Annotated in this window: 42 protein-coding genes (2 of these 42 cut by a window edge); 15 read left to right on the forward strand and 27 right to left on the reverse strand. The window is 70.8% G+C overall.

Going from position 1 to position 57671, the window contains the following annotated elements; all coding sequences use genetic code 11:
- The 4 genes from K8556_RS22925 to K8556_RS22940 all read right to left on the reverse strand — a co-directional run.
- On the reverse strand, positions 1–656 hold the 5' portion of the coding sequence (locus K8556_RS22925; protein ID WP_223742299.1) for an O-antigen ligase. Its footprint begins 628 nt before the window's first position; only the first 656 of its 1284 coding nucleotides appear in the window; it begins with the start codon at positions 654–656; its stop codon lies off the left edge, out of view.
- A 217-nt stretch (positions 657–873) separates the two neighbouring features.
- Positions 874–2535: a DUF6178 family protein gene (locus K8556_RS22930; RefSeq protein ID WP_223742210.1), complete on the reverse strand. Its 1662-nt coding sequence runs from the start codon at positions 2533–2535 to the stop codon at positions 874–876.
- 39 nt (positions 2536–2574) lie between these two features.
- Entirely contained in the window at positions 2575–3195 is a 621-nt protein-coding gene (yihA, locus tag K8556_RS22935) for a ribosome biogenesis GTP-binding protein YihA/YsxC (RefSeq protein ID WP_223742211.1), read from the reverse strand.
- Between the two features lie 11 nt (positions 3196–3206).
- Entirely contained in the window at positions 3207–3716 is a 510-nt protein-coding gene (locus K8556_RS22940; protein ID WP_223742212.1) for a cytochrome c family protein, read from the reverse strand.
- A 135-nt stretch (positions 3717–3851) separates the two neighbouring features.
- Between K8556_RS22940 and K8556_RS22945 the strand changes: the two genes are divergently transcribed.
- From K8556_RS22945 to K8556_RS22970, 6 genes are all read left to right on the forward strand, one after another.
- The gene (locus tag K8556_RS22945) at positions 3852–4334 is read left to right on the forward strand and encodes a hypothetical protein (RefSeq protein ID WP_223742213.1); all 483 of its coding nucleotides are present in this window, start codon (positions 3852–3854) and stop codon (positions 4332–4334) included.
- A gap of 3 nt (positions 4335–4337) precedes the next feature.
- Positions 4338–4934: a dephospho-CoA kinase gene (gene coaE, locus K8556_RS22950; protein ID WP_223742214.1), complete on the forward strand. Its 597-nt coding sequence runs from the start codon at positions 4338–4340 to the stop codon at positions 4932–4934.
- 23 nt (positions 4935–4957) lie between these two features.
- On the forward strand, positions 4958–6127 hold the full coding sequence (locus K8556_RS22955) for an SDR family oxidoreductase (RefSeq protein ID WP_223742215.1): 1170 nt from the start codon (positions 4958–4960) through the stop codon (positions 6125–6127).
- A gap of 545 nt (positions 6128–6672) precedes the next feature.
- Positions 6673–11820, forward strand: coding sequence for a myxosortase-dependent M36 family metallopeptidase (locus K8556_RS22960; RefSeq protein ID WP_223742216.1), 5148 nt, complete (start codon positions 6673–6675; stop codon positions 11818–11820).
- Positions 11821–11943: 123 nt separating this feature from the next.
- Positions 11944–12339: a MaoC/PaaZ C-terminal domain-containing protein gene (locus tag K8556_RS22965; protein ID WP_223742217.1), complete on the forward strand. Its 396-nt coding sequence runs from the start codon at positions 11944–11946 to the stop codon at positions 12337–12339.
- A 2-nt stretch (positions 12340–12341) separates the two neighbouring features.
- Entirely contained in the window at positions 12342–12824 is a 483-nt protein-coding gene (locus K8556_RS22970) for a MaoC family dehydratase N-terminal domain-containing protein (RefSeq protein WP_223742218.1), read from the forward strand.
- Between the two features lie 18 nt (positions 12825–12842).
- Here K8556_RS22970 and K8556_RS22975 read toward each other — a convergent pair whose 3' ends face one another.
- The 8 genes from K8556_RS22975 to K8556_RS23010 form a co-directional block, all read right to left on the reverse strand.
- Complete coding sequence (locus K8556_RS22975; protein ID WP_223742219.1) at positions 12843–13619, reverse strand: tetratricopeptide repeat protein; 777 nt, start codon at positions 13617–13619, stop codon at positions 12843–12845.
- A 3-nt stretch (positions 13620–13622) separates the two neighbouring features.
- On the reverse strand, positions 13623–15470 hold the full coding sequence (dnaK, locus tag K8556_RS22980; protein ID WP_223742220.1) for a molecular chaperone DnaK: 1848 nt from the start codon (positions 15468–15470) through the stop codon (positions 13623–13625).
- An 18-nt stretch (positions 15471–15488) separates the two neighbouring features.
- Positions 15489–16799: a tetratricopeptide repeat protein gene (locus K8556_RS22985; RefSeq protein ID WP_223742221.1), complete on the reverse strand. Its 1311-nt coding sequence runs from the start codon at positions 16797–16799 to the stop codon at positions 15489–15491.
- 91 nt (positions 16800–16890) lie between these two features.
- Positions 16891–18117, reverse strand: a complete 1227-nt coding sequence (locus tag K8556_RS22990) for an aspartate aminotransferase family protein (protein ID WP_223742222.1) — start codon at positions 18115–18117, stop codon at positions 16891–16893.
- A gap of 58 nt (positions 18118–18175) precedes the next feature.
- The gene (gene hslU, locus K8556_RS22995; RefSeq protein WP_223742223.1) at positions 18176–19573 is read right to left on the reverse strand and encodes an ATP-dependent protease ATPase subunit HslU; all 1398 of its coding nucleotides are present in this window, start codon (positions 19571–19573) and stop codon (positions 18176–18178) included.
- A gap of 12 nt (positions 19574–19585) precedes the next feature.
- A complete protein-coding gene (hslV, locus tag K8556_RS23000) occupies positions 19586–20113 on the reverse strand; it encodes an ATP-dependent protease subunit HslV (protein WP_014397838.1) in 528 nt (175 codons plus the stop codon).
- 79 nt (positions 20114–20192) lie between these two features.
- Entirely contained in the window at positions 20193–20582 is a 390-nt protein-coding gene (locus K8556_RS23005; protein WP_223742224.1) for a DUF1801 domain-containing protein, read from the reverse strand.
- Positions 20583–20596: 14 nt separating this feature from the next.
- The gene (locus K8556_RS23010; protein ID WP_223742225.1) at positions 20597–22864 is read right to left on the reverse strand and encodes a kinesin; all 2268 of its coding nucleotides are present in this window, start codon (positions 22862–22864) and stop codon (positions 20597–20599) included.
- Between the two features lie 181 nt (positions 22865–23045).
- On the opposite strand from K8556_RS23010, the gene K8556_RS23015 reads away from it, so the two are divergent.
- A complete protein-coding gene (locus tag K8556_RS23015; protein ID WP_223742226.1) occupies positions 23046–24560 on the forward strand; it encodes a HEAT repeat domain-containing protein in 1515 nt (504 codons plus the stop codon).
- 47 nt (positions 24561–24607) lie between these two features.
- Here K8556_RS23015 and K8556_RS23020 read toward each other — a convergent pair whose 3' ends face one another.
- Together K8556_RS23020 and trmFO are read right to left on the reverse strand one after the other, a co-directional pair.
- Entirely contained in the window at positions 24608–26227 is a 1620-nt protein-coding gene (locus tag K8556_RS23020) for a gliding motility protein (protein ID WP_223742227.1), read from the reverse strand.
- Positions 26224–27588: a methylenetetrahydrofolate--tRNA-(uracil(54)-C(5))-methyltransferase (FADH(2)-oxidizing) TrmFO gene (trmFO, locus tag K8556_RS23025; protein ID WP_223742228.1), complete on the reverse strand. Its 1365-nt coding sequence runs from the start codon at positions 27586–27588 to the stop codon at positions 26224–26226. The genes K8556_RS23020 and trmFO overlap by 4 nt, the downstream gene beginning before the upstream one ends.
- A gap of 228 nt (positions 27589–27816) precedes the next feature.
- Here trmFO and K8556_RS23030 point away from each other — a divergent pair, with 228 nt between their 5' ends.
- Entirely contained in the window at positions 27817–28209 is a 393-nt protein-coding gene (locus K8556_RS23030; protein ID WP_223742229.1) for a TraR/DksA C4-type zinc finger protein, read from the forward strand.
- Positions 28210–28270: 61 nt separating this feature from the next.
- Here K8556_RS23030 and K8556_RS23035 read toward each other — a convergent pair whose 3' ends face one another.
- The 8 genes from K8556_RS23035 to pgeF all read right to left on the reverse strand — a co-directional run bounded on the left by K8556_RS23035 (position 28271) and on the right by pgeF (position 37168).
- Positions 28271–28861, reverse strand: a complete 591-nt coding sequence (locus K8556_RS23035; RefSeq protein ID WP_223742230.1) for a biopolymer transporter ExbD — start codon at positions 28859–28861, stop codon at positions 28271–28273.
- A gap of 2 nt (positions 28862–28863) precedes the next feature.
- The gene (locus K8556_RS23040; RefSeq protein WP_223742231.1) at positions 28864–29388 is read right to left on the reverse strand and encodes a biopolymer transporter ExbD; all 525 of its coding nucleotides are present in this window, start codon (positions 29386–29388) and stop codon (positions 28864–28866) included.
- Between the two features lie 28 nt (positions 29389–29416).
- Positions 29417–30160 carry a MotA/TolQ/ExbB proton channel family protein gene (locus K8556_RS23045; RefSeq protein WP_370639957.1) on the reverse strand — a complete coding sequence of 248 codons (744 nt, stop codon included), beginning with the start codon at positions 30158–30160 and terminating at the stop codon, positions 29417–29419.
- Positions 30161–30335: 175 nt separating this feature from the next.
- Positions 30336–32930: a type I DNA topoisomerase gene (gene topA, locus K8556_RS23050; protein WP_223742233.1), complete on the reverse strand. Its 2595-nt coding sequence runs from the start codon at positions 32928–32930 to the stop codon at positions 30336–30338.
- 23 nt (positions 32931–32953) lie between these two features.
- Positions 32954–34084: a DNA-processing protein DprA gene (locus tag K8556_RS23055; protein WP_223742234.1), complete on the reverse strand. Its 1131-nt coding sequence runs from the start codon at positions 34082–34084 to the stop codon at positions 32954–32956.
- A gap of 128 nt (positions 34085–34212) precedes the next feature.
- Entirely contained in the window at positions 34213–35427 is a 1215-nt protein-coding gene (locus K8556_RS23060) for a LysM peptidoglycan-binding domain-containing protein (protein ID WP_223742235.1), read from the reverse strand.
- Between the two features lie 27 nt (positions 35428–35454).
- Positions 35455–36327 carry a tetratricopeptide repeat protein gene (locus tag K8556_RS23065; protein WP_223742300.1) on the reverse strand — a complete coding sequence of 291 codons (873 nt, stop codon included), beginning with the start codon at positions 36325–36327 and terminating at the stop codon, positions 35455–35457.
- Between the two features lie 82 nt (positions 36328–36409).
- A complete protein-coding gene (gene pgeF / locus K8556_RS23070) occupies positions 36410–37168 on the reverse strand; it encodes a peptidoglycan editing factor PgeF (protein WP_223742236.1) in 759 nt (252 codons plus the stop codon).
- A 215-nt stretch (positions 37169–37383) separates the two neighbouring features.
- Here pgeF and K8556_RS23075 point away from each other — a divergent pair, with 215 nt between their 5' ends.
- Positions 37384–39309 (forward strand): diguanylate cyclase, encoded by a 1926-nt coding sequence (locus K8556_RS23075; protein WP_223742237.1) that lies wholly within the window; start codon positions 37384–37386, stop codon positions 39307–39309.
- Between the two features lie 38 nt (positions 39310–39347).
- On the opposite strand, the gene K8556_RS23080 is transcribed toward K8556_RS23075, so the two are convergent.
- The 4 genes from K8556_RS23080 to K8556_RS23095 all read right to left on the reverse strand — a co-directional run bounded on the left by K8556_RS23080 (position 39348) and on the right by K8556_RS23095 (position 45703).
- Positions 39348–39941, reverse strand: a complete 594-nt coding sequence (locus K8556_RS23080) for an SGNH/GDSL hydrolase family protein (protein ID WP_223742238.1) — start codon at positions 39939–39941, stop codon at positions 39348–39350.
- A gap of 63 nt (positions 39942–40004) precedes the next feature.
- Positions 40005–41501 (reverse strand): trypsin-like peptidase domain-containing protein, encoded by a 1497-nt coding sequence (locus K8556_RS23085; RefSeq protein ID WP_223742239.1) that lies wholly within the window; start codon positions 41499–41501, stop codon positions 40005–40007.
- Between the two features lie 102 nt (positions 41502–41603).
- The gene (locus tag K8556_RS23090) at positions 41604–43193 is read right to left on the reverse strand and encodes a glycoside hydrolase family 57 protein (protein WP_223742240.1); all 1590 of its coding nucleotides are present in this window, start codon (positions 43191–43193) and stop codon (positions 41604–41606) included.
- A 26-nt stretch (positions 43194–43219) separates the two neighbouring features.
- The gene (locus tag K8556_RS23095; RefSeq protein WP_223742241.1) at positions 43220–45703 is read right to left on the reverse strand and encodes a DUF4912 domain-containing protein; all 2484 of its coding nucleotides are present in this window, start codon (positions 45701–45703) and stop codon (positions 43220–43222) included.
- Between the two features lie 135 nt (positions 45704–45838).
- Between K8556_RS23095 and K8556_RS23100 the strand changes: the two genes are divergently transcribed.
- Both K8556_RS23100 and K8556_RS23105 read left to right on the forward strand, forming a co-directional pair.
- The gene (locus tag K8556_RS23100) at positions 45839–48739 is read left to right on the forward strand and encodes a glycosyltransferase family 4 protein (RefSeq protein WP_223742242.1); all 2901 of its coding nucleotides are present in this window, start codon (positions 45839–45841) and stop codon (positions 48737–48739) included.
- A 99-nt stretch (positions 48740–48838) separates the two neighbouring features.
- Positions 48839–53431 (forward strand): response regulator, encoded by a 4593-nt coding sequence (locus K8556_RS23105; protein ID WP_223742243.1) that lies wholly within the window; start codon positions 48839–48841, stop codon positions 53429–53431.
- Between the two features lie 91 nt (positions 53432–53522).
- Here K8556_RS23105 and K8556_RS23110 read toward each other — a convergent pair whose 3' ends face one another.
- Entirely contained in the window at positions 53523–53750 is a 228-nt protein-coding gene (locus K8556_RS23110) for a hypothetical protein (protein WP_223742244.1), read from the reverse strand.
- A 190-nt stretch (positions 53751–53940) separates the two neighbouring features.
- Here K8556_RS23110 and K8556_RS23115 point away from each other — a divergent pair, with 190 nt between their 5' ends.
- From K8556_RS23115 to K8556_RS23130, 4 genes are all read left to right on the forward strand, one after another.
- A complete protein-coding gene (locus K8556_RS23115) occupies positions 53941–54882 on the forward strand; it encodes a MoxR family ATPase (protein ID WP_223742245.1) in 942 nt (313 codons plus the stop codon).
- A 122-nt stretch (positions 54883–55004) separates the two neighbouring features.
- On the forward strand, positions 55005–55955 hold the full coding sequence (locus tag K8556_RS23120; protein ID WP_223742246.1) for a branched-chain amino acid transaminase: 951 nt from the start codon (positions 55005–55007) through the stop codon (positions 55953–55955).
- Positions 55956–56014: 59 nt separating this feature from the next.
- Positions 56015–57352, forward strand: a complete 1338-nt coding sequence (locus K8556_RS23125) for an AAA family ATPase (protein WP_206792823.1) — start codon at positions 56015–56017, stop codon at positions 57350–57352.
- A gap of 120 nt (positions 57353–57472) precedes the next feature.
- Positions 57473–57671: the 5' end (the start) of a Fic family protein gene (locus K8556_RS23130; RefSeq protein WP_171413429.1), read on the forward strand. Its footprint extends 641 nt past the window's final position; the window shows 199 of its 840 coding nt (coding positions 1–199); its start codon is at positions 57473–57475; its stop codon lies off the right edge, out of view.

Consider the following 57671-nt stretch of genomic DNA (forward strand, 5'->3'; position numbering starts at 1 on the left):
GACAGGCCGATGAAGCCGCCGCGCGAGTGCGACAACACGATGGCGATGACCGCCAGCACGGCGGACACCGCGCACAGCAGGCGGAACACCCACGGGGTGCTCTTGCGCGCGAGGAACGCCACCGCGAGCGGCACCACCAGCACCATGTTCATGGCCATGTGGTTGGGGTCCGCGTACACGCCGACCCAGCGCGAGCGGAAGCCCTCCACCATGTTCTCGCCGACGATGTACCAGTTGATGACGCCAATGGACGTCACGATGGCGCCCAGCACCATGGCGCCGGCCACCACCGCCAGCCGCTTGGGCGTGGTGATGACGTTGACGAGCGTCAGGTAGATGGCCGTGAGCTTCAAGAGCTCCACGCCCTGGAAGCGCGTCACCTCCGGGTTCACGCTCCACGCCACCGAGCAGAACGCCAGCGACGAGAACGCCAGCAGCGCGATGCCCCGCGCGCCGTCGAAGAAGAGCGGCTCCGCCTTGCCGATGCGGCGCATCACCATCAGCCCCGCGCCGAGCCCCGAGGTCAGCAGCGCGAGCCGCAGCGGCTCCAGCGCGGGGATCCACTCACCCGGCACCGCGTACATCACCGCCGCGAACCCCGCGAGCATGTAGAAAGCCAGTACGTCGCGACGCTGCTCCACCGCGCCCGGTCCCATGTACGCCACCCCTTCGCTGTCGGTCGCTCGTCCCGTCACACGCGTGCCCCTGGCCCTCGTGGATTTCCGTTGGCCGCGTGCGAACCACGGTTCGCACACAGCTAGCGGGCGAGGGGCAAAGCAGCGCGCGTGCCAGAAGATGGCAACGCGGGAGGCCTGTATCTTCGGGCGGTTGCGAGCCCGCCCCCGACCGGCGGGCCGGGCAAGGCTGAAAAAGCTACGGGACCGGGGCGCTCTCCATCGGTAGCACCGCGGAGGCGATCAGATCCAGGCGCCCCTCGCGCAGCCACGCCGGGCCCAGCTCCAAGAGCAGGCGCGCCAGCGTGACGTTCACCACCCGACGCAGCTCTTCACGCGCGGCCTCCGGCACCTCGGGCGACAGCGCCGCCACCGCGCGCTCCGCCGCGCTCACGCGCAGGCGAGGCGCCTCCGGGGTGCCCTCGAACAGGCGCTGGCCCAGCTCCACCGTGCGCCCCAGCGGCACGGGCCGCACGTCCACGCGCTCCTCCAGCACGGCCATGCCCACCACGGCCGCCCACAGCCGCTCCACGCCCAGCACGTCCAGCGACACGCCGAAGCGCGCCAGCACGGTGTGCGCCGCATCCTCGGAGCCGCCCAGGAGCGCGCTAAGCGCCGCCACCTGTGCCTCCGCCCGCGCGAGCAGCCCCTCCGAGGCGGCCACCTCCCGCAGTGAACGGAACGGGACGGCTTCCGCGCCCGGGACGCGCAGCGCCCGCCGGGGGCGCTTGCGCCGCAGGGCCTCCAGCGCGGCGGCCTCCTCCGGGAGCACCAGCGGCACGTCGTCCAGCTTCACGAAGGGCGCCTTGAAGAGGCGATCCGCGCGGTACTTGAGCTGGAGCGTCAGCGTGAAGCCCACCTGGAAGACACGGCGCAGGGGCGTGTCCCGCAGCGCCTCCGGCGCCTTCGCGGGGTCGCCTCCCGTCAGGTGCTCCAGGCCCAGCGACAGGTAGTCGCGCACCCACTCGCCCACGCGGCGCACGGCCTCCAGGTCGCCCGGATCGCCCAGCTCCGCGACGAGCACCGCGTTGGCCACCTCCCGCAGCTCGTCCTCCGCGTTCATCCGCTCCACGTCGGACAGGTCCCGGAAGGCCGCCTCCAGGTAGTCCACGTGGCCGCCCGTGGCGGTGAGCGCGGGCGTCCCGGGCCCGGTGGGGCGCGGCGGCACGTCCACGCGGCTGAAGAGCGCGAGCGCGTCCTCCAGCGACGGGAAGCCCAGGTCGGCCAGGCGCGCGCGGCGGAACTGGAACGCGGTCTCCTCCAGCTCGGAGGGGATCTCCCAGCGCACCGCTTCGAAGAGGCGCACCGCTTCGAAGGGGTTCTCCGCGATGAGGTCGTTGAGGAGCGCGCGCATGGCGGACATCTCCACGCCCTCCACCTTCAGCTCCACCAGGTAGCGGCCCTCCGGGGTCTCCAGCGTCACGCCCTGCGGGTTGACGTCCGGGTTCTCCTCCAGGTCGTGGACGACGGTGAACTCCTTGAGGAGCGTCTCCACCACCTCCAGGTCCACCGCGTGCACCTTGCGCAGGAAGTCCTCCTGCTCGTCGCCGCGCGCGGCGCGCAGCCAGGTGAGGACGGCGTGCGGGTCCAGCTTGTCCTTCGCCCAGCCGCCCAGGTCCACGAAGGTGCGGAACTGCGCGGGCGACGCGAGCTGCACGAGCTCCGTCGTGTCCGCCAGCCCCACCTCCTGGATGGTGACGTAGAGGTCCTCCGCGGGCAGCGAGCGCACCAGCGCGGCCGTGTCCTCCGCGTCATAGAGCGCCGCCACCCGCTGGCGCGGGGACAGGCGCATCAACCGCTGACGCTCCTCGCGGGGAGCGAGGGGCGAAACACCACCGTTCGTCTTGCCGTTCTGGGACACGGCGGGGGTGCTACCACAGCGCGCCCGCCCCCGGCAGCCTCAGACGCGGGTGGCCTTGCCGAAGGTGTCCAGCAGCGTGCCCCACACCTCCTCCACGCCCAGCTTCTCCGTGGAGGAGAACGGGATGACCGCCTCGCGGGGCAGTTCCAACTGCTCCGCCAGCTTGTGCAGCCGGGGCTTGCGCTGCGCCTTCGTCAGCCGGTCCACCTTGGTGGCCACCACGAGGATGCGGCGGTTGTGCTCCTGGAGGTAGTCCAGCGTCTGCAGGTCCTCCGGCGAGGGCCCCACCTCCGCGTCGATGATGCTCACCACCACCTCCAACCGGTGCCGGTTCTTGAGGTAGGTGGTGATCATCTCCTGCCACTGGGCCTTGTCCGCCTTGCTCGCCCTGGCGAAGCCGTAGCCGGGCAGGTCCGCCAGGCGCACCGTGTGGCGCACGCCGTCGCGGTCCAGGTCCACGTCGAAGAAGTTGAGCGTCCGGGTGCGCCCCGGCGTGTTGGACACGCGCACCAGCTTCCGCCGGTTCGTCAGGGCGTTGATCATGGACGACTTGCCGACGTTGGAGCGGCCGACGAAGGCCACCTCCGCGGCGTGGTCCGTGGGCAGCCCCTTGAGCTCCACGGCGGTGGTGACGAAGCGGGAGTCGAGGATCTTGATCAAGCGGGGGTCACTTACTTCTTCGCCGTGGCCGGAGCCGGCGTGGAGGGGGCCGCGTCCGCGCGGGTCTGCTTGCGGGCGCGTTCGGCGGACCAGTGGTCGATGGCCTTCAGCGCTTCCTTGAAGTCGAACGGGCGCAGGGACGGCGAGGACGCGTCATGGCAGGTGCGGCACTGCTTCTCCGACGGGTCCACCAGACCCACCAGCCGCGCCAGCTCCGGGTCCTTCATCACGTAGGACGGCGAGTAGTACTGCCCGCCGCCATGGCACGTCTCGCAGGTGACGGCCGAAAGCTGCTGCTCCGCCTGGTCCGGCGCGTGGCAGGACAGACACCGCGCGTCCTTCTTCTGGCTGTCCGCCAGCGTCTCCGTCGCACGGGCGTGCTTGGACTTCATCCACGCGTCGTATGCCTCCGGGTGGCAACCCTTGCAGCTATCGGGGCCCGTGAAGTCCGCGGCGCCGGCGAGGCCGCCACCGAGGGCGAGCAGGAGGGCGGAAAAGACCCGGAAGGCACGAGGAGACATGCCCTGAGCACGTAGCAGAGGCCCCTGGAGGGGGCAAGGCGTCTCGTTCGTGATTGAATACCGGGTGGACAGGCGCGTGGCTTGAGGTAACGGACCTTGAGGCGTGCCTGCCTGATCCGCTAGGGAGGAGTCGAGATGCGGACCCCCGTGATTGCCGTCCTGTGCGCCGTCGCCGTCCTTGCCTTCTGCCTGCCCGCCTCCGCCAAGCCGTGGCAGGGCATCGAGCCCGGGTCCTCCAAGAAGGAGGACGTGGTGAAGAAGTTCGGGGAGCCGTCCCGGACCATGAGCCAGGACGGCAAGGAGATCCTGGCCTACTTCTCCAAGGAGGCCATCAAGGGCACCACCCAGGCCCAGTTCAAGGTGGACCCGGCCACCCAGTTGGTGGAGCGCATCGACGTGTTCCCCGGGCCCGTCATCGAGAAGGACACCATCGAGAACAGCTACGGCCCCGCCTGCCCGGCCGGCGCCATGCCCGCCACGCCCTGCTACCTGCGCAAGCTGACGGACGACTTCCGCACCTACTTCCTCTACGTGAAGCTGGGCGTGGCCATCTTCTTCAACGAGGACGGCAAGACGGTGCAGTCCTTCGTCTTCACCACGCCCAAGGCCGCGAAGTAGCCCGTGCACGTCTTCGGCCTGACGGGCGGCATCGCCTCCGGCAAGAGCACGGTGAGCCGGATGCTGCGGGAGCTGGGCGCGCGCGTGCTGGACGCGGACGTGCTCGCCCGCGAGGTGGTGGAGCCCGGCACGCCCGGCCTGAGGCGCATCGACGAGCGCTTCCCCGGCGTGGTGGGCCCGGACGGCCGCCTGGACCGGGTGAAGCTGGGCGCGCACATCTTCGCGGACCCCGGGGAGCGGGCCGCCCTCAACGCCATCGTGCACCCGGAGGTGCGCGCCCTCTTCCTCCAGAAGCTCCAGGCGCTGGAGGCCGAAGGCGTCACCCACGCCGTGTACGACGTGCCGCTGCTCATCGAAACGGGCCTGCACCAGGCGATGGAGGGCGTGGCCGTGGTGTGGGTGCCCCGGGACGTGCAGAAGGCGCGGCTGATGGCGCGCGACGGGCTCTCCGCGGACCAGGCGGAGGCGCGGCTCGGAGCGCAGATGCCGCTGGACGACAAGCGCGCCCACGCGACGTGGGTCATCGACAACAGCGGCGCGCCGGAGGCCACCCGTCCACAGGTGGAAGCGGTGTGGCGGGCGATGCTCGCGCACGGCTGACGGGCGGTTATGCTGCGCCGCGCATGAGCGAGACGTCGAAGACGCGGCAGGTCCCTGGCACCTACTTCATCACCGGCTACCCGGGCTTCATCGGCAAGCGGCTGGTGGAGCACATCGCGCGGGAGGACCCGAGAGGGCACATCTACGCGCTCGTGCAGCCCAAGGCCTTCAAGGAGGCACAGGCGCTCGCGGCGAAGGTGAAGGGCGCGCGCGTGGAGCTGCTCACCGGTGACGCGGTGGACATGCACCTGGGCCTGTCCGGCGAGGAGTACCAGCGCCTGTGCGAGCGGGTGACGGACATCTTCCACCTGGCCGCCGTCTCGCAGTTGGGCGTGCCCAAGGAGACCGCGTGGCGCGTGAACGTGGACGGCACGCGCAACCTGCTGGAGCTGGCGCGAGACTGCGAGAACCTCGCCCGCTTCAACCACTTCTCCACCTGCTACGTGTCCGGCGACCGCGTGGGCGTCATCGCCGAGGACGAGCTGGACCGGGGCCAGTCCTTCCGCAACGCCTACGAGGAGACGAAGTTCCAGGCGGAGCGGCTGGTGCAGCGCGCCTCCGCCACCCTCCCCGTCACCATCTTCCGCCCGTCCAGCGTGGTGGGCGACTCGCGCACGGGGGAGATCGACCGCTTCGAGGGTCCCTACTACCTGGGCATCCTGCTCGTCACGTCCCCGCTGGTGGTGCCGCTGCCCCTGCCGGGCAACGGCGTGGCGCCGCTCAACGTCGTCCCGGTGGACTTCGTGGTGGAGGCGGTGTGGCGGCTGTCGCGCGATGAAAGGGCGAAGGGGCGCACCTTCCACCTGGTGGACCCCAACCCCATGAGCGCGCGGCGCGTGTACGAGCTCATCGCGGAGAAGGCCCACAAGCGGCTGCCGCGCTTCAACCTGTCCGCGCGCGCCGCGGACGTGATGCTGCGGCTGCCCGTGCTGGAGAAGCTGGCCCGGCCCCAGCGCGCCGCCATCAGCTACGTGAACCACCTGGCCATCTACAACTGCCACAACACGCTGGAGCTGCTCGACGGCACCGGCGTGCGCTGCCCGCCGCTGTCGACGTACCTGGATCAGCTCGTCGCCTACGTGCGCGAACAGTACAAGCAGCGCAAGGAGGGCGCGGAGATCGAAGACCCGCTGGACCACGGCCCACTGCCCTCTTCGGAGGAAGGCGCGCCGGCGCCGCGCTCGCGCCGCTGAACAGGGTTTCCGCCCGCACGCAAGGTGCGGCGCGGCACCTGTGTCATGGCCACGCATGCCTGGTTGCTACGGCTTATTCCAGACTGACAATTGTTACTGGGTTGCTAACGCAAAGTTGCAGGGGCCCCCCTCTTTTCAACGAAACAGTGTCCTGGTTAGCATGCGCTCCCACTGAACCCGGCGCGGTGAAGACAACCGCGCCTGGAAGAGTGGGTTGGAGAGCAGCGCTTGCCGGTGACCGTTGACAGTCGATTCGGATGGGCCGCCCCGGGTTCGGGTGTGGCGCCCGGGCTGTCCGGCCAGTCGCAGCGCTTCGCACCCGCCCTGGTCGCCTCGCGCGTCCCGCCTTCGCACGCTGAAGTCCCCGCGCACGTCGCCCATGCGACCTGTGGCGTTGGGCAGCGTTTCCTATCGGGCTGTCGTCCATCCACGGTCCGCCATCCGTAGCGGGGCGGTCCGCCTCCCCCGGCGGACCTCTCCTCTTGCAGTCGTCGTCTCTCGCAGTCCCCTCGTCCGGCAGTACATACCCCCAAGAAGGAAGGCGCATGCGTCTCAGGGAAAAGCTGTTGACCAGCCTGCTGCTGGTGCCCATCGCGGGCACCAGCGCGTGGGCCAAGGAGCGGTCGAACTACGACGCGTTCCTGGAGCAGCGGGACTCCCGCTCTCTCGCCGTGGATTCGAACACGGCGGTGTCCCGCGGGCTTCGCATCGAGCAGTCCGAGCAGCGGCTCGGCGTGCCGACGTTCGCGTGGGCCACGCAGGACGGCGCGCAGTCCAAGTCCGTCATCCGCTCCGGCATGACGGTGGAGGGCGCGGCGCGCGCGCACCTGCAGACCGTGGCGGACAACTACCGCCTGACGCGTGAGGATGTCGCGGGCGCGAACCTGCGCTCGGTGCACAACACCGGCAAGGGCGCCATCGTCGCGACCTTCAACCAGTCGGTGGGCGGCATCCCCGTCTTCCGCAACGAGATCAAGGTCATCATGGGCCAGGACCTGCGCCTGGTGGCCGTGAGCGGCTACCTGGCCCCGTCCGAGCTGGCGCTGTCCGCCCGCACCAAGGCGCGCGCCGGCTTCAACCTGGGCGCCGCGGACGCGGTGTCCGGCGCGTTCAAGGACCTGACGGGCTCCGGCACGCAGGCCACCTCGTTCATCAACGCGGGCACGCGCGGTGACGACACCTTCTTCGAGCTGGCCCCCGGCGCGAAGTCCGCGCTGCCGCAGAACCTGGCCACCCCGGCCCGCGCCCGGCAGGTGTTCTTCATGCTGGCCGGCAACCTGGAGCCGGCCTGGTACGTGGAAGTGAACGCCGGCCCCAAGGCCGCGCGCTCCAGCCAGTACTTCGGCTATGTCATCTCCGCCGCCACCGGCCAGGTGCTCTTCCGCAACGACCTGTCCGCGGACGCCGGCACGGCCTTCACGTACAAGGTCTGGGCGGACACGGCGTCCCCGTTCATCCCGGAGGACGGTCCCCAGGGCAACGACGCGACCCCGCACCCCACGGGCACGCGCGACGGCTACCAGGCCCCGCTGAACCGCCCGGCCAACGACATCACCCTGGCCAACAGCCCCTACAGCAAGAACGACCCCTGGCTGCCGGCCAACGCCACGCAGACCACGGGTAACAACGTGGACGCGTACGCGGACCTGAACGCGCCGGACGGCTTCCAGCCCGGCACCAACGACACCCGCGCGGAGACGACGAGCGAAAACACCTTCGCGTACGTCTACGACACGACCAAGGCCCCGGGCACCAGCACCGAGCAGATCAAGGCCTCGGTGGTGAACCTGTTCTACGTGAACAACTTCCTGCACGACTGGTTCTACGACGCCGGCTTCGACGAGGCCGCGGGCAACGCCCAGTCGTTCAACTTCGGCCGTGGCGGCGTGGAGGGCGACCCCCTCCAGGCCCAGGCGCAGGACTACGGCGGCCGCAACAACGCGAACATGAGCACGCCGGCGGACGGTGCGTCCCCGCGCATGCAGATGTACGTGTTCGACGGCACGCCCGAGCTGTCCGTCACCGCGCCCGCGGCGCTGGCCGGTATCTACGAGGCCGGCTCCGCCAGCTACGGCAAGCAGGCGTACGACGTCACGGGTGAGATCAAGGTCCCGGAGACCAACAAGGACGGCTGCGCCGCGTTCGACCCGGGCTACTTCACCGGGAAGATCGCCCTCATCGACCGCGGGACGTGCAACTTCGTCATCAAGTCGCTCAACGCGCAGAACGCGGGCGCCATCGCCACGGTCATCGCGAACAACGCCGCCGGCAGCACCATCAGCATGGGCGGCAACGGCACGGATGACGCGAAGATCAACACGCCGTCCCTGATGATCACCCAGGCCGCGGGCACCGCGTGGAAGGCGGCGGCGGCCACCGAGCCGGTGTCCGTGCACTTCCTGCGCGCGCCGGACCAGGACCGCGACGGTACGCTCGACAACGGCATCATCGCGCACGAGTGGGGTCACTACATCAGCAACCGCCTCGTCGGTAACGCCGCGGGCCTGAGCAACAACCAGGGCCGCTCCATGGGCGAGGGCTGGGGCGACTTCCACGCCATGCTGATGCAGGTGCGTGAGTCCGACCGGACCAAGGCGGGCAACAACAACTGGCAGGGCGTCTACAGCACCGCCGGCTACGTCACGAGCGGTGGCAAGAACCAGGGCTACTACTACGGCATCCGTCGCCTGCCCTACACGACGGACATGAGCAAGAACGGCTACACGTTCCGCCACATCGCCAACTTCACGACCCTGCCCAACGAGCTGGCGACGGCGAGCACCGCCAACAACAGCGAGGTCCACAACAGCGGTGAGGTGTGGGCCACGGCGCTGTGGGAGTGCTACACGAGCCTGCTGAACGCGCACCCGTTCCAGGAGGCGCAGGACCGCATGAAGCGGTACCTCGTCGCCTCCTACAAGGCGACGCCGAACGCGCCGACCTTCACGGAAGCGCGTGACGCGGTGCTGGCCGTGGCGCTCGCGAGCGACCCGGCGGACTACCAGCGCTTCGTGGCGGCCTTCGCCAAGCGCGGCCTCGGCTTCGGCGCCAAGTCGCCGGACCGCGACGCGTTCGACCACATCGGCGTGACGGAGAGCTTCGCCTCGGCCGGCAACCTGGAGGTCACCAGCATCACGCTGGCGGACAGCGCGGGCGGCTGCGACCAGGACGGCATCCTCGACATCGGCGAGCAGGGTGAGCTGAAGATCACCGTGCGCAACGTGGGCGGCAACGGGCTGAGCGCCTTCTCCGGCACCGTCAGCAGCACCAGCACCACGGCGACGCTGGAGTTCCCGAACGGCGCGGCGATCAACGTCCCCGCCCTGTCCCGCGGCGCCTCGGCGACGATCACCGTGCCCGTCAACGTCACCGCGGTCTCCGGCTCGCCCGCGCGCGCCGGCATCAAGGTGGTCTTCGACACCAACGAGATCCCGGCGGCGGCGAAGACGGTGACGTTCGACCCGCGCGTCAACTACGACCACGTCCCCACCACCAGCAACACGGAGACGTTCGAGTCCGGCCTGCGCGGGTGGACGGTGTCGCAGAACCTGTCCTCCTCCGGTGACTGGACGCTGTCCGGCTCGCCGGCCAACCGCTACGCGCACGGCAACGACCCGGGCACGGCGGCGGAGACCACCATCACCAGCCCCTGGCTGAAGGTGGACGACGCGGCGGACTTCATCATCAGCTACAAGTACCGCCACTCCTTCGAGTTCGACTCCAACGCCTCCTACGACGGCGCGGTGCTCGAGTTCACGGTCGACGGCATCGACTGGATCGACCCGTGGGATCTGTACCCGGTGGTGGACGCGGATCCGGGCTACGTGGACTACATCGCCGCGGGCGGCGGCAACCCGCTCGAGGACCGCGCCGCGATGGCGCGGGTGAGCACGGGCTTCCCGGCGTTCAAGACCGCGAGCATCAACTTCGGGACCTTCTTCCCCGACCTGGAGCTCAAGAACGTCCGCTTCCGCTTCCGCATCGGCGGTGACGTGGCCGTGGGCGGTTACGGCCTGGACGTGGATGACGTGACGTTCGAGGGCGCCTCGGCGGTGTTCTCCGGCCAGGCGGATCAGCCGGCCTCCACGGGCGCGTGCAACGTGCCGCCGGTGGCCAACGCGGGTCCGTCGCGCGTGGGCACGGCGGCGGTCGCGGAGGGCACGCTCGTCAACGGCGTCCTCAACCGCGCCACCATCACCCTGAACGGCACGGGCAGCTTCGACCCGGATGCCGCCGCGGGCGAGACGCTCACCTACAACTGGACGCAGGTCGGTGGCGCCACGCCGGTCTCCCTGACCGGCGCGGACACCGCGACCCCGAGCTTCGTGGCGGACGTGGACTACACGGACATCCTCTCCTTCCAGCTCGTCGTCACCGACGCGGCCGGCAAGGCGAGCGCCCCGAAGACGGTGGACATCCAGGTCGTCAACGTGAACCAGCCCCCGGTGGCCGCGGCCACCGCGCCGGCCACGGTGAACGAGGGTGACACCAACGTGACGCTGGACGCCTCGGGCTCCACGGACGCGGATCTGATTCACGCGAACACGCTGACGTACGCCTGGGTCCAGACGAGCCCCGCCTCGCCCAAGGTGACGCTGGCCAACGCCACCAAGGCGAAGGCGACGTTCACGGCGCCGGAAGTGACGGCGGACACGCAGTTCACCTTCACGGTCACCGTGACGGACAGCGCTGGCGCGAAGTCCACCAAGTCGGTCGCCGTGAACGTGAAGAACGTGGACCGTGAGCCGGTGGCCAACGCCGGCGCGGACTTCGACGCGGATGCCCGCTCCACGGTGACGCTGGCCGGCTCCGGCTCGGACGCGGACGGCACGGCGGTGACCTACCTGTGGGAGCAGACGGGCGGCACGCAGGTGACGCTGACGGGTGCGGACACGGCGACGGCGACCTTCACGGCGCCGGACGTCAGCGCCCCCACCGAGCTCACCTTCAAGCTCACGGTGTCCTCGGGCGGAGTGTCGGTGTCCGACCTGGTCAACGTGACGGTGCGCAAGGCCAACCGCCACCCGGTGGGCCAGGCTCCGGCCTCCGTCGACGCGGACGAGGGCAGCAACGTGGTGCTGGACGCTTCCGGCATCACGGATCCGGACGGTGACGCGCTCACCTACGTCTGGGCGCAGGTCGGCGGCCCCACGGTGCAGACCACGGGCGCGGGCACGGCGCAGTTGGCGTTCACCGCGCCGCAGGTCCAGGCCGACACGGCCGTGGCCTTCAGCCTGACGGTGACGGACGTGGACGGCGCCGCCTCGGGCCCGTACGTCTACACGGTCAACGTGAAGCAGGTGAACCAGGCGCCGGTCGCCAAGGTCCGGGTCATCTCGGGCGTGCGCGGCGGTGAGCAGGTGAAGATCGACGCCTCCACGTCCACGGATCCGGACAACGAGCCGCTGACCTACGCCTGGGAGCAGACGGGTGGCCCGTCCGTGACGCTGACCGGCGCCAACTCCGCCGAGGCCAGCTTCACCCCGCCGGCGAAGAAGACGCTGGAGAACTACACCTTCAAGGTGACGGTGAAGGACGCGGCGGGTGCCACCAGCACCGCCAACATCACGGTGAACGTGCCGAAGGCCGACGACGGCGGTGGCTGCTCCTCCACGGGCGGCTCCGCTGGCGGCATGGCGCCGCTGATGGCGCTGTTCGCGGCGATGGCGCTCGCGCGCCGTCGCAAGGCGTAGGCCGGCGCCGCGGCTGAAGCCCTGAAGTGACACGGGGGCGGTCCTCACGAAGCGTGGGGGCCGCCCCTTCTTCATTTCCGTCAGGCGTCCGGGGACGGAGGATGCGGTAGGCTCCCGCGCCTCATGGCACGCACGTTCCAGGTGGGAGACACCTTCACGCACGTCCGCCAGTGCGACCGGCTGCGGCCGGTGTATTACGCGGGCGCTTCCGGGGACTACAACCCCATCCACATCGACCCGGAGGTGGGCCGGCAGGCCGGCTTCAACGGCGTCATCCTCCAGGGGCTCTGCACGCTGGGCTGGGCGGTGGAGGCCGTGGCAGTCTTCGTGGGAGACCCGGGCCTGGTGCGCCGGGTGAAGGTGCGCTTCTCCCGGCCGGTGCTGCCGGAGGACACCGTCACCTTCCAGGGCCGCGTCACCGCCATCGCGGAGGGCCGGCTCACCACGGAAGTCTCCGCCACCAACCAGCGCGGCGAGCCCGTCCTCCGGGGCGCCGTCGTCGAAACCTCGCTCGGATAGCCATGGCCCTGGACCCCAAGTTCGTCGGCCGTGCGTACGGCCCCTTCACCTATGAGATTGGCCGGGAGAAGCTGCGCGAGTTCTCCCTCATCCTCGGCGGCTCCGTGCCCTCCGCGGGCACCTTCGGCGAGCCCCCCGCGCACGTCAGCCCCCTGCTCTACTCCCAGGAGGCGGCCCAGGCGGGCCCGTACGGCGACGTCATCGCCTTCCCCAGCTTCGCGGTGGTGTTCGCCATCCGCCCCTTCAGCGCCGCCATCGCGGATCCGGAGCTGGGCGTGGACCGCGTGCGGCTGGTGCACGGTGAGCAGGAGCTGGAGTTCCTGGGCGTGATGCGCCCCGGGGACGTGCTCACCACCACGGGCCACATCTCCGAGCTGTACCGCAAGGCCGGGATGGACTTCCTCGTCGTCACCACGGAGACGCACAACGCGAAGGGCGAGCCCGTGGTGCGCGGCGTGTGGACGGCCGTCATCCGCCCCGCGTGACGAAGCGGCCGCGCGCGGCTACTCGCCGGGGGCGATGATGCCCTCGTCGAGCAACTGCGCGAGGATGCGCGCGGTGTCCAGGCGCGACATGCCGGACAGCGCGAAGAGGTCATCGAAGCTCACCGCGCCGTCAATCTGCGCCAGCACGAAGCCCGCGCGGTGGTCCAGGTTGAGCCAGATGATGTCATCCGGCTGCAGCCGCACGCGCGGCATGCGGTGCAGGTCTCCCAGCCGCGCCTCCAGCATGGACACCAGGATGCGCTCGCTGCGGTCGCGCAGCGCCTCCACGCGCGGGTTCTCCGGCGCCAGGGACTGGGCCCGGCGCAGCAGCTCCACCGCGCCGGAGTGGTCATCCAGCGCCAGCAGGTCCTCCGCGCCCCGCAGCAGGCTCTCCACCTCCGAGCCCTCCGGCAGCCCGCCCACCGGCGCGAAGGTGTCCGGCAGCCCGAACTCCTGCGTGCGGTGCGCCTCCGCGATGAGGTCCAGCGCGTCGCCGCGCATGCCCGTGCCCTCGGGCAGGCTCACGGACTCACGCAAGGGGGCCACCACCGGGCCGGGCTCGGAGGGGCCGGCCCAGGCGCCCCAGTCCGCCTCCTGATCCGGGCCCGTCAGGTTCCACCCGGTGTCCCCGCCGTGCTCCGCCAGGCCGTCCCGCCCCAGCAGCCGGCGCGCGCGCGCGTTGGCCGGGTCCAGCTCCAGGGCCCGGGCGAACAGCTTCTCCGCGCCCGCCAGGTCGCCGCTCAGCCGCAGCAGCAACCCGGCTTCGACCAGCGCCTTGGCCCGGAGCGCGTTCATCGGCTACCTCCCCGGCGTCCCGCGCGAGCCCGCCGAGCGCAGCAGCGGCAGGCTCTGGGACAGGGCCTCGCAGGCCCGGGTGAGCACGCCCACGTCGTCCGCGCCGCGCGCCTGCCGCGCGGAGTCCAGGGCGGCCTCCGCGCGGGCGACGACGTCCGGCGACAGGCCTCCCGCCCCGGGCATGAGCCGCACGCGGGAGAGCGCGTCCACCAGGTCGCGCGCCAGGATGTCCAGCTCCACGCGCTTGGACTTCAGCTCCTCCGTGTTGCGCGCCGCCACCAGCCAGTCGCGCTGCTCGTCCATGATGCGGCGCAGCTCGTCCTCCGTCAGGCCGCTGGACGCGGTGACGGTGATGGACTGGCGCAGGCCCGTGTCACGGTCGCGCGCGGACACGGACACGATGCCCTCCGCGTTGATGTCGAACGTCACCTCAATCTCCACCTGCCCGCGCGGCGCCTCGCGCAGGCCGGTGAGGAGGAACTCGCCCAGCAGCTCGTTGTGGTGCGCGAGCTCGTGCTCGCCCTGGAGCACCATGATCTTCACCGTGCGCTGGAAGTCCTTGGAGGTGGCGAACACCTCCGTGGCGGACGTGGGCACGGTGGTGTTGCGCGGAATCAGCCGCCGCACGTAGCCGCCCGCGATGGCCACGCCCATGCTCTGCGGCGTGACGTCCAGGAGCAGCAGCTCGCTCTCGTGGCCCACCAGCGCGTGCGCCTGGATGGCGGCGCCCAGGGCGACCACCTCCTCCGCGTGCACGCCCTTGCAGGGCTCGCGGCGGAAGTACTGGCGCACCTGCTCCACGATGCGGGGCATGCGCGACATGCCCCCCACCAGGATGACCTCCTTCAGGTCCGAGGGGCGCACCTTCGCCTCGCCCAGCACCTCCGAGGTGATGCCCACCAGGCGCTCGCCCAGGTCCGCCGTGAGCTCCTCCAGCTTCTCGCGGGTGAGCGTGGACTGCAGGTGCAGCGCGGCGCCTCCGCCCGGCGGCGTGCAGATGAAGGGCAGGTGCACCTGCGTCTCCTTCACCGAGGACAGCTCCACCTTCGCCTTCTCCGCGGCGTCCTTCAGCCGCTGCAGCGCCATGCGGTCCTTGCGCAGGTCGATGCCGTGCTCCTTGGCGAAGCCGAACACCATCCACTCGATGATGCGGTGGTCCCAGTCCTCGCCGCCGAGGAAGGTGTCACCGCCGGTGGCCACCACGTCGAAGATGCCGTTGTTGATCTCCAGCACCGACACGTCGAAGGTGCCGCCGCCCAGGTCCAGCACGGCGATCTTCCCGTTCACCGTGCGGCCGAAGCCGTAGGCCAGTGCCGCCGCGGTGGGCTCGTTGATGATGCGCAGGACGTCCAGCCCCGCGATGCGGCCCGCGTCCTTGGTGGCCTGGCGCTGCCCGTCGTTGAAGTAGGCCGGCACGGTGATGACGGCCTGGGTGACGGGCCGGCCGAAGTGCGCCTCCGCGTCCGCCTTCAGCTCCGCCAGGATCATGGCGCTGACCTCCGGCACGGCGAGGTCGCGGCCCGCCAGCCGGATGCGCACGTCGTCGTGCGCGCCGCACACCACCTGGTACGTGAGCGCGCGCAGCGCGTCCTGCACCGGGTGCGAGGAGAACTTGCGGCCGATGAGGCGCTTGGCCGCGGACACCGTCTCCTGGGGGTTGGTGATGGCCTGCCGCTTGGCGATGCCGCCCACCAGCCGCTTGCCGTTCTTCGACACCGCCACCACGGACGGCGTGAGGGGCTGGCCGGTGCGGTTCTTGATGATGATGGGCTGACCGTCCTGCACCGTGGCGACGAGGCTGTTCGTCGTCCCCAGGTCGATGCCAATCAGCGGTTCGGGCTCAGCAGCCATGGGGACGCATGCACCTCATCACGTGAACGTCCAGCGCAGCTTCTTGAGGCCGGCGCGAGCGTCGGCGTTGTCGGGGTCCAGGCGCAAGACATCCTCGAAGTGGTGCTTGGCCTGCTTCTTCTGCCCCGCCACCAGGAGCAACTGGGCCAGCAGGAGCTGGTAGTCCGCGCGCCCCGGCTTCAGCTCCACCGCGCGCTGCGCGAGCTTCAGCACCTCCTGCGGGTCCTGCGCCAGCTCCCGCCCCACGCGCGCCGCCTGGAAGGCCGCCTCCGGGTTGTCCGCGTTGAGCGACACGGCCAGCTTGTACGCGGCCTGCGCGCCCGCGAAGTCGCCGCGCATCTCCAGCTCCTGGCCCCGCTCCACCTCCGCCTGCGCGCGCGTCAGGTCGTGCTTGCGGCGCGCCTCCACCAGCAGTTGGGCGACCTCGCGGTTCTTCGGGTCCAGGCCCAGCACGTGGTTGAAGTCCTGGTAGGCCCGCTCGAAGTCCCCCCGCGCGGTGGCCGCCCTGCCCCGGGCGATGAGCTCCGTGAGCTTGTGGCTGCGCGCCATGTACGGGTGGCGCGCGAAGCGGGCCTGGCGCTCGGCGCGGCGGGCCTCCGACTCCGCGTCCTCCGGGGGCGGGGCGGCGGCGGGCGGCACCGTGGCGAACGACCCCGAGGGAGGCCGTGCACCCGGGGCGGCGGAGGGCGACACCGCCGCGAAGCCGCCGCTGGACACCGTGCGCGCGACCGGAGGCGGCGTGGAGGGGCGCGCGGCGGGAGGCGGCGTCGCGGGGGCGCGCGGCGGCTCCTGGCGGCTGAGGGCGTTGTGGGCGTCCGTGAGGCGCTTGAAGATGCGCTCCAGCCGGGCGCGGAAGCTGCCCAGGTTCTTGCCGAAGTAGCGGTCCGGGTGGAAGCGGCGGGAGGCGTTGTAATACGCCTGCTTCACCTCCTGGGGACTGGCGCCCCGGGCCACGCCCAGCACCGCGTGGTGGTCCATCCCGTCCAGCGAGCGCTCCATCTCGATGATGTCGCGCTTCTGCTCGGGCTCCAGGTCCACCTCCTCCGCCATGGCGGCGTCCACCGCCGGGGCGGCGGGCGCGGCGCGCTGCACCACCCGGGCGGGCACGATGGCGCCCTTGGCGCGCAGGGCCAGCAGCACGGCGATGGTGCGCGCCTCGCCCAGCGAGGAGCGGGACAGCACGGCGTCGATGCGTTCGACGCGGCCCACCAGCGCCAGCACGGAGCCCTCCTCGGGGCTGAGCTGGAGACGGGCCGGGTCCAGGTGGGGCACCGTGGCGATGTGGTCGGTCCTGCCCCCCAGGCCGACGATGGGGTTGGGCGCGCTCAAGGTGTCAGTTCCGCAGGCTGGCGAATCCCCAAGTGTAGGTGTCCGGGAAGCAGGGCGTCAAACCTCCCGGAACCGTGAAACCGCTCCCCTTCTACAGCGTGGAGAGGACACGCTGGAGGATGCCCAGCGCTTCGTCCAGTTCGTTCCGGGTGATGATGAGGGGCGGGGCGAAGCGGAGCGTGACTTCCCCGGCGGAGTTCACCAGAAGACCGGCTTCTCGCAGCTTCGCGATGACGGGGGCGACCTCCCGGTCCAGCTCCACGCCCAGCAGCAGCCCCTGCCCGCGCACCGCCTGGATGCGGCCTTGCGGCAGCGCGGCCTGGAGCGCGCGCGCGCCGGCGAGGAAGTGCTCCCCCTTGGCCTGCACGTCGGCCAGGAAGCCGGGCTCGCGCATCAGCCGCAGCACCACGTTGCCCGCGGCGGCGGACACCAGGTTGCCGCCGAAGGTGGAGCCGTGGGTGCCCGCGGAGAGGCTGCCCGCCAGCTCCTCGCGGCAGAGCATGGCGCCCATGGGCAGCCCGTTGCCCAGCGCCTTGGCGATGCTGATGGCGTCCGGCCGGATGCCGTGGTGCATGAAGCCGAAGGGCTGGCCGGTGCGGCCCATGCCCGTCTGGACCTCGTCCACGAGCAGCAGCAGGCCCTGCTCGTCGCAGAGGGCGCGCAGGCCCTGGAAGAAGCCCGGGGGCGCCATGCGCACGCCGCCCTCGCCCTGGATGGGCTCCACCAGGATGGCGGCGGTGGACGGCCCCACGGCGCGGCGCACCGCCTCCAGGTCGCCGAACGGCAGGTGCCGGAAGCCCTGGGGCAGCGGCTCGAAGCCGGCGTGGTACTTCGGCTGGCCGGTGGCGGTGACGGTGGCCAGCGTGCGGCCGTGGAAGCTCTTCTCGAAGGTTAGGATCTCGAAGCGCTCCGGCTGCCCCCGGTCCTTCATCACCTTGCGCGTCAGCTTGATGAGGGCCTCGTTGGCCTCCGCGCCGGAGTTGCAGAAGAACGCGCGCGGCAGGCCCGCCCAGTCGGTGAGCTGCGCGGCCAGGTCGATCTGCGGCTGCGAGTAGAAGACGTTGGACACGTGCCACAGCGTGTCCAGTTGCGCCTTGGCCGCCGCGACCACCTCCGGGTGGCAATGGCCCAGCGCGCAGACCGCGATGCCGCCGATGCAGTCCAGGTACGCCTTGCCGTCCGCGTCCCATACCCGCGTGCCCTGCCCGCGGACCAGGGCGATGGGTTGCTGCTTGTAGTTCTGCAGCAGGTGCTGCTTCGCCTTCTGGATGAGCGGCTCGTTACCAGGGGCGGATGCGGGGGACGGCGGCGCTTGCAAGGGGGTGTACCTCTCTCTTCCTGATGACGCGGTGTGACGACGCGCGGACCCTAGCGCGCTAGAGGATGTAGCGCGACAGGTCCTCGTCCTGGACGATGGCGGCCAGGCGCTCGCGCACGTAGCCAGCGTCCACCTGGAAGTCGCGCGGGCCCATTTCGCTGGCGGTGAACGACACCTCGTCCAGCAGGCGCTCCAGCACGGTGTGCAGCCGCCGGGCGCCGATGTTCTGCGTGCGCTCGTTGGCCTGCTGGGCGATGCGGGCGACCTCCGCCACCGCGTCGTCCGTGAAGGACAGGCGCACGCCCTCGGTGGCGAGCAGCGCGGTGTACTGGCGCATGAGCGAGTTCTTGGGCTCGCGCAGGATGCGCACCAGGTCCTCGCCGGACAGCGGCTCCAGCTCCACGCGGATGGGGAAGCGGCCCTGGAGCTCCGGGATGAGGTCCGCCGGCTTGGAGACGTGGAAGGCGCCCGCGGCGATGAAGAGCATGTGGTCCGTCTTCACCTGGCCGTACTTGGTGTTGACGGCGGACCCCTCCACGATGGGCAGGATGTCGCGCTGCACGCCCTCGCGCGACACGTCCGGGCCCCCGCCGCCCTTGCCGCCCTCGCGGCTGGCGATCTTGTCGATCTCGTCGATGAAGACGATGCCGCTGGACTCGGCGCGCGCCACGGCCTCGCGCTGGACGCGGTCCGGATCCACCAGCTTCTGCGCCTCCTCCGCGCGCAGCACCTGGAGCGCCTCCGGCACGCGCAGCTTGCGCTTCCGGGTGTTCTTCATGCCCGGCATGTTCTTGAACAGGTCCTGGAGGTTGACGCCGATCTCCTCCATGCCCTGGCCGCTGAAGTTGCGCATGAACGTGGGGGAGCTCTCGCTGGTCTCCACCTCCACGGTCTGATCATCCAGCGTGCCGGCGCGCAACTGGGCGCGCAGCTTCTCCCGCTCGCTGTCGCCCAGCGGCGTGGGCGCGGGGGTGGGCGGCGGCGCGAAGCCGAACGGCGGAGAGGACGTCGTGCGCGCCTGCCCGCCGTTCTTGATGAGCTCCATCAGCCGGTCCTCGGCCAGCTCCTCCGCGCGCGGCTTGACCTTCTCCGTCTCCTCCTCGCGGACCAGCGCGATGGCGGCCTCCACCAGGTCGCGGATCATCGACTCGACGTCGCGGCCCACGTAGCCCACTTCCGTGAACTTGCTGGCCTCCACCTTGACGAAGGGGGCCTGGGACAGCTTCGCCAGGCGGCGGGCGATCTCCGTCTTCCCCACGCCGGTGGGGCCGATCATGATGATGTTCTTCGGGTAGATCTCATCCCGCAGGTCGTCCGGCACCTGCTGGCGGCGCCACCGGTTGCGCAGCGCGATGGCGACGGCGCGCTTGGCGTCGTTCTGCCCGACGATGTAGCGGTCCAGCTCGCTGACGACCTCGCGAGGCGTGAAGGCGGACAACTTGCGCGATTCGGCCACGGGGCGGTCCTCTCAGAGCTCTTCGTAGGAGACGTTGGCGTTGGTGTAGACGCAGATGTCCGCGGCGATGGCCATGGCCTGCGTGCAGATGTCGCGGGCGGACAGGTTGGAGTGCGCCTGGAGGGCGCGCGCGGCGGCCAGGGCGTAGTGGCCCCCGCTGCCCACGGCGGCGATGCCGTGGTCCGGTTCAATCACGTCGCCCGCGCCGGACAGGATGAAGGTCTTCTCCTTGTCCGCGACGATGAGCAGCGCCTCCAGGCGGCGGAGGAAGCGGTCGGTGCGCCAGTCCTTGCCCAGCTCCACGCAGGCGCGGGCCAGGTTCTTCTGGTGCTCCTTGAGCTTGGCCTCGAAGCGCTCGAAGAGCGTGAAGGCGTCCGCGGTGCTGCCCGCGAAGCCGGCGAGCACCTGGCCCTCGCCGAGCTTGCGCACCTTGCGCGCGGTGTTCTTCATGATGGTCTTGTCGAGGCTGACCTGGCCGTCGCCCGCGATGACGACCTTCCCGTCGCGGCGAACACAGAGGATGGTGGTGCCGTGGAACATGAGAGGGGGTTTAACAAGACCGCCCCGCCGGGACCCACAAAAACCGCCCGGCTGTCCGCTCCCTCACCCTGGGGGGCGCTCAGGTCGCGGTCGCCTTCATCCAGCGGCCCACGAGCTTGATCAGGGCCGCCTTCCTCGCCTTCACCGTCTTCGCGTCCGGCAGCGTCACGACGCCCCGGTCCTTCGCCAGCCACTCCACCAGTCCGGAGTCGTCCTCGAAGGCGAAGCCCTTCACGTCCTTCACCTTCGCGCCCCGGTGGAGGATGACCTGGAAGATGCCCTTGGGGGCCAGGCGGAACGTCACGCGGTCATCCCCCGAGTGCACGAAGCTGGGGGCCTTCCACTTGATGCGCTCGGTGATGCTGTCGTCCGAGTCCAGGATGGCCGTGCGCACGGCTTGGATCTCCGCCTTCAGCGGATGCTCCAGCTCCGCCATGAACTGGTCGACTTCGCCGTTGCGCCTGGCCATTCCCGTCCCCCTTCCTACTTCGCGGGCGCCGGAGCGGGCGCGGCCCCCGAGGGCGCGGGCGCGCCCGGCAACTCCGACGGCACCAGCTTGGGCAACAGCACGCGGCAGGCGTCCTCGGACAGCCAGTGGTACGTGCACAGCCACTCGGTGACGGGCACGCGCACCTGCCAGCCCAGCACGAAGAGGATGAGCAGCGTGAGCCCCAGGCGGGCGCCGAACGACATGCGCTCCGCCTCGTCGTCGCCCTGCGTGTGGCGCAGCGCCCCGCGCACCAGGTCGGCGTGGTCCACGCGCGCGTTGCCCGGCAGCCGGGGCCGGCGGGTGATGAGCGTCGCCACGCCGCGCGTGAGCATCAGCCGGTCGTTGAGCGCCCAGCCGGAGCCCTCCAGCAGCAGCGCCAGGTTGCGCCGCCGAAGCTTCAACCACCCCAGCAGCCCCGCGGGCGCCATCACCACGATGGCCAGGATGGTCGCCGCGGTGATGACGTCCACCAGCGTGAGCGACTTCACCTGCGTGAGGATGAACGCCAGCGACGAGCCCAGCGCCGCGAACGCGATGCCGCCCGCCGCGAGCACGCCCGCGATGCCGCCCCCCGCCGGAGCCGCCGCGGGCGCAGCGCCCGCCGGGGCCGGTGCCGCCGGGGGCGGAGGCGCGGTCACCGTCTGCTTGTAGCCGGACTCCAGCGACGCATCGAAGTCCTTCTCACCGGAGGCGGCCAGCCCCTCCACCTTGCTGGTGATGAACGCGCCGATGCGCATGAACGGCATGGTCATCGACTCCCAGAGCGACACGGGCTGGCGGATGACCTGCGTGACGATGGCGTCGCTCTCCTTGCCGTCCACGTCGTAGAACACGCCGCGCTTGCCCACGACGAGCTCCGTGCTGCGGCCGGCGGTGACGGGCACCGCCACCTCGTAGGCTTCCGCCGCGTCGCGGGGCAGCACCTTCACGTAGAGGATGCAGGTGGTCCCCTGCCCCGTCAGCGCCGCGTGCGCCGCGCGGTCCGTCACCAGCACGGACAGCGTGTACTTGCGCCCCGCCATGATGAGCGAGCCCCGCTCCATCAGCGCCCGCCGCTTGGGCAGGTACAGGTTGGGCATGCTGATGAAGTTGTTGGCGAACTGCAGCAGCCAGCGCTGGTACAGCACCAGCCGCTCCAGCTCCGCGATGACGTCCAGCGTGGGCTTGAGCGACAGGTCCTCGCGGCTCACCGCCTCCAGCGCGTCCAGCTCCTCGTCCGACACGGCGCCCAGCGTGTCCGCCACCGCGTGCAGCGGGCTTGCGTCCCGCTTCGCCTGCCAGCCGAGGATGGCTTCCGCCTTCGCGGACAGCTCGCGCCAGGCCGTGTCCGTCAGCTTCACGCCGTCGCCCAGCAGCGGCGTCGCCACCTCCTGGTGGAAGGCCTCCAGCTTCTCGTAGCCGGCGCCGCGGTACAGCCGCGCCCACACCAGCACGCCGCTCGGGTCCGGCGGCGCGATGGGCAGCTCGTTCGCGGCCTTCCCCATGGCGCCCAGGTCCCCCAGCGCGCCCTCCACCCGGTCCGCGCGCAGGCGCAGGCTGGCGGCGGCCTCCGGCTGCGCGGCCACCAGCCGGCACTGCACGAAGTAGCCGTCCAGGAGCGGCGCCACGTCGTGCACGCGCTTCGCCTGCTCCAGGCTCGCCGCGCCCCAGGTGAACACGCCGTCCCTGCCGCCCAGGTGCGCGAGCAGGGCCGCGCGCTCCTCGCGGAAGCGCTTCACCAGGCCCACGTCCACGCCCGTCAGGCCCGCGCGGTTCGTCACCTGCGGGAAGGCCGCGATGATGGACTGCGCCAGGGGCCGCAGCCGCTCCGGCAGCGACGCCGGGGCGATGATGCCGTCGCCGTTCTTGCCCGCGTCGCGCAGCGCCTTGTCACTGGTGCGAAGCTGCTCCAGCGACAGCTTCGTGGTGTCCGGCGCGTTGAGCGTGCGCAGCACCAGCTCCGCCGCGCCCCTGAGGTTGGAGGCCGTCTCGGAGAGCGCCGACAGCTCCAGCACGTCGCTGCCCGCGTCCGCGCCCTTGCGGTCCTGCAGCCGCGCCGCCGTCCAGTCCACCGCCGCGCGCAGCTCCTCCACGCGGATGCGGCGGTTGCCGTCCGCGTCCATCAGCGTGAGGAAGCGCGGATCACACGCGATGCCCTCCATGGGGCACGCGAGCGCCATCCACTGGGTCGCGGGGATCCTCACCGCCTCGGTGAGGGTGTTGAAGTCAGGGATGTCGACCTGGAGCGAGCCGCCATAGCGGCGATAGACGAGCTGTGCCATTCGGCGCGAGAAGACAGCACACCCCGTGCGGGTGTGCACGCCTCAACATCAGGTCGCGCCCGGGAAGAAAGGTCCGGGTGGACTCTGGATTGCCCGGGGCGGATGCCTTCACTAGATTCAGGGGGCACATCCCGCGCGTTCGCGGTCGGTCTCGCCAGCCGGTCCCAACTCGGCGTTTGAATTGTCCCTGCAGCCCCGGCTGGTGTGGTCCTCGCGCGAGCGCATCGCCGCGCAGTTGGTTGCCCTCCTGAGGGAAGCGCCCCGGGAGTCCGTCGACTTGAGGTTTCGCGGCCTCTCGTTGCTCGACATCTTCGGGAGCGGTGAGCAGCTCCCCCTCCTCCGGAAGTGGATCTTCGACCCGCTCGAGCCCTATCGCATCCGTGTCAACGCGCTGCGAGTGGCGACAAGGTTCGGCCTGACGCTCTCCGGACACGAGTTCGTCCAGCTCAGCGGAAGGCCCGGCCAGGGGGAGGCGTTGGCCCCGGACCTGCTCGTGCTTTTCGACTACGCGAGGCTCGAGTCCTTCGATGACGTCATGAAGGAGGCATTGCTCCGCCTGACGCCCCTGGAGCGGAGCCGTCACCTCCGTGACCCGTGTCATGTCCCGCAGCCTCCGGAGCTGGACGCGTGGCTCTTCGAGCAGTGGTACCAGTGCGACCGCCACCTGCTGGTGGCGCAGGATGAGGGCCTCTCCGAGGGCGAGGAGTGCAACGTCACCGTGGCGTTCGTCCAGCGTGCGCGCCCGGCCGCCTGGCGGCTGCTGCGTGAATGGAGCGAGCGGCTGAGCGAAGCTCGGATGGAGCGCCTGCTGGTGCGCCTGAAGGGCCGCCACCACGAGGACGTGGTACGGCTCGCGAACGCCTCCAAGGCCTTCCATGATTTTGCCGCGAGGCGACTCCTGCTCCCCCTCGATGCGCTTCTGGCGCATTGGGGAGAGGAGGAACTGCTACGCCGTCTGGACCGTGTCGTGCAGGCAGCGAATGTCGCGTGCACCGTGCCGCATCAACTCGTGGCGCGCCCCACGTTCTTCGCGCGGGCCGTGGAGTTGCTGGGGGAGTGGGAGGTTGCCCGGCGGCGCGTGTTGTACCGGCGCCTCTGTGACTTCGACATGGCTGCGGACGTTCGGTTCGATCTGTACAAACAGCTTCGAGAGAAGGATCCGGCCGCCGCCGCGCGTTGGGGGCTCGTCGCGTGGCGATACCCAGACAATGCGGATCTTCTCCGTCAAATCCTCATGAACGTCGTGGCCCGCGCTCCAGTGGCCGAGGACCGTCCCGTGCTCCTGGCGGCGCTCCGCGAGTCGGAGGAGAGGATGCAGTTTCTGGCGGTGTCCGCGTTGCTCTCGCTGGGCGAAAGCGGGCCGGGATGGGTGGATCGACTCCATTCCCTGTCGCACTCGGAGAACCCCAGCGTCCGCGGCCTCGCGCTCGCAGGGCTCGTTCAGCAAGGCCACCGGGAAGGGTTGGAGTCACAGCACGGAGTCGGGAGGAGTGACGCGGTCGACGCGCTCTCCCGGCGAGGAACGGATGAAGACCTCTCCCTCTTGCTGGAGATGCGCCTGGAAGGAAAGGCCTCCCAGGCCGTAGACAACCACCTCAGGCACCATCTGGCCCGCCACGAAGGCAAGCCGGTGACGGACTGGCCTCCGCGCAACACCTCCGATGGTTGGTGTGAGGTGTGTCTGATGTACGAATAGGCGGGAGGAGGGCCGGTGCGCCCTCCCCCCTTCACCAGGGCCACCCGCTACTGCGCGGTGGCGACGGCGCTGTACACGCCGGGGTTCTGCCCCTGGCCGATGATGTAGACGGCCCGCGCGTCATCCTTGCCCGCGAAGTACACGGGCACCTGCACGCCCTGGTCGAGCGTCTTCCGCGCCCCCGACTTCACGTCGTAGACCGCCACGTCGTACGTGTCCGAGTCCATGCGCGCGTACGTCGCGAGCACGCGGGCGCCGTCCTCGGAGATCTTGTAGCTGAAGATGCCCTGCAGCCACGTCTTCGCCTCGGCCTGCTTCGCGTTCAGGTCCACGGCCTTGAAGTCGCACGCGCGGCCGTTGCGGATGCAGTTGGTGCGGAACACCACCGCGCTGTTGTTCGGCGCGAAGCCGTAGCCGAACACGCCCGGCTGCACCTTCTCCGCCTTCTCCTCCCCCAGCGCGTACAGCATCAGGTCCACGGAGAACACCGGCTTCAGGAAGCGCGACAGGAACGCCACGTAGCGGCTGTCCGAGCCCCACACGAAGTTGGGCACCCGGTCCCCCACCCGCTTGGGCGCGCCGTCCGGCAGCGACGCCACGGCGAGCCCGCCCGCGCGCGACGGCTGGTCGTACTTCTCCAGGAAGCCCACCGCCTTGGAGTCCGGCGCGAACGCCAGCTCCTCCACGGCCTCGCCCAGCTTGCGCCCCGCGCCGCCGGACGCCGGGCCCACGTACAGGTCGCCCAGTTGCTCCGGCTTGCCGTTCTCCGTGCGCGCCAGCCACTGGCCATCCGGCGAGAAGCCGAACGTCTTCGTGCCCGTGGCCAGCTTCGCGCCCTTCAGCGCCGGCAGGGCCGCGAGGTACAGGTCATACATGCCTCGCACGGCCTCGCTGCGCACCTGGTAGGCCACGTGCTTGCCGTCGGAGGACACCTGGTAGTCGCCCACCTGATCCGCCAGCTTGCGCGGTGCCTCCGTGGCGCCCACCGTCACCGCCGCCAGCCCGCCCGCGGCGGACAGCCGGCGCTTGAAGAGCAGCGTCTTGCCGTCCGGGGTGAACTGCGCGGTGCTCACCTCGCCCGCCACGTCCTGGAACGGCCCCTGCGGCAGCTTGCCCAGCTTCAGCGTGCCCGCGTCCACGAAGGCCACGTTCACCCCGTCCGGAGACGGCAGCAGGTAGCTCACCGCCGTGCCCAGCTTCACCGGCTCCGCGCCCGCGTCCGTGAGCGACAGCACGTTCAGCTCGCCGGACTGCGAGGCCGGGTTGTAGCCCGTGACGTACAAGAGGTGCTTCGAGTCCTGGGAGAACAGCAGGCTGCCCGGCACGTTCGTCACGCCGTCGCCCAGCGCGCGCGCCTTCCCGCCCGCCGTCGGCACGACGTGCAGCGAGCCCACCAGCATCTGCGGCGGGATGCCGTCCAGCCGGGGCTTCTGCCCGTTGAGCAGGAACGTGGCGAACTGCCCGTCCGGCGACAGGCGCAGGTCCGCCGCCCGTCCCGCCGCGAGCAACTGCCCCTGACCGCCCACCACCGTGGTGCCCTTCGCCGCGCTGCGGACCGTGTCCCCCTGCGCGGCGCTGCGCTGCGAGGGCGCGGCGTTGTCCTCGCCCTTCTTGCACCCCGACACCGCCAGCAGGGCCACCAGGCCCACCATCCCGGTTCGCTTCATGCGCTCGTCTGTCCTTCCGTCTGGGCGACAACGCCCGCGAGTGGCAGCCAGGCCGCCAGGTCCTGCTTCGCCCGCGCCGAGTAGGCCGCGCGCTTGTCCGCCTTCTTCATCCGCCCGGACAGCGGCGGGAACAGGCCGTAGATGACGTTGGTGGGCTGGTGCGGGTGGTCCGGCGGGTGCGCTTCCCCGGTGAGGTGCCGGTACAGCGACCCCAGCGCCGTCGTGGCCGGGGGCGGCACGAACGCCGTGCCCGTCAGCCGCGCGTGCACCGCCAGCGCCACCAGGTAGCCGCACGCCGCGCTCTCCACGTAGCCCTCCACGCCCGTCACCTGTCCCGCGAAGAACACCCGCCGCTCCGTCTTCAACGACAGGTCCTCCGCCAGCAGGCGGGGCGAGTCGATGAACGTGTTGCGGTGGATCTGCCCCATCCGCAGGAACTCCGCATTCTGGAGGCCCGGGATGCACGTGCTGAAGATGCGCTTCTGTTCACCCCAGGTCAGACGCGTCTGGAAGCCCACCATGTTCCACGCCGTACCCGCCCGGTCCTCCATGCGCAACTGCACCACCGCGTACGGATCCGTCCCCGTCCGGGGGTCCTTCAGCCCCACGGGCTTCATGGGCCCGTAGGCCAGCGTGTCGTCGCCGCGCTCGGCCATCACCTCGATGGGCAGACACCCTTCGAAGTATTTCGGTTCCTCGAAGCTGTGCGGCACCACCTTCTGGCCCGCCTTCACCTCGTGGACGAAGCGGTAGTACTCGTCCTTCGTCATGGGCAGGTTGAGGTAGTCGTCCCCGCCGCCCTTGCCGTAGCGGCTCTGGCGGAAGGCGATGTCCATGTCGATGGAGTCACCGGACAGGATGGGCGCGATGGAGTCGTAGAAGTAGAGCTTCGTGCCCACATGGCGCTCCAGGTCCGCCGTGAGCGCCTCCGACGTCAGCGGCCCCGTGGCCACCACCACCACGCCGTCCTCCGGCAGCCGCTCCACCTCACCGCCCACCAGCTCCACGCCCGCGCCGGAGACGAGCCGGGTGGTGATTTCGCGCGAGAAGCCCTCGCGCTCCACCGCCAGCGCGTCGCCCGCGGGCACGCGGTGCAGGTCCGCGCTGGAGAGCACCAGCGACCCCAGCGCGCGCAGCTCCGCGTGCAAGAGGCCAATGGCGCTCTCCGGGTTGTCCGAGCGCAGCGAGTTGCTGCACACCAGCTCCGCGAGCGTGTCCGACTTGTGCGCCGGAGAGCGCTTGTGCGGCTTCATCTCCCGCAGCACCACCGGCACGCCGCGCCGCGCCAGTTGATACGCGCACTCCGTCCCCGCCAGGCCCCCACCAATCACCGTCACCCGCTGCTGCTTCACGTCCGACATGCGTGCCTCCGGGCCCCCGCACCGGGGCCCCAAAGGGCCCTGTTAGCAGAGAGGCCACGCCCTTTCACGTCCGCCCGCCTGCCCTGCGTCCCGCCATTCGTGCGGAATGGGAGGTGAGGTTTCCCCACCTCGGATCCAACCCTAGGTTTCTCGCGGTCTTCGCTCGGGACGGGAAGCGTCCGGGCGAGCGCCCTTCAACCGCGAATCTGGGATGGGAGTGACGCAGCCATGAGCCGAGCCGACGACTTGTTGAAGATCCGGGGCCTGTTGCAGGAGCGCCGCAGGACGACCGAGACCGCCCAGGCGGGCGCACGCCGCGAGCTGGCCGCCCTGAAGGATCAGGAGCGTGATCCCGAGTACGAGGAGCAGGCGCAGGCGGAGCTGGCGGACTACACGCTCAGCACGCTGATTGAAGCGCAGCGCCGGGAGATCATGCTCATCGACGCCGCGCTGAGCCGCATGGACAACGACGTGTTCGGTGAGTGCGTGGACTGCGGCAACGAGATCTCCCTGGACCGGCTGGAGGCCATGCCCTTCGCAATCCGCTGTGAAGAGGACGCCGCCGTGCACGAGCAGGAGACGCGAGAGGCCGCGCGCCACGTGGGCAGCCTGTCCCTCTAGCGAGGCCGTCCAGCCCTCCCCCGTGCGTCCATCCCGCGCGGGGGAGTCGTGTGTCCGGCGGCTACTCCGCGTCGCGCTGGAGCACGATGAAGCGGTAGTTCTGCAGCTCGTTCTCGCCCGCCGTGTAGAGCACGTCGAGCAGCAGATCATACGGGACCATCTTGTCCGCGATGACCGACAGCTCGTGCGTGAAGGGCGCCGCCGGGTTGCGCGCGGCGATCAGCTTGAGCTTCTCCACTTCCTTCTTCAGCCGCTGATCCAACCCCAGCACCAGGCGCCCCTGCCGCGGGTCCCCCGAGCGCTGCTCCTTCGGGATGACGCCGTTCTCCAGCCGCACCACCTCTTTGTCCCCCACCAGGATGAAGCGGGGGGTGATGGTGACGGCCACCGTGTCCTTGGGCGTGGCGCGCGTGGAGGACACCGGCGGCCGGACGTCCTCGGACGCGGTGATGGCCGCGGAGGACGACGCGAAGGACTTCAGGAGGAACACCAGGATGATGGTCATCATGTCCATCATCGCGGTGATGTTGAGCTCCTTCACCTCGCTGGCGGCCTCGCGCTCCTTGCGCTTCTTGCGCGCGAGCGCCCGGCGGTAGCGCATGCGCGCGAGCTGGTCGGCTTCCTCGGCGGACAGGGGCGCGGGTTCGGACATGGCTAGAGGGCGCCCAGGGTGACGTCGGGGAAGAGCAGCTTGCGCTCGGCGGCGGTGCCCGTCGTCTCACGCAGGGCGTCCATCGTCTGGATCAGCGACTCGTAGGGGACGTTCCCCTCCGCCGCGACGATGACCTTCGTCTCCGTGGGGAAGGCGGCCTTGAGCTTCACCATCTGGGCGTTGAGCGCGGCGAAGTCCTGCGTGCCGTCCGCGCGCAGGGGCAGCGTGGGCGCGCCCCCTTGCGTGACGGGGATGACCTCGCTGTTGCCCCGGACGGTGAGCCCCTTCTGGGAGATGAGCACGGACAGGTTCAGCTTGGGCGCGTCCGCGTCACCGCCCGCCCCCGCGGTGGCGCCGTAGCTGGGCGCGTTCACGTTGAGCGCGCCGAAGGCGGTGAGGCCGGTGATCGACAGCAGCATGAAGATGATGAGGTTCATGAGGATGTCGAGGTACGGGACGATGTTCAGCTCGCCCGCCTCCTCCTCTTCCCTCGGCTTCAGCTTTCGGCGCGAGTAGTGGAACGCCATGGCGTGTCCGTGGCCCGTGCAGCGCGGTTCAAGACGCGGCGCGGACGTCGGAGTCCGCGGGGACGACTTCCAGCGAGCCCCGGCGCGACAGGAGGTTCTCCAGCTTCAGCGCGTTGAGCTCCACCAGCTCCACCATGTTCTTGGCGTAGTTGCTGAAGAACAGGTGCGACACGATGCACAGCACCGCGATGGAGAGGCCGAAGCCCGTGTTGTACATGGCCTCCGAGATGCCGTTGGAGAGCAGCGCCTGCTTCTGCTCCGCCGGCACGTTGCCCAGCGCGCGGAAGGTGCCGATGAGGCCCACGATGGTGCCGACCAGGCCCACCAGCGTCGCGATGTTCGCGAGCGACCACAGCCACTGCACCCGGCGCGACACGTGCGGCGTGTACTCCGCCAGCGCCTCCTCCACCGCCTTGGCCACCTCCAGCTCCCCCCGGTTCGCGTTGATGAGCCCCGCGCGGATGACGCGGGCCAGGGGCGAGCGCGGCGCCATGCCGCAGAACTTCACCGCGCGGTCCAGGTTGCCGCTGCGGACCATCTTGTGGACCTGCTCGATGAACGCCGTCGCGTTGAGGCGGTAGCGGTAGAGCAGCGTCACCGCGCGCTCGCCAATCACCGCCAGCGACGCCGCCAGCCAGAACAGGTTCACGAACATGAACGGGCCGCCGGCCTTGAACGCGCCGACGATGAAGTCCCCCAGGCCTCCCGAAGAGGCATGGCCCGCCGCGGCGGGAGCGGCCTCGGCCACCACCACACGCAGCAACTCGTTCATGGAGGGAATCATCGCGGACCGCGTCCTTTCGCTGCCCCCGCGCGCACCCCTGCCGCGAAACGGGCAGGGGGCATGCGGGTGGGCCGGGAGCAATCCGGACTTCTAGGACTTCGCCCGCGAGGGTGTCAAGCCAGGGGGCGGAGCCTACCCCCCTGGAATGACTGGGCTTTTGCGCTCAGGCTTCCACGCTGGGCGTGGGAGCGGGCGCGGCCTCCGCGGAAGCCCCCGGAATGGCGGGCTCCACCACCTCGCGGCGGTAGTCGCACTCCTTGTTGGGGCAGGCGATGTAGGCGCCGTCCCGCTTGGAGAACTTCTGCAGCAGGTAGGGCGACGCGCACCGGGGGCACTGCTCCGCCAGCGGCCGGTCCCACGCGGCGAACTTGCACTCCGGATACCGGTTGCAGCCGAAGAAGATCTTCCCGCGGCCGCTGCGGCGCTCGGTGAGGTAGCCCACCTTGCACTCCGGGCAGTTGACGCCGATGGAGATGGGCTTGGACGTCTTGCAGTCCGGGTAGCCCGAGCACGCCATGAAGCGCCCGAACCGGCCGCGCTTGATGACCATGGGCTTGCCGCACTTCTCGCACTTCTCGTCCGTGGTCTCCTCCTCCACGATGACGATCTTGCCCTCGGCGTCCCGCTTGAAGTCCTTGGTGTTCTTGCAGTCGGGGTAGTTCGAGCAGGCGAGGAAGTGGCCCATCTTCCCGAACTTGATGACGAACGGGTTGCCGCACTTCTCGCAGGCGATGTCGGTCTTGATCTCCTCGCGCTTGACGTCGCGCATCTCCGCTTCGGCCTTCTCCAGGGTCTCCTTGAAGGGGCCGTAGAAGTCGTGCAGCACCGTCTTCCAGGACGCGCCGCCGTCGGAGATCTGGTCCAGCTTCTCCTCCATGCTGGCCGTGAACGACACGTCCAGCTCATGGGGGAAGTGCTTCACCAGCAGCTCGTTGGTCATCTGCCCCAGGTCGGTGGGACGGAAGCGGCTCTCCAGCTTCTCCACGTACTTCTTGTCCTGGATGTTGGAGAGGATGGCCGCGTACGTGGACGGACGCCCGATGCCGCGCTCCTCCAGCTCCTTCACCAGCGTGGCCTCGCTGAAGCGCGGGGGCGGCTGGGTGAAGTGCTGCTCGTTGAGCAGCTTGTCCAGCGTGAGGACCTCGCCCTCGTTGAGCGGGGGCAGCTCGCCCACCACGTCCTCGGCGCCCTCCTCACCGGCGGCCTTGGCCTTCTCCGCCGCGGCCTCTTCCTCCGGCGTGAGGCCGGCGCCGTAGACGCCCAGGTAGCCGGGGAACTTCAGCGTGCTGCCGGACGCGCGGAAGGTGGCGCGGCCCGCGGTGATGTCCGCGGCCGTCTGATCGTAGACGGCGGGCTTCATCTGGCACGCGACGAAGCGGTTCCAGATGAGCTCGTAGAGCCGGAACATGTCCAGTTCGTCCATGGCCTCGAAGAAGGCCTTCACGCGCTCGGGCGGGTACTCCAGGGACGTGGGGCGGATGGCCTCGTGCGCGTCCTGGGCGCTCTTGCGGCTCTTGTAGACCATGGGCTCGGGCGGCAGGTAGTCCGCGCCGTACTTCTGCCCGATGAACTCGCGCACCTGCGTCACGGCGTCGTCGGACAGACGCGTGGAGTCCGTACGCATGTACGTGATGAGCGCCGTCTGGCCCTCCTCGCCCAGCGGCACGCCTTCGTACAGCTTCTGCGCCAGCGTCATCGTCTTCTTGGCGGTGAAGTGCAGCCGGTTCGCCGCCTCCTGCTGGAGCTTGGAGGTGATGAAGGGCGCGGGCGCGTTGCGGCGGCGCTCCTTGCGGTCCACCTTCGTCACGGTGAAGGGGGCGTCCTTCAGCTCCGCGACGAGCCCGTCCGTGGTGGCGCGGTCCTTGAGCTCCACCTTCTTGCCGTCCACGCGGGACAGCTTCGCCTTGAAGGGCGGCGGCCCCTGCGGGCCCTGCACCAGCGCGTCCAGCGTCCAGTACTCCTCGGGCTGGAAGGCCTTGATCTCCGCCTCGCGCTCCACAATCAGGCGCACCGCCACGGACTGCACGCGGCCGGCGGACAGGCCCCGGCGGATCTTCTTCCAGAGCAGCGGCGAGATTTGATAGCCGACGAGCCGGTCGAGGATGCGGCGCGTCTGCTGCGAGTCGTAGTTGTCCTGGTTGAGCTCCCGCGGCTGCGCGATGGCGTCCTGCACGGCGCGCTTGGTGATCTCGTTGAAGGTCACCCGCAGGGAGTCCGGGTGGCCCAGCTCCTCCTTGATGTGCCAGGCGATGGCCTCGCCCTCGCGGTCGGGGTCCGTCGCCAGGAAGACGCGGTCCACCGTCTTGGCCATCTTCTTCAGCTCGTTGAGGACCTTCTCCTTGCCCTTGATGACCGTGTACTCGGGCTTGAAGTCGTCCTCCACGTCGACGCCAATCTTGCTCTTGGGCAGGTCCTTCACGTGGCCCACGGAGGCCTTCACCGTGTAGCCGGAGCCCAGGTACTTCTTGATGGTCTTCGCCTTGGCGGGCGACTCCACGACCACCAGGTAGTGCGGGCCCTTGCCACGGCGCTCGGGCACCTCTTCTTCGGCGTCCGCGTCCGCGTCCACGGTGGGGAGCTCGTCGGCGTCCGCGCCACGGCGGCGGGCCGCCGTCTTCTTCTTGGCGGTGACCTTCTTGGCCGCCGTCTTCTTCTTGGCCGCCTTCTTGGCCGCCGGCTTCTTCGCAGCCGCCTTCTTGGGCGTCTCCTCCGCCGCCGCCTCCGTCTGCGCCGCCTGTGTCTTCTTCCGCGTGGCCATGGCTCTCCTACCTCGAACTGCCTCTAGACCTTCTCGTACCGTTTACCCGGGTGCTGGACCACCAGCCCCGACAATTCCAACTCCACCAGGGCGCTCGTGAGCGCCGCGGGTGACAGCGGGCTTGCGGCGAGCACCTCGTCGAACGAACGGGGAACCCGGTCCAACAGCCCATAGGCCCCGCGCGCTTCCACCGACAGCGCCTCCCACCACCCACCGTCCCGCCCCGCGGGCACCGCACGGACCGGGTGAACGCCCACCACCGCACAAATCGATTCCGCGGACGTGCATGCGCGGGCTCGCCCGTCCGCCAGCAGGGCGTTGCCGCCCGCCGCGGCCGACTGCCACACGTCCCCGGGCAGGGCGAACACCGGCCGGCCCTGCGCCCGGGCCGCCTCCGCCGTGTAAAGGGCCCCGGACCCCTCCCCCGCCCGCATCACCAGCACCGCGTCCGACGCGCCAGCGATGAGCCGGTTGCGCCGGGGGAAGGTCGTCGTGCTCGCCCGGACTCCAGGCGGCAGCTCGCTGAAGTACACCCCGCCCCGCTCCAGGAAGTGCGGCAGCAGGCGGGCCTGCGCGGGGTCCAGCGCGTCCAGCGCGGAGCCCAGGAAGGCCCACGTCTCCGCGCCCACGTCCATGGCGCCCCAATGACAGGCCCGGTCCACGCCCTCCGCCGCGCCGGACACCACCCCCAGCCCGGCCTCCGCCACCTTCCGGGCGAACGTGCGCGCGAACGGCAGGAAGCCCTGGTCCGGATGGCGGCTGCCCACCATGGCCAGCCTGCGCCGGGGAGGCCCTGGGGTGCCCAGGTAGAAGAGCAGCGGGGGCGCGTCCTCCAGCCCCACCAGCCGGGCGGGATAGGCCGGCGAGCCCGCGAAGGCCACCTGGAGGCCCGCCCGGGCACAGGCCTCCTCCGTCCGGGACGCCAGGGCGTCCAGCGATGCGACGGTGGCCAGCCGCTGGCGGACGGTCGCGGGCACGGGGACGTCCACCACCCAGTCCCGCACGGGCGCGGCCGCGAGCCGGGACAGCGCCCCACCGGCGAACGCGCGCACGGCGTCCAACGTCCGGGGCCCCAGGCCGGCAATGGCCCAGAGCGCCAGGGTGGCGCGCTGCTCGTCCCAGTGGGTGTGTGTGTCCGTGTTCGTGTCCGCCATGCCGTCCCCGCCTGTTTCCCACCTATATAGAGGTGGTCCCGGGAGGGGCGTGACACATAACACCGGTTCTTCGGGGGTCAAGCGACCCGCCCTTCCCGGGCGGGTCGGAATGCAGCATTCCTGCCGGTTCAGCGGCTGGCGGTGGGCGTCCCGTCCTTGCGCATGGTGGCGCGGTCGCCAGCGGAGACCTCCACCAGGGAGCGGACCATCAGGCAGTTGGAGGTGCGCTCACGCACTTCCGTGACCATGCACTGGGCCACGGCCTCCCAGGGGTAGGCCTTCTGCTCCTTGCCCGCGTCGCCCATCTTGTAGTCGCCGCGGCCCAGCACGTCCTTGCTGGGGTCGCCGCGGCGCTCGATGGTGAAGGTGTTGCCCACCTGCACGCCGTCCGCGGTGCCGCGGTCCACCACGACGAAGTTGTGCTCGCCCAGCAGCGTCTGGCCCGGCGTCATCGGCGTGAGCACGTAGCCGGGGATCTCCTTGCTGTTGGGCTTGGGGGCGACGCGCTCCGTCAGCTTCTCGCTGGAGGGGCCCACCAGGTCGCCGCGGGCGATGGGGTCCCACGTCTCCGTGATGCGCGCGGTGACCACGTCGTTGTGGATGGAGACGACCTGCACCGTGCCCAGCAGCTCCGTGAGGTAGCCCGTGCGCGCGTTGGTGATGGGGTGCTTCACCTCTTCCACGGTGTGGAAGATGACGTAGCGGTCGCCAATCTTGGCGGCGCCGCGCTTCTTGAAGCGCAGGTAGACCTTCTCCGGGGCGGAGAGCATCAGCGCCTCGGAGGTCGAGCCCTCGATGCGGCCCGCCTCGTCCAGCTCGCGCGTCGTCACGAAGCCCTTGGTCGTCACCGGGCTGGACTTGGACGGATCGAAGCCGATCTTCCCGACCACCGACACCAGGCTGCCGCCGCTCACGTCCGTGGGCGCCGCCACGTCGTCCGAGGGCAGGTCGCCGCCCTCCACGCGCGCGGGGACCTCCTCGCCGCCGGCGAAGAACTTCACGTTGTTGCCCGGGTAGATCCAGTGCGGGTTGGCGATCTGCGGGTTGTAGGACCAGACCTTGGGCCAGTACCAGGGGCTGCCCAGGTAGCGCTGGGACAGGTCCCACAGCGTGTCGCCCGTCTCCACGGTGTGCACCTGGCCGGGCGCGCTCTCACGGCCCTGCGGGGCGCCGGGCGGCAGCGTGACGGAGGTGGGGCGCTGCTCCACGTCGTCGGAGATGTCCTGCCCCTCCGTCTCGGAGGACGGCTGGGACTCCTCCTCCTGCGCGTCCTGGGCGAAAGCCGTCCATGCCGGCGCGACGGTGAGGGGCACGAGCAGGGAGGCGAGGATCCGGGAGCGCATCGGACGACGTCCTTTCACAAAAAGGGCTTACGGCGAGAGCGCGGCGAGCCGCTGCTCCGCCTGCGTGGCGGCGGCCGTCCCCGGGAACTGGGTGACGACGCGGGTATAGAGGGCACGGGCATCCACGGCCTGGTTCAGCCGCACCCGGCACTCCGCGAGCCGGAGCATGCCGTCCTGGACGGCGTCCCCGGCGGGGTAGGTCTTGATGAGCCGTTCGAACGTCTTCGCCGCGCCCGTCGGATCCTGGAGGCCCATCTGGCCCAGGCCGCTGAAGTACAGGGCGTTGTCGGCGCGGGGGTGGCGCGGGTTCTCCGCCGCGAAGCGCGTGAGTTGCTCCACGCCGCCCTCCACGTTGCCGGTGCGCAGCATGGCCACCGCGCGCTCGTACTCGGCGTCGAGGATGTCCGGATCCTTCTCCGGCGGCTCCATGCGGGCGGCGGTCGAGGCGCTGAGCGAGCCGACCGAGCCGGTGCCGGACGAGCCCTCCACCGGGGAGATGAACATCTCCATCTGGTCCGCGTCCGGCTCCACCACCGCCACGGCCGTGTTGATGCGCGGCGCGGGCTCCTTCTTCGGCTTGAGCCGCACCACCGTCAGCTCCGCCGGCGCCAGGCTCAGCGCCTCGCCCGGCTCCGCCGAGGCGGCCTCCGGCTTCGCGCTGGCGGGGGCGGCGGGTTTCGCGGCGGGGGCCGGGGCGGCGCTCCGGGCGCGGGCGACGGCGTCGCGGTTCTCCAGCCGCTCCAGGCGCTCCAGCAGCGACGCCTGGGACGCGCGCAGCGTGCGCACCTCCGCCTCCAGCCGGCCCACTTCCGTCTGCGAGGCAGCGGTGGTGGCGCAGGCGGTCGGCGCGGACAGCGCGACGGCGGCAAACAGGCGGAAGAGGAAGGGACGCACCGGCACGAGCCTGGACGGAGGGAATTCCACGTCGAGGATAGGAAGGCCGGTCGGAGACCGTCAAGAAAACGACCCCACGGGCCCTCCGCTAGAAGCGGTGCAGCACGTAGTTGAGGTGACGCCCGGTGCGGCCCGCGTCCCGGCGGTGGGAGAAGAACCGGTCCGGATCACACGCCGTACAGGCCTGTAGCACGTCCACGCGCTCCGGCCCGAGGCCCGCCTTCAGCAGGGACGCCCTCACCGCGCGTGGCAGGTCCAGGTGGGGCCTCGTCCCCGCGCGGACGACGTCCGGGCCGAAGCGCGCGCGGAAGCGGTCGCCCAGCTCCGGGGAGACCTCGTAGCAGCACGCCTGGATGCAGGGGCCCACCGCCGCCACCAGGTCCTCCGGCCGGCTGCCCTTCGCCACCAGCGCCTCCACCGTGCGGGCGCTGATCTCCAGGTCCGTGCCCTTCCAGCCGGAGTGCACCGCCGCCACGCGCCGGGCTCGAGGGTCCACGATCAGCACCGGCACGCAGTCCGCGGTGCCCACCGCCACCCAGCTCCCCTCCCCTTCCGTCCACAGCGCGTCCGCCTCGCCCAGCGTCGGGCGCAGCACGTCGTCGGCCTCGCCGCGCGCCTCCAGCACCGTGTCGCCGTGCACCTGCGACACCCGGCAGAGCGCGCCCAGGCGCCCGCCCGCGGCCTGGGCCAGCCGGCGGTGGTTCTCCTCCACGCGGGGGCGCTCGTCCCCCACGGAGAAGCCCAGGTTCAGCGACGCGTAGGGCCCTTCGGACACCCCACCCGCGCGCGTGGCGAAGCCGTGCGGCACCGGCAGCAGCGCGGAGGTGAGGAACACGGGAGGGCTCATGGGCGGAACTCCTCTTTCGGGAGGCGGCTTCGGGAGTACCCACACCGTGCCACGGGTACAGCCCGTGAAAACAGGAACATGCCGGGGAACAACACCCCCGTTTCAATATTTCGACGCCGGTACGTTTGACAGGGCGTGTCACGCACCTGACAATTTTCAACACTCCGTGACTCGCGGACAGAACGCGAGAGCACGAAGCACACTGCGCCCCGCACATGGCCCTCGGTTCCGAGACGATTGGCAGGAAGCTCTTGTGGAGCATCGCGCTGCCCGGGTTGGTGGTGGCGCTCCTGGGCGTGGGGCACTTCTCGCGCGAAGCGCGGCAGGCGGTGCGGGAAGGCACCCACCTGGAGGCGCTCGCGCTGGCGGAGGCCGTCGCCTCCACCTTCACGCTGCCGCAGGCGCCGGGCGCGGCACCGCATGGCGCGGTCGCGGACGTGCTGGCGTCGGACACGCGGCTGTTCCGCTCCGTGGAGGACGTGCGCGTCCTGACGCCGGACGGGCGCATCCGCTGGAGCCGGCGGCCGGCCGAGCAGGGCCACCCGCATCCGGAGGCCGCGCGGCTGTCCGCGACGGGGCCGGAGACGGCGCGCTCCAGCGAGCACGGCACGGAGGTGGTGCGGCCCCTGGGCGGTCCGGAGTGCTCCGGCTGCCACACCGGCGAGGCCGCGCAGCGCATGGGCGTCCTCCAGGTGCGCCTGGGCGAGCCCGCGCTGACGCGCCAGCTCCAGACGGTGTTCCAGGACGCGCTGGGCGCCATGGTGCTCTTCGTGGGCATCCTGGGGCTCGTCACCTGGCTGTCCCTGCGCTTCGTGCTCACCGCGCCGCTCAAGCGGCTGAGCGAGGCCATGGGCCGCGCCGCGGACGGCGACCTGCTGGTGCGCGCGGAGGCCCGGGGCACGGATGAAATCTCGCGGCTGGGCGCGGCCTTCAACGGGATGCTCGCGCGGCTCACCTCCATGAAGGTGGAGGAGATCGACACGCACCGCGACCTGCAACTGGTGAAGGAGAAGCTGGCGCTGAAGGACGAGCTGGAGGAGCGCCTGACGGAGCTGTCGCTGCTGTTCGACGTGGCCCGCTCGCTCAACACCACGCTGGAGCTGGACGAGCTGCTCTCGCGCATCACCCGCATGGTGGTGGAGCGGCTGCACATCCCGGACTTCTCCATCATGCTCCTCAACGAGGAGGGCCTGCTGGAGGTGAAGCACGCGTGGCCGCAGGGCCGGGGCCTGGAGGGCCACACCTTCGCCATGGGCGAGGGCGCGTGCGGCCGGGCCGCCCAGGCGCGCAAGGCGGTGTACCTGCCGGACCTCACGGACAGCACCAGCATCTTCGCGCGGCGCGGGCTGCGCGGCGGCTCGGAGCAGGGCTCGCTGCTGGCGGTGCCCATGGTGCACGCGGACACGCTCCTGGGCGTCATCAACTTCCAGCGCCCCCAGACGGCGAGCATCTCCGCGGAGGAGATCGAGCTCTTCACCGCGGTGGCGGACCAGGCCGCGACGGCGGTGACGAACGCGCGCCTGCACGCGGAGACGGTGAAGCTCACGCTGACGGACGCGCTCACGGGCGTGCCCAACCGCCGCCACCTCTTCCAGCGGTTGGACCTGGAGCTGGCGCGGGCCCAGCGCTTCGGCGTGCCGCTGGCGCTGCTGATGGTGGACGTGGACCACTTCAAGCGGCTCAACGACCTGGCCGGACACCGCGCCGGGGACGAGACGCTGCGCCGGGTCTCCGACGTGTTGCGCACCCGCGCGCGCAAGGTGGACACGCTGGGGCGCTACGGCGGCGAGGAGTTCGTGCTGCTCCTGCCGCAGGTGTCCAAGGCCACGGCGGTGGAGGTGGCGGAGACGCTGCGCCGCGCGGTGGCGGACGCCGTCACGCTCAGCCGTCCGGGGCTGCCCGGGGGCCACGTCACGGTGTCCATCGGCGTCGCGCACTTCCCCACGGACGCGACGTCGCAGGACACGCTGGTGGACTGCGCGGACTCGGCGCTCTATTGCAGCAAGCGCACGGGCCGCAACCGCGTGACGGCGTTCGAGCCCGGCATGGAGGTCCACCCGGGCCGCGAGCGCAGCATCGGCGCGCCGCCCGCGGACGCCCCCTCCACGCCGCCCCCGCCCTCGGGCATCGCGAAGGCCTGAGCGCGGGGCGCCCTGCCCCGCGCCTTCCGGGCCGGGGCCTACCGCCGCACGAGCGTGCGGACCACGGGGAGCATCAGGTCCGCCCACTCCTCGTAGCCCTCCGCGGACGGGTGGAAGCCATCGCCGCAGAAGAAGTCCGGACGCCGGGGGATCATCTCCCGGCTGGCGGTGAACAGGTCCACCAGGTGGAGCCCGTGCGCGCGGGCCACGGCGGCGATGGCGTCGTTGAACGGCTCGATGCGCCCTTCGTACAGCGCGCTGGGCACCATCTTCGCGACGGGCGCGAGCGCCATGTCCGCGATGTTCACCACCACCATGGACGCGCCGGTCTGCTTCAGCCGCCGGGCGATGCGGTCCAGGTCGTCCTGGAACTCGGCCACCTCGGTGCCGCGCCAGATGTCGTTGGTGCCCACGCCCAGGGTGATGAGCGTGGGCTGCGACGCGATGACGCGCTTGAGGGCGTTGTTGACGACGTCGCGCACGCGCGCGCCGCTCTGCCCCAGGTTGGTATGGCCCACGGGGAGGCCGTCCTTCCGGAGGCGGGAGGCGAGCCGGTCGGGATAGCCCCCGCCCTGCGACGCCCCCACCCCCACCGCCGTGCTGTCACCCAACGAGACGTAGTTGACGCTCATCGACGTTCGTCCACCCCCGTGTGCAAGCCGTTGACGTGAATCCCCGGGCCCCGCCGCGCCGGCTCAGGGCACGGTCAGCGCGCGCAGCAGGCGCCCGCCGCCGGGGCCGGCCACGCGCAGCAGCAGCGTGCTGCCCTTGGGCGCGGCGCGGATGGCCGACGCGAGCTCCTTCGCGCTCGCGATGGGCTTCTTGTTCGCCTCCACCACCAGCATGCCCGGCGTCAACTGCGCGCGGTCCGCGGGCGAGCCCGGGACGATGTCGGTGATCAGCGCTCCGGCGCGCTCGGTGAAGCCGGCCTGGGACGCCGTGCGGGCGTCCAGGTCCTGCAGGGACACGCCCACGCGGCGCGAGCTGTCCTGCTCGTCGTTGGCCGACGGCTTCTTCTTGGACAGGCCCTCCAGGTCCGGCCGGGTGCCCATGGTCACCTTGACGTCCTGCTTCTTGCCGTCGCGGTAGAGGGTCAGCGTGGCGACGCTGTTGGGCTTCTTGAGCGCCACGGTGCGGGTGAGCTCGCTGTCGGAGCGCACCGGCTTGCCGTCCACGGCCACCACCACGTCGTCCGGCTTGAGCCCGGCCTTCGCCGCCGGGGAGTCGGGGGTGATCTGCGTGAGGATGGCGCCCTCGCTCACCGACAGCTTCAGCGCCTGGCCCAGCTCGCGCGTGAGGGGCTGGATGCCCACGCCCAGCCAGCCGCGCGTGACGGCGCCCTCCTTCTCCAACTGCGGCAGCAGCGCCTTGATGAGGTTGCTGGGCACGGAGAAGCCGATGCCGGTGCCGCCGCCGACGATGGCGGTGTTGATGCCCACCACCTCGCCCTTCATGTTGAAGAGCGGGCCGCCGGAGTTGCCGGGGTTGATGGCCGCGTCCGTCTGCAGGAAGTCGTCGTACACGCTGGCGCCAATCTCCCGGGCGCGCGCGGACAGGATGCCCACGCTCACGCTGGAGGCCAGGCCGAACGGGTTGCCGATGGCCAGCACCCAGTCCCCCACGCGCACGGCGTCGGAGTCGCCCAGCTTCACGGAGGGGAGCTGATCCACCTTCTCCTTGATCTTCACCACGGCCACGTCGGTGAGCGGGTCGCGGCCCACCACCTCGCCCGTGAACGAACGGCCGTCATCCAGGCGGATGGTGATGGTGACCGCGTCCTCGATGACGTGGTTGTTGGTGAGCACCAGGCCCTTGGGGTCGATGATGAAGCCGGACCCGGCGCCCTGGCGGATCTGCTCGCGCTCGCTGCGGCGGCGGTCCCGCCCGTTGCCGCCGAAGAACCGGTCGAAGAGCGGGTTGTCCTCCATGCCCTCCGGCATCTCGGGACGGGCCTGCACGTCCACGTTCACCACCGCGGACTTCACCGACTCCACCAGGGGCGCCAGCGAGGCCAGCGACTGGGCCTCACGCGTGGCGGGCTGGAGGTTGCCGGCCTGACCGGAGACCGCCTGCTGCGTCTGGGGCGCGGGCGGCTTGGGAGCGGGCGCCTGCGCGAGGGCGAGCGTGGGCGACGCCAGCACCAGCACGGCGGCCACGAGCTTGCGACGGAACGGAGGGAGCGTGTGGGTCATGGATTTCCTCAACCTAAAGCGGAAACGAAGCCCCGCAACCGGAACGACAGGGGCCGGTGACGGAAGGTGAACCCCCGGCCCGGCCGCCTGTTCCCGGACCGCTCAACCGGGCCGGTAGACGCGGTAGTCCAGCTCGGGGAACAGGTTGTCGCGGTCTTCGACGTGGGACAGCCAGGACTCGTCGACGGTGCCGGCGCGCACCTGGTCTTGCAGGCGCAGGAAGCGCTGCAGGTGCTCCTTCGTGCGGCGCACGGCGTAGTCCACCATGGTGCCGGTCTTCATGATGAAGGCCCAGTCGGAGGCCTGCGCCAGCAGCAGCTCGCGCGCGGCCTGGTTCAGCGCCCGGCGCTTGAGGGACGGCGCGTCCGGGAAGTCCCGGGCCAGCTCCACCATCTGCCGCGCCGCGTGGGTGAGGTGCCGGTAGATCCAGTCGTTGGTGCCATCCAGCCACATGTTCGCGTAGCCGCCCGCGCCCCACGAGGACAGGGGCGGCGTCGCCACCTGGTTCTCCGGGTGCTCGCGCAGGTCGTCCAGCGGGCTGATGAGCGTGAAGCGGCTGGGGTTGCGCGCGGCCTGGCGGATGAGCGCGTCGATGAAGTGGGGGCCCTCGAACCACCAGTGGCCGAAGAGCTCCGCGTCATAGGGCGCGACGACCACGGGCTTGCGGCCGCCCATGCGGGACGCGAGGTATTCGAACTGGCGCTCGCGGTTGAAGAGGAAGTTGCCCGCGTGGACCCAGGCGCGCTCGCGGGCGGCGGCCGGGTCGTAGGGCTGCTTGTCGTTCGTCTTGCCGGTGATGCGGAAGTACTTGAAGCCGGTGTTCTTGCGGTCGCCGGTGGGCTGGATGAAGGGCCGGATGTAGTCCAGGTCCAGGTCCCAGCCGATGTCCCGGTAGAACTCGCGGTAGACGGGGTCGCCGGGGTAGCCGTGCTCGGTGCTCCAGACCTGCTGGCTGCTCTCCGGGTCACGCGCGAAGGCGGCCACGCCGGGCTCGGTGAAGATGGGCGCGTAGGGGCCGTGCAGCGGGCGGGGCGTGGCGTCCGTGAGCGCGTGCGTGTCCACGAAGAAGTAGCGGATGCGCTCGGCGGAGAGGATGCGCTCCAGGCCCGGGTAGTAGCCGCACTCGGCCAGCCAGATGCCAGCGGGGTCGCGGCCGAAGTTCTGGCGGTAGTGGTTCGCCGCGACGGTCACCTGGGCGCGCACGGCCTCCGGCGTCTGCTGCATGAGCGGCAGGAAGCCGTGGGTCGCGTTGCAGGTGAGGATGTCCAGGTGGCCGGAGTCCTGGAGCCTGCGGAACGCGGCCACCAGGTCGCGCCGGTAGTGGTTGTGGTACGCGAGCCGCAGCGATTCGAAGTGGTCGCGGTGGAAGACGGCCAGCGGGTGGAAGGTGGAGTCGCCCCGGGTGCGGTGCACCTCGCGGGCGCCCAGCTCGCAGAGCGAATCCAGCCGCCGGGCGTAGCGCTCGCGCAGCAGGTCGTCGTTGAGCATCGACACGAGCGTGGGCGAGAGCGTCATCGTCACCCGGAAGGGGACGCGGTCCTCGACCAGCTTGTCGAACACGCGCAGGAGCGGCAGGTACGTCTCGGAGATGGCTTCGTAGAGCCAGTCCTCCTCGAGGAAGTCTTCGTACTCGGGGTGGCGGACGAACGGCAGGTGCGCGTGAAGGACCAGCGCGAGGGAGCCCAGGCTCATAGGTCGGTCGGAGAGGCCGTGCGGGTTCACTTCCGTCCACGGCGCGAGGGCCGGGACTTGGAGGACTTGGAGCCCGAGGGCTTGGGCTCCGGTGGGTTCTGGGCCGCCTTCGCGGGCGCGGCGGGCGGGGACGTCACGGCGTGCGTTTTCGCGGGCTCGGGGCTCGTGGGCGCGGCGGCCGGTGCGGCACGTCGCGTGGCCTCGGCGGCCTCGCGGGCCTTGTCGAGGGCACGCTGCTCGGACGCGGAGGGACCGCGCGCCACGCTCAAGGCCCATGGGTCCCTGGGAGGCTCGGGCTCCGTGGGCCGCCACGAATCCGTGGAGGCCGCGCCCTGCGTTGATGGACCGGACCCCGCCGGAGCCGAGGTCGCGGCGGGACGAGACGACGAGAGTTCACGCGCGTCGAGCACGTCACCCCGTGAGCGCGGCCCCTCCGGAGACCAGGCATCCGAGCCCCCGGCCGCAAGTGACGCCTCGGTTTGATCCGGCACACCCGCGGCACGATCCGCTGACGGGGAGCGCTGATCCCAAGCGCCAGCCGCCCGAGGCGCCGTCACGTACTGCTGATCCGACGCACCCGTGGCGCGATCCACGGACAGGTAGCGTTGATCCGAAGCGCCCGCCGCGCGCGGCACGGTGAGGTACTGCTGGTCCGAGGCCCCCGTCGCGCGGTCCACGGACAGATAGCGCTGGTCCGAGGCCCCCGCCGCACGCGGCACGGTGAGGTACTGCTGGTCCGACGCCCCCGCTGCGCGAGGCACGGTGAGGTACCGCTGATCCGATGCGCCCGCGGCACGGGGCACGCTCAGGTAGCGCTGGTCCGAAGTCCCCGGCGCGCGTGGCGCCTCCAGGGTCCCCTGCCCTCCCGCCACGTACCGCTGGTCCGAAGCGCCCGGGGCACGCGGCACCTCCAGATAGCGGTACTCCGAAACGCCGCCCGGCAGCAGCGATTGTCCGTACCGCTGCTCCGAAGCACCCGGCGTGCGCGGCACCTCCAGATACGGAGTGCCCGCCACCTCTCCACCGTAGCGCTGGTCCGAAGCACCCGGCGCGCGCGGCACCTCCAGGTACGGGGCTCCCGCAACCTCTCCACCGTAGCGCTGGTCCGAAGCACCCGGAGCCAGTTCCACGGCCAGGTAGCGCTGATCCGACGCCCCGGGTGCGCGAGACGGGGCCAGCACCGCGCCCTCACCGAGCGTCGCCTCCCCCACGCGCGCATACTGCTGGTCCGACGCCCCGGGCGCTCGCGGCGCGCGCTCCAGATACGCCTCCTCCACATAGCGCTGGTCCGAGGCCCCGGGGACGCGCGGCGCATCGACATAGTCCTCGATGCGCTCGCGGTGGACCTCCGGCTCGTCCACCACCCCGGCGCTCCCCGGCAACCGCACCCGGCGCCAGGTGACGTATTCGCGCTCCTCCACCCGGGGAACTCGCGCGGACGCCGCCGCGGGGATGGCCTCGCGCAGGCGGTCCACCACCGGCGGAGGCGGCATGCGCAGGAACCGGATGGACGTGTCCGCGGACGGCCCCGCGGGCGGCAGCGTGGCCCGATTGGACGAATGTCCGATGCGGCGCGACCGGCCATCCGAACCGACGAAGTGCGCCTCCACCCGGTACGTGCGCCCGGGCGTCATGCCCTGCAGATAGAAGCTGCGCGACTCCAGCGCGAAGTCCACCTCGCGCGACACGCCCTCGCCGTCGAACACCTTCAGCACCGCGCGCGGCACCGGCAGGTCGTCCAGCGCCCGGCTCCGGCTCGCGGCGCTGAAGTCCCAGAAGACGAAGAGCGTGTGCGGATCCCTCGCGAGCAGCACCATCGCGTCGTCCTGGTAGTCCAGGGGCAGCATGGCCAGGTGCTCGTTGCGCTCGGGCGACACGTCCGCCGGAGGGAGGCGCGGCGCCTGCTCCTCCAGGAGGTGATGGCGGCGCGCCTCCTTCTCTCCCGCCATCTTCGTCACGAAGAACCCCTCCACCAGGGGCTCGGCGGCATGCGGCGGCTCGCTCACGGGCGCGGGCGTCGCGGCGGCGGGCACCTCGCCCTTGGGCGAACCCGACGGGCGCGGCGTCGCCGTCTCCGGCCCCAGGGACTGCGTGTCCTCGTCGTCCGGGTCGCGGCGCGTCTTCGCGCGGGCGGGGAACGTCACCACGCGCGCGGGCCGCGTCCTGGGGCCACCGCTGGGCTCCGTGATGGGCTCCTCGGAAAGTTCTCGTGCCTGCGGCGCGGCGGCACCCTCGGACGGAGGCAGGGGCACGGACTCGGGCGTCGGGCTCCTCGCGGAGCGGGAGTCCGCCCGGCCGGAGTCCAGCGAGCGCTCCTCGCCGGGCACGGCACCGGAGCCGCGCCGGGACGTCGCCAGCCCGGCCATGCGCGCGAGCCGCCCCAGGGCGGGAATGCGCTCGGCCAGCGTGGAGACCAGCTCCCGCCCGCGGGACGCGCCAGCTCCTTCCCGGAGAAATTTCCGGGCTAGCTGCCGCAGGTAGCTCACGGTGACGCCCTTCCGCTCATCCATGGACACCTCGCCTCGTTATGACGCGGCATACAGGGGGTCAACGCATCCGTCACGGGATGTGTTGTTCCGCCGACCCCCTACTTCATCCGTCACGCCCGATGACACCTCATCCCTGTCCAAGTATCCTGCGACCGCTTGAGTGACCTGCCCAGACTTCTCCTGTGCAGCTTCGACGTCATCCCCGGCCCGTCTGGCTCCTCACGCCGACTGACCGAGTATCTGAAGGCGTTGCCTGATCGCTTCTCCGTGGTGGTGCTGTCGGCGAAGACGCCCGACCACTCCCATATCGAGAAGTACCAGGGCGCCCGGCTGCTCCGCGTCCCGGTAGGCTCCGGGGACCTGGCGTCGCGCATCCAGTCCTTTGAGCGGGCCGTGCGCCGCCAGTTGGAGAGCGAGGACTACGCGCTCGCCCACTTCACGGACCCCTTCGGGGGCTACGCGCTCTGCGAGCTGAAGGCGGACTACGGCTACCGCCTCATCTATGAGGCGCAGACCTTCCCCTCCCAGGAGCTGCGCTACACCCACCCGCAGACGGACGGGGACCGCCGCTTCCTGTCGAAGATCCGCCGCCAGGAGCTGTTCTGCCTGATGAACGCGGACCTCGTCGTCACCGGCTCGCAGACGACGCGCGCGTACATCCAGGGGCTGGGCGCGGCGGAGGACCAACTGCGCACGATCCGCGCGCCCGTGGACCTGAAGCCGTACGACCCGGAGGTGCTCGGCGCCCCGGACGGCTCGCCCCTGCGCATGATGTACCTGGGCAGCCACGTGGGCTGGCAGGGCCTGCCCACCCTCCTGCGCGCCACCGCGCTCGCGTCCCAGCAGGTGGACGTGCGCCTGACGCTGGTGGGCGCGCACCATCCGGACTGGAAGCCCCACCTGGAGGACCTGGTCAACGACCTGGGCATCAAGGAGAAGGTCGACTTCCAGCCGCCCGTCGCGCACGACGACCTGGTCAAGGTGCTGGCGCTGGCGGACGTGGGCGTGCTGCCGCTGGACGACTCGGAGCGCAACCGGCTCCAGGGCGGACCGCTGGCCAAGGTCTCCGAGTACCTGGCCGCCGGCCGGCCGGTCATCGCAGCGGACCTGCCCGTCACCCGCGAGCTGCTTCCAAAGGACGCGGCCGTCTTCTTCCCCCCGGGCGACAGCCGCGCCCTCTCCGAGCGCATCCTGGACCTGGCGCGCGACGTGCCCCGCCGCGTGGCGCTGGGCAAGGCCGGGCGCGCGTTCGCGGAGAAGGTGCTGGACGCGGGCCTCATCCGGGGCCAGTTGCTGGACCTGTATGACTCGCTGCTGGAGAAGCGCGGCCACGTCCCGGTCGAAGCCGCCAGCGAGCCGCCCGACGTCACGATGACGGGCACGCCCACGAACCGGCTCGCGAGCCTGGGCATGCCGGAGGCGTCCCAGCCCGCGGCGCCCAGGCCGCCCTCGAAGCCGGCGCCTCAGGCCGGGGCCGACGAAGCCGCCCCGCCGCCCGCGAAGGAGGTCCCGGCGGAGGACCCGCCCGTGGTGATGGGCATGGCCCTGGACGACGGGATGGACACCCGGCTCGTCAAGACCGAGCCGGACATGCGACCGGACGAAGTGCCCATGGTCATGGGCCTGCCGCTGCGCGAGTCCGGCAAGTCCGATCCGGCCCCCGCGAGCCGGGAAGCCACGCCCCCGCCGGAGCCCGTGGCCGCCTCCGCCTCCAGGACGACCGACGACACCGCGAAGACGGCGCTGCCCTCCGCCCCCGCGAAGGCCGAGGAGCCGGAACCGCTGGGAGGCCGTGGCGCGGAGCCGGCTCCCCCCACGGAGATGGTGACGAGCCCCCTGGTGAAGGCCCTCGGCTTGAAGGATGCCGGTGGGGACGACGCCGGGGACTCCGAGGATGTCTCCTCCGGAGCGACGGCCGTGGTGCGCCGGCCTGTGGCGGACGACGACACGAGCACGCCGGCCCCCACGCCCGTCGTGCGCAGGCCGGTCTCCGAGGACGATGAACGCCCTCCCTCGCCTGTCGTGCGCAGGCCCGCCTCCGAGGAAGAGCCTCCCGCGCCCACGCCCGTCGTGCGCAAGCCGGTCTCCGAGGACGAAGAACGCGCACCCACGCCCGTCGTGCGCAGGCCGGCCTCCGAGGAGGAACCTCCCGCGCCCACGCCCATCGTGCGCAGGCCGGCCTCCGAGGAAGAGCCTCCCGCGCCCACGCCCATCGTGCGCCGTCCCCCCTCCCTCTCGGAGGACGAGGAGCGGGCCCCCACCCCGGTCGTGCGCCGGACCGGGGTCATGCGTGAGGAAGAGGAGCCTCCCGCGCCCACGCCCATCGTGCCCATGCGCTCGCTGCAGAACGGGGCGCGAAGCACGGGCGCCGGCCGTGCGCAGCGGCCAGCGGATCCGGTCCCCTCTGAACCTCCGCGTCTCTTCCCCACTCCCTCTCCCATGGCCGACGCGGACAAACCGCCCATCCGTGGCGGCCTCGCCGCGGATCCAGGCCGGCCCGCCGCCCGCCCCCCCGTGCTCACGGAGTCCGACAAGCCGCCCATCCGCGGTGGCTCCGTCTCCGACGCGGACCGCCCGCCGCAGCTACCGCCCCGCGCCGCCGCGCCGCCGCCCGTTCCGCGCCAGGGGCCGCCACCCCGGCTGATCCCCACGCCCCCCGTGCTGAAGCCCTCGGCCGCGCACCCGGACGATGAGCCGGAGGAGATCGCCGCCGACGAGGCCCAGTCCCTGGACGACGACGCCGTGAACACGCCCGCCACCGCCAGCGCGGCGCTGGAAGAGGCGGAGGAGATCGCCGCCGACGAGGTCCAGGACGCGGACTCGCTCGACGTGGAGTCCGCGGACGCCGAGGACCCGGGGCCCCCGCCCGCGCCCCCCGACTCCACCCTCAACCCGTGGTTCGCCCAGCTCGCGCACGGGTACTGTCCCCCCGAGGGCGCCCGCTTCGCCCGGCACACCCCGCCCACCAACTTCCCCGGGCGGGATCCGGAAGCAGGCGAGTCCCCCGGGTCGGTCCCGCCTGTCGGCCAGGGAGCGGTTCGCGGCAAGAACTCGTGAGGCAGCCGACCGAGCGCTGCTCGGAAACTTCCCAAGCCTTGCGCCCGCCCGATAGGATGTAGCGGTTTTCACTGCACTTTTTGCTGGGTGAAGGGCTTCATGGAGCGTCGCGTCCTCATCGTCGAAAGCCAGAACGACTTCGCACTCAGCATGGCCTCCGTGCTCAAGAGCGCGGGCTACAACACGGCCATGGCCACCACTGCGTCAGACGCGCAGCGGGAGCTGGAGAAGCGCCGACCCGACCTCGTCGTCGTGCGCGCGGAGCTGCCGGACCAGTCCGGCTTCGCCCTCTGTGGGCAGATCAAGAAGGGCAAGTGGGGCCAGAACCTGAAGGTCCTCCTGCTCTCCTCCGACTCCGGTGTGGAGGGTCTGAACAAACACCGTGAGACGCCGGCCGCCGCGGACGGCTACCTCGTCATCCCGTTCGAGATGGGCGAGCTGGCCTCCATGAGCGCGGGCATCGTGCCGCCCGGCTCCGACGAGTCCGACGCGGACCTGGACGCCGCGCTCTCCGGCCAGCCGCGTGAAGCCCCGCCGCCCATGCCCGGCGTGCGCACGGGCGCCCCGCCCAAGCTGCCCAAGCGCGAGCGCCGCAGCGCCATGACGGACGAGGACAAGGCCTTCATGGACCGGGCCTTCTCGTCCATCGCGGACCGCAAGGCGGAGCTGCTGGCGGAGTCGCGTCAGCTCAAGCGCCCGCCCCCGCGCCGCGAGCTGATGGGCACGCCCGAGGGCAAGATCCAGATCCTCCGGGACGAGCTGAAGACGCGTGAAGCCCAGCTCGCGCGCCTGTCGGAGATCTGGAGCGTCCGCGAGCGCGAGCTGCTCTCCGTCGAGGACCGCCTCCACGAGAAGGACGTGGAGCTGCAGGGCCTGAAGATGCAGGTGGACGACCTGCTGCGGCGCTTCAACGACGCGCAGCAGTCCATCGTCCAGAAGGAGCGCGAGCACGGCGCCACCGTCGACGACCTGCTCCTCCAGAAGTTCTCCTCGGAGAAGGACCTCATCGAGGTCGTCGCCTCCAAGGAGAAGGACATCAACGTCCTGCGCAAGGAGGTCAACCTCCGCGACGAGGAGCTGGCCCGGCGCGGCGCGGACCTGGAGAGCTGGCGCAACGAGTTCGACAAGCTGGAGAAGCACCTCGGCGTCGTCACGCTGGAGTTCGAGGTCAAGGAGCAGAAGCTCCAGGACACCGTCCGCGCCAACGAGGCGGACATCCTCCAGTTGCGCGAGCGCGGCGATCAGTTCGAGTCCGAGCTGGCCCGCACCGTCAGCGAGCGCGACCAGCGCTACGCCGAGCTGGACGGCGAGCTGCAGGCCCTCCAGGAGCGGCTGACCCAGACGGAGCAGGAGCGCGACGCCACCGTGCGCGGCCTGGAGGCCCGGGCCACCACGGCGGAGGAGCACGCCAGCCGCTCGGACGCGGAGATTGAGCGCCTCAACGCCGAGCGCGCCGCCCTGGAGCAGCGCCTCACGCAGCAGGTGGCGGACCTGGAGTCCGACATCGCGCGCGTCACCGGCGAGCGCGACCAGCTCCGGCTGGACAAGGACGCCCTGGAGGCGGACCTCACGCAGCGCCTGGAGGAGCGGGACGCGAAGATCTCCGCGCTCGACCGCGAGCTGCAGGAGACCATCGCCCGCAACGAGAACAGCGAGGCGGAGCTCAACGCCACCATCCAGCAGCACCGCGAGCGCATCGGTGAGCTGGAAGGCGAAGTCGAGGCCGTCAAGACGCACCTGGAGGACCGCGAGAACGAGCTGACCGCGGAGCTCCAGGCGCTGCAGCAGGCCAAGGACGCGCTGGAGCAGGACCTCACCAGCCAGTTGGAGGACCTGCGCGCGGCGAAGGACGCCCTGGAGGCGGACCTCAACGGCCAGATTCAAGCGCTCACCGAGCAGCTCGACGCGTCCCAGCGCCAGGGCGAGCAGCTCTCCGCGCGCGTGGCCTCGCTCGAGGACACCGTCACCCAGCGCGACGGCACCATCGAGGGCCTGCAGACCGACGTCTCCGACCGCGACGCCCGCATCGCCGAGCTGACCGGCAACCTGGAGGCCACGAGCCAGCAGCTCTCCGAGACGCAGAACACGCTCTCCAGCACCGAGGCCACGCTCGCGGAGACGCGCGGCGAGCTGGAGGCGACGAGCCAGCAGCTCTCCGAGACGCAGGGCACGCTCTCCAACACGGAGGCCACCCTCTCCGAGACGCGCGGCGAGCTGGAGGCCACGAGCCAGCAGCTCTCCGAGACGCAGACGCGCCTGGCACAGACGGAGGAGACGCTCTCCACCACGCGCGGCGAGCTGGAGGCCACCAGCCAGACGCTGGCCACCACTGAATCCACGCTCGCCCAGACGCAGGACACGCTGGCGCGCACGGAGGCCACCCTCTCCGAGACGCAGGCGACGCTCTCCAGCACCGAGGGCACGCTCGCGGAGACGCGCGGCGAGCTGGAAGCCACCAGCCAGACCCTGGCGGACACCCAGTCCAAGCTCGCGCAGACGGAGGAGACGCTCTCCACCACGCGCGGTGAGCTGGAGGCCACCAGCCAGAGCCTCTCCGACACGCAGGCCACGCTCACCAGCACCGAAGGCACGCTCGCGGAGACCCGTGGCGAGCTGGAGGCGACGAGCCAGACGCTGACGGACACGCAGGCCAGGCTCGCGCAGACGGAAGGGACGCTCGCGTCCACCCAGGGCGAGCTGGAGGCCACCAGCCAGACGCTGGCCACCACCGAGTCCACCCTCGCGCAGACGCAGGACACGCTGGCGCGCACGGAGGCCACGCTCTCCGAGACGCAGGCGACGCTCTCCAGCACCGAGGGCACGCTCGCGGAGACGCGCGGCGAGCTGGAGGCCACCAGCCAGACGCTGACGCAGACCCAGGAGACCCTGGAGTCGACGCGCGCAGACCTGGCGAAGGTCACCTCGCACCGCGACGAGTTGGACGCGGAGCTCAACGAGACGCGCGACATCCTCCAGGAGACCAACGGCCTCCTCGCCCGCACCACCGAGGAGCGCGACGCGCGCATCGCGGAGCTGGCGGCGCTCAACGCGGCGAAGGACGCGCTGGAGCAGGACCTCACCGGCCAGATTGGCCAGTTGCGCGCGGACCTGTCGGAGACGCAGGGGCTCTACGACGCGGAGCGCACCGCCCACGCGGCGCTCGCGGAGGAGACCACCGCGCGCATCAACGCCCTCACCGGCGAGCGCGACAACCTGTTCGCGGAGCTGAACGCCACCTCGCGGCAGTTGGCCGACACGCAGGGCCAGCTCGCCAGCACCCAGGACGCGCTCGCCCGCGAGGAGCAGGCCCACGCGCAGTCCCGCGAGGCCGCCGCCAGCGCCCAGGCGGAGCTCACGCGCCAGCTCACCGAGGCCCAGGCCAACGGCGAGGACCTGGCCGAGCAGCTCATCGTCACCAAGCACGAGCTGGGCACGCGCGTGTCGGAAGTCACGCAACTGTCCTCCACGCTCGCGCAGACGGAGGACGCGCGGCACCACCTGGAGGACCGCCTCCAGACGCTCACCCACGAGTCGCAGCGCCGTGAGGAGCTCCTCCAGAACGAGGTCGACACCAAGGGCAAGGAGCTGTCGGACACGCTCCGCAAGCTCACGCACGTGACGCAGGAGAAGATGCGTCAGGCGGAGGTGCTCAACCGCGAGGTCTCCACCCGCACGGAGCAGGTGAAGCAACTGGAAGGCCAGTTGGAGCACCAGGCCGCCGAGGCGAAGAAGCAGGCGGACGCGCTCCACCAGCAGCTCTCCAACGTCTCCGGCGAGCTGGACGGCGCGCGCAAGGCCATCGCGGACCGCGACGGACAGCTCCAGCAGGCCGCGAACCAGCAGAAGAAGCTCACCAGCGAGCGCGACGGGCTGGCCGGACAGCTCCAGCAGGCCCAGGCCCAGGCCCAGCAGCAGGCCCAGCAGGCGCAGTCCGCCGCCGCCGAGGCGAAGAAGCAGTCGGACGACCTGGCCGCGAAGCTCGCCAAGGCCGAGCAGCGCATCGCCCAGCTCGCCCAGGAGGCCCAGAAGTTCGCCGCCGACACGGAGGCGAAGCTCAAGGACGCCCAGGCCCAGTTGCAGGCCCGCACCAAGAAGGCCCAGGACCTGGAGCTGGCGCTGGAGAACGCCCAGAGCACCCGCGCCCGCGCGGAGAAGGACCTCAACGCCCGCGTCGCCGCGGCGGAGACCAAGGCCAACGAGGCGGCCGCCAGGCTCGCCACGGCGCAGAAGGAGCGCAAGGACCTGGAGGCCCGTCAGGCCAAGGAGCTGGAGGACCTCAACGCCAAGCAGAAGGCGGAGCTCGAGCGCCGCGAGGCCATCAAGGCCCAGGAGGTCGCCCGCCTCCAGACGTCCGTCCAGGAGAAGAGCAAGGCGCTCAAGGTCGCCGAGCTGGAGCTGGCCCGCTACAAGACCAAGGCCCCCGCCGCGGCCGCCGCCCCCGCCGCGAAGGCCGCCGCCAAGGCCCCCGAGGACGAGCACCTGGCCGCCACCGTCCAGGCCAACCCGGTCATCCCGGCCGCCGCCAAGCCTCCGGCCAAGGCCGCCGCAAAGCCGGCCGCGAAGAAGGCGGCGCCCACCCCCGTCCCCGTGGACGAGGAGGCCCCGGAGCGCACCATGGTGATGCAGTTGCCCACCGCCCCCGAAGCCGGTGAGGACGACTGGACGGCGCTCGTCGACGAGCTCGACAAGTAGCCTGCCCCTCCGCTGGAAACGACAAGGGCCCGCGCACTCCCTGGAGTGCCGGGCCCTTCGTCCATCTCAAGACCGTCCCCGCGCCGAGCGGTTACAGCGCCGTGGCCGCCTTCGCCTCACGGATGAGGTCCCGGAAGTGCAGCGCGCCCACCACGTCCCGCACCACCGACACCGGACGGCCCTCTTCCCGGGCCTGCGCCTGCGCCACCCGCCAGCGCTCCAACACCGTCCGCGTCGCGATGTACGCCAGCACGAGGGGGAAGCCCCCCGGCATCACCACCACCAGCACCGCCATCGCCAGCTTCAGCCACGCCCACATGACCCGCGACCTCGTCGTCCTGAGATACGCCCACTTGGATGCACGGTGCGTGCCCAGGGTGCGAAAATAATTACGCACCCTGATTCCGCAGGGTTACGGCTCCCACGGCCCTCAAGAGTGCGGACGGCGCCCCCACAACCCTGGCATTTTTGCCGCAGTGGGGACGGAACCGTCGGTTAAGTTGACGCGCGTGAGCCCCCCTCAACTGACCTCGGAGATCCGCTCGTTCACCAGCGTGGAGGACGCGGCGCGTCGCCTGGAGGCGGTGGGCTACCTGTCGTCCCCTGAAATCGCCACCGCCGTGTTCCTGGCGGACCGGATGGGCAAGCCCATCCTGGTGGAGGGCCCGGCCGGCGTGGGCAAGACGGAGCTGGCCAAGGCCCTGGCCCAGGCGCTGGACCGGACCTTCCTCCGGCTCCAGTGCTACGAGGGCCTGGACGAGGCCAAGGCCCTCTACGAGTGGGAGTACGCCAAGCAACTGCTCTACACGCAGTTGCTCAAGGACAAGATTGGCGAGCTGACCCAGGGCACGTCCACGCTGGCGGAGGCCGCGGACCGGCTCGCGTCCGGGGACGCGGTGTTCTTCTCCGAACGCTTCCTGCTCCCCCGCCCCATCCTCCAGGCCCAGCTCTCGGACACGCCCGCCCTGCTGCTGGTGGACGAAATCGACAAGGCGGATCCGGAGTTCGAGGCCTTCCTGCTGGAGGTCCTGTCTGACAACGCCGTCACGGTGCCGGAGCTGGGCACCATCCGGGCGAAGCACATCCCGCGCGTCATCCTCACCAGCAACAACGCCCGCGAGCTGTCGGACGCGCTCAAGCGCCGCTGCCTGCACCTGCACATCGACTTCCCGGACCGCGAGCGCGAGCTGCGAATCGTCCGGGCGCGCCTCCCGGAGCTCCCCCAGGTGCTGGCCGAGCAGGTGGTGGAGGCCGTCGCCGCCATCCGCGCGCTGGACCTGAAGAAGGCCCCGTCCATCAGCGAGACGCTGGACTGGGCGCAGAGCCTGGCGCTGCTCAACGCGGAAGCGCTCAGCGCGGACGTCGTCGCCGCCACGCTCAACCTCGTCCTCAAATACGAGGGCGACATCGAGAAGGCCCGCGCCAACCTGCCCACCATCGCCCAGGCCTGACGCAGGGCGCTGCGAGGGAAGGACCGTGGAACGCCGATCGTTGGCGTTTCACGCTTTGCGTCCCCAGGGTGCCTGGGTACAAGGCCCAAGCCGTCCCACCCTAGCCCGAGAGGAACTTCCCGATGAGCTCGACCTCATCCACCGTGCTGCGCGCCGAACACATCTGGCTCGATGGGAAGCTGATGAAATGGGACGAGGGCAACGTGCACGTGATGACGCACGCCCTCCACTACGGCCTGGGCGTCTTCGAGGGCATCCGCGCCTACAAGACCCACGATGGCCGGCTCGCCGTCTTCCGCCTGCGCGAGCACATCCGCCGCCTGCTCGACTCCGCGCACATCATCATGCTTCAGATGCCCTACACCGAGGACGAGCTGGTGGAGGCCACGCTGGACCTGCTGCGCAAGCAGAAGGCGCAGTTCGCCAACGGGGCCTACCTGCGCCCGGTCGCCTTCATGGGCGACGGCGCCATGGGCCTGGGCGCGGTGAACGCCACCCGCGTGGGCATCACCGCCTGGGACTGGGGCGCGTACCTGGGCGACAAGGGCATCAAGGAAGGCATCCGCGCCAAGGTCAGCTCCTTCACGCGCAACCACGTGAACGTGAACATGGTGCGCGGGAAGATCACCGGCCAGTACGTGAACTCCATCCTCGCCAAGCGCGAGGCGGTGATGGCCGGCTACGACGAGGCCATCCTCCTGGACATCAGCGGCTTCGTCGCCGAGGCCTCCGGCGAGAACATCTTCATGGTGAACAAGAAGGGCGTCATCAAGACCCCGCCCCTCTCCTCGCCCGTCCTGGACGGCATCACCCGCGACACGGTGCTCAAGCTGCTGCGCGACGCCGGCCACACCACCATCGAGGAGGTCACCGTCACCCGTGACGCCCTCTACATCGCCAACGAGGTCTTCTTCACCGGCACCGCCGCGGAGATCACCCCGGTGCGCGAGGTGGACAACCGGCAGATTGGCGACGGCAAGCCCGGCCCCATCAGCAAGTTCGTCCAGGACATGTACTTCCGCGTCGTGCGGGGCCAGGAAGCCCGCTATGCGGACTGGCTGACCTACGTTTGAGGACAGTCCGCGGACGCGAAGTCCCGGCGGCCGGGGGAATCGGGTAGAACCCGTACCCGATGCCTCCCGCCGGCTACGCGTACGAAGACAATCCCTTCAAGCTGGAGAACCCGTCCGTCCTCGACATCGCTCCGGGTGAGCCGAAGTCGCTGGAGGACACGGGACTGAGGATGGGTCTGCTCGCGGACCTGGGCCTCAAGTTCCTCTACTACGCCGGCACCGGCACGGGCGTGGCCATCGCCGAAAGCATGTGCCTGCCCTGGTCCGGCGTGGTGGAGCACGTGGTGGACTTCCTCGCCGCGGAGAAGCTCGTGGACCTGCGCGGCGGCAAGGGCTTTGGCCGCGCGTCCGTGGAGTTCGCCCTCACGGAGAAGGGCCGCGAGTACGCGCGCGACGCCCTCACCCGCTCCACCTACGTGGGCCCGGCCCCCGTCCCGATTGAGCAGTACAACGCGCTCATCAGCAGCCAGACGGAGGAGACGCCCGTCGTGGGCCAGGAGGACCTGGTCGCCGCATTGGGGCACCTCACCGTCTCCGCGGAGCTGATGGACAAGCTGGGCCCGGCGGTGAACTCCGGCCGCTCCCTCTTCCTCTACGGCCCGCCGGGCAACGGCAAGACGAGCCTGGCGGAGGCGATCTCCCACATGTTCGGCGGCGAGGTCTTCGTCCCGCACTGCCTGGAAATCGACAACCAGATCATCAAGGTCTTCGACCGCATCATCCACACGCCCGTGTCGCTGGAGGTGGGCCGTGACGCCAACGGCCGCCGGCAGACCTTCGAAATGGACAAGCGCTGGTCGCTCTGCCGGCGCCCCGCGGTGGTGGTGGGCGGCGAGCTGACGCTGGAGACGTTGGACCTCATCTACTCGGAGAGCACCCGCTTCTACGAGGCGCCGTTCCAGGTGAAGGCCAACGGCGGCATGCTCCTCATCGACGATTTCGGCCGCCAGAAGGTCCACCCCACGGACCTGCTCAACCGGTGGATCGTCCCCCTGGAGAAGCGGGTGGACTTCCTCACCCTGCACACCGGCAAGAAGTTCGAGATTCCGTTCGATCAGCTCCTCGTCTTCTCCACCAACCTGGACCCCAAGGAGCTGGTGGACGAGGCGTTCCTGCGGCGCATCAAGTACAAGATCGAAGTGGGCAACCCGGATGAGGAGTCCTACCGGGAGATCTTCCGCCGGGTGTGCGAAGCGGCGGGCATCCCCTACGTGGACCAGGCCATCACCTACCTGGTGGAGCACTACTACAAGCCGCGCAGCATGGAGATGCGCTCCTGCCACCCCCGCGACCTCGTGTCGCTCATCCGGGACGCCGCCCGATACCGGCAAATCCCGCCAGCCCTTTCAAAAGATCTGCTGGACCAGGCCTGCGAGGTGTTCCTGGTGAATCTGTAGTCAGGTTTTATTTGTTCCAACCGCGCGGAATTTCTAGACTCTCCGTGCCGTTGTACCTCCCGGCGCAGCCTCTGGGAACCAGCGCCCGGGGCGGGCCGGGGCGAGAAGGAGCCGCAGTCCGTGAAGGAACGCTACCAGGACATCGACGAGAAGAACGAGCAGTTGCGCGAGTACCTTGAGATCTACAAGGGCAAGCCGCCTGCGCGTGAGTACCTCGACCGCTTCGAGATGTCGTGGATCTACCACGACGCCGCGCTCGAAGGCGTCGTGTACACGCACCAGGAGCTGATGGCCGCGCTCTTCCCGGAGCGCACCGCGG

Origin of the sequence: Corallococcus sp. AS-1-12 (genome assembly GCF_020036995.1) — a bacterium.
Classification (GTDB): Bacteria; Myxococcota; Myxococcia; order Myxococcales; family Myxococcaceae; genus Corallococcus.

Excerpts from the sequence above, each read along its gene's own strand:
- K8556_RS22960 (WP_223742216.1), top strand. The coding sequence starts at position 6,673 with ATGCGTCTCAGGGAAAAGCTGTTGACCAGCCTGCTGCTGGTGCCCATC.
- K8556_RS23080 (WP_223742238.1), bottom strand. The coding sequence starts at position 39,941 with ATGAGCGTCAACTACGTCTCGTTGGGTGACAGCACGGCGGTGGGGGTG.
- K8556_RS23020 (WP_223742227.1), bottom strand. The coding sequence starts at position 26,227 with ATGAAGCGAACCGGGATGGTGGGCCTGGTGGCCCTGCTGGCGGTGTCG.
- K8556_RS23045 (WP_370639957.1), bottom strand. The coding sequence starts at position 30,160 with ATGAACGAGTTGCTGCGTGTGGTGGTGGCCGAGGCCGCTCCCGCCGCG.
- K8556_RS23005 (WP_223742224.1), bottom strand. The coding sequence starts at position 20,582 with ATGGCCAGGCGCAACGGCGAAGTCGACCAGTTCATGGCGGAGCTGGAG.
- topA (WP_223742233.1), bottom strand. The coding sequence starts at position 32,930 with ATGGCCACGCGGAAGAAGACACAGGCGGCGCAGACGGAGGCGGCGGCG.
- K8556_RS23040 (WP_223742231.1), bottom strand. The coding sequence starts at position 29,388 with ATGGCGTTCCACTACTCGCGCCGAAAGCTGAAGCCGAGGGAAGAGGAG.
- K8556_RS23010 (WP_223742225.1), bottom strand. The coding sequence starts at position 22,864 with ATGGCACAGCTCGTCTATCGCCGCTATGGCGGCTCGCTCCAGGTCGAC.
- K8556_RS23030 (WP_223742229.1), top strand. The coding sequence starts at position 27,817 with ATGAGCCGAGCCGACGACTTGTTGAAGATCCGGGGCCTGTTGCAGGAG.
- K8556_RS23085 (WP_223742239.1), bottom strand. The coding sequence starts at position 41,501 with ATGACCCACACGCTCCCTCCGTTCCGTCGCAAGCTCGTGGCCGCCGTG.
- K8556_RS22940 (WP_223742212.1), bottom strand. The coding sequence starts at position 3,716 with ATGTCTCCTCGTGCCTTCCGGGTCTTTTCCGCCCTCCTGCTCGCCCTC.
- hslV (WP_014397838.1), bottom strand. The coding sequence starts at position 20,113 with ATGTTCCACGGCACCACCATCCTCTGTGTTCGCCGCGACGGGAAGGTC.
- K8556_RS23110 (WP_223742244.1), bottom strand. The coding sequence starts at position 53,750 with ATGTGGGCGTGGCTGAAGCTGGCGATGGCGGTGCTGGTGGTGGTGATG.
- K8556_RS23035 (WP_223742230.1), bottom strand. The coding sequence starts at position 28,861 with ATGTCCGAACCCGCGCCCCTGTCCGCCGAGGAAGCCGACCAGCTCGCG.
- K8556_RS23060 (WP_223742235.1), bottom strand. The coding sequence starts at position 35,427 with ATGCGCTCCCGGATCCTCGCCTCCCTGCTCGTGCCCCTCACCGTCGCG.
- K8556_RS22955 (WP_223742215.1), top strand. The coding sequence starts at position 4,958 with ATGAGCGAGACGTCGAAGACGCGGCAGGTCCCTGGCACCTACTTCATC.
- K8556_RS22945 (WP_223742213.1), top strand. The coding sequence starts at position 3,852 with ATGCGGACCCCCGTGATTGCCGTCCTGTGCGCCGTCGCCGTCCTTGCC.
- K8556_RS23055 (WP_223742234.1), bottom strand. The coding sequence starts at position 34,084 with ATGGCGGACACGAACACGGACACACACACCCACTGGGACGAGCAGCGC.
- K8556_RS23090 (WP_223742240.1), bottom strand. The coding sequence starts at position 43,193 with ATGAGCCTGGGCTCCCTCGCGCTGGTCCTTCACGCGCACCTGCCGTTC.
- K8556_RS23120 (WP_223742246.1), top strand. The coding sequence starts at position 55,005 with ATGAGCTCGACCTCATCCACCGTGCTGCGCGCCGAACACATCTGGCTC.
- K8556_RS23125 (WP_206792823.1), top strand. The coding sequence starts at position 56,015 with ATGCCTCCCGCCGGCTACGCGTACGAAGACAATCCCTTCAAGCTGGAG.
- K8556_RS23095 (WP_223742241.1), bottom strand. The coding sequence starts at position 45,703 with ATGGATGAGCGGAAGGGCGTCACCGTGAGCTACCTGCGGCAGCTAGCC.
- K8556_RS23105 (WP_223742243.1), top strand. The coding sequence starts at position 48,839 with ATGGAGCGTCGCGTCCTCATCGTCGAAAGCCAGAACGACTTCGCACTC.
- dnaK (WP_223742220.1), bottom strand. The coding sequence starts at position 15,470 with ATGGCTGCTGAGCCCGAACCGCTGATTGGCATCGACCTGGGGACGACG.
- trmFO (WP_223742228.1), bottom strand. The coding sequence starts at position 27,588 with ATGTCGGACGTGAAGCAGCAGCGGGTGACGGTGATTGGTGGGGGCCTG.
- K8556_RS22975 (WP_223742219.1), bottom strand. The coding sequence starts at position 13,619 with ATGAACGCGCTCCGGGCCAAGGCGCTGGTCGAAGCCGGGTTGCTGCTG.
- K8556_RS22970 (WP_223742218.1), top strand. The coding sequence starts at position 12,342 with ATGGCCCTGGACCCCAAGTTCGTCGGCCGTGCGTACGGCCCCTTCACC.
- K8556_RS23075 (WP_223742237.1), top strand. The coding sequence starts at position 37,384 with ATGGCCCTCGGTTCCGAGACGATTGGCAGGAAGCTCTTGTGGAGCATC.
- pgeF (WP_223742236.1), bottom strand. The coding sequence starts at position 37,168 with ATGAGCCCTCCCGTGTTCCTCACCTCCGCGCTGCTGCCGGTGCCGCAC.
- K8556_RS22965 (WP_223742217.1), top strand. The coding sequence starts at position 11,944 with ATGGCACGCACGTTCCAGGTGGGAGACACCTTCACGCACGTCCGCCAG.